At 65.5% G+C, this 54,540-nt stretch carries 58 protein-coding genes, 1 tRNA gene and 1 pseudogene (2 of these 60 only partly in view); 47 read left to right on the top strand and 13 right to left on the bottom strand.

Annotated features, from left to right (window positions below):
- From AC5P7A_RS10945 to AC5P7A_RS10830, 24 genes and pseudogenes are all read left to right on the top strand, one after another.
- On the top strand, nt 1-238 hold the 3' portion of the coding sequence (locus tag AC5P7A_RS10945; RefSeq protein ID WP_014645599.1) for a phage tail assembly chaperone. 71 nt of this gene lie to the left of the window's left edge; 238 of the gene's 309 nt are visible here — the last part of the coding sequence; its start codon lies off the left edge, out of view; its stop codon occupies nt 236-238.
- Between the two features lie 50 nt (nt 239-288).
- Nucleotides 289-546, top strand: coding sequence for a DUF1799 domain-containing protein (locus AC5P7A_RS10940; protein WP_014645600.1), 258 nt, complete (start codon nt 289-291; stop codon nt 544-546).
- A gap of 75 nt (nt 547-621) precedes the next feature.
- Entirely contained in the window at nt 622-1,986 is a 1,365-nt protein-coding gene (locus tag AC5P7A_RS10935) for a phage tail tape measure protein (protein WP_049441816.1), read from the top strand.
- Nucleotides 1,983-2,312: a phage tail protein gene (locus AC5P7A_RS10930; protein ID WP_049441818.1), complete on the top strand. Its 330-nt coding sequence runs from the start codon at nt 1,983-1,985 to the stop codon at nt 2,310-2,312. The genes AC5P7A_RS10935 and AC5P7A_RS10930 overlap by 4 nt, the downstream gene beginning before the upstream one ends.
- A 2-nt stretch (nt 2,313-2,314) precedes the next feature.
- Nucleotides 2,315-3,481, top strand: coding sequence for a hypothetical protein (locus AC5P7A_RS10925; RefSeq protein ID WP_495220136.1), 1,167 nt, complete (start codon nt 2,315-2,317; stop codon nt 3,479-3,481).
- Between the two features lie 61 nt (nt 3,482-3,542).
- Entirely contained in the window at nt 3,543-4,694 is a 1,152-nt protein-coding gene (locus tag AC5P7A_RS10920) for a hypothetical protein (RefSeq protein WP_495220135.1), read from the top strand.
- A gap of 31 nt (nt 4,695-4,725) precedes the next feature.
- Entirely contained in the window at nt 4,726-5,847 is a 1,122-nt protein-coding gene (locus tag AC5P7A_RS10915; protein WP_049441822.1) for a hypothetical protein, read from the top strand.
- A gap of 1 nt (nt 5,848) precedes the next feature.
- Entirely contained in the window at nt 5,849-6,301 is a 453-nt protein-coding gene (locus AC5P7A_RS10910; protein ID WP_049441823.1) for a hypothetical protein, read from the top strand.
- Nucleotides 6,302-6,313: 12 nt separating this feature from the next.
- Nucleotides 6,314-7,453, top strand: a complete 1,140-nt coding sequence (locus tag AC5P7A_RS10905) for a hypothetical protein (protein ID WP_495220134.1) — start codon at nt 6,314-6,316, stop codon at nt 7,451-7,453.
- A 42-nt stretch (nt 7,454-7,495) separates the two neighbouring features.
- Nucleotides 7,496-8,632 (top strand): hypothetical protein, encoded by a 1,137-nt coding sequence (locus AC5P7A_RS10900; protein WP_111206523.1) that lies wholly within the window; start codon nt 7,496-7,498, stop codon nt 8,630-8,632.
- Nucleotides 8,633-8,784: 152 nt separating this feature from the next.
- Entirely contained in the window at nt 8,785-9,480 is a 696-nt protein-coding gene (locus AC5P7A_RS10895) for a phage minor tail protein L (RefSeq protein ID WP_014645608.1), read from the top strand.
- 63 nt (nt 9,481-9,543) lie between these two features.
- Nucleotides 9,544-10,284 (top strand): C40 family peptidase, encoded by a 741-nt coding sequence (locus tag AC5P7A_RS10890; RefSeq protein WP_014645609.1) that lies wholly within the window; start codon nt 9,544-9,546, stop codon nt 10,282-10,284.
- Nucleotides 10,277-10,879: a tail assembly protein gene (locus tag AC5P7A_RS10885; RefSeq protein ID WP_049441827.1), complete on the top strand. Its 603-nt coding sequence runs from the start codon at nt 10,277-10,279 to the stop codon at nt 10,877-10,879. Before AC5P7A_RS10890 ends, AC5P7A_RS10885 begins: the two co-directional genes overlap by 8 nt.
- Nucleotides 10,876-14,364, top strand: coding sequence for a TipJ family phage tail tip protein (locus AC5P7A_RS10880; RefSeq protein ID WP_126411616.1), 3,489 nt, complete (start codon nt 10,876-10,878; stop codon nt 14,362-14,364). The genes AC5P7A_RS10885 and AC5P7A_RS10880 overlap by 4 nt, the downstream gene beginning before the upstream one ends.
- A 38-nt stretch (nt 14,365-14,402) precedes the next feature.
- Entirely contained in the window at nt 14,403-14,681 is a 279-nt protein-coding gene (locus tag AC5P7A_RS10875) for a hypothetical protein (protein ID WP_227863853.1), read from the top strand.
- Nucleotides 14,681-15,391 (top strand): hypothetical protein, encoded by a 711-nt coding sequence (locus tag AC5P7A_RS10870; RefSeq protein ID WP_041862971.1) that lies wholly within the window; start codon nt 14,681-14,683, stop codon nt 15,389-15,391. The genes AC5P7A_RS10875 and AC5P7A_RS10870 overlap by 1 nt, the downstream gene beginning before the upstream one ends.
- 129 nt (nt 15,392-15,520) lie before the next feature.
- Nucleotides 15,521-16,300: pseudogene (locus AC5P7A_RS10865) on the top strand (SulP family inorganic anion transporter); the annotation flags it as partial.
- A gap of 155 nt (nt 16,301-16,455) precedes the next feature.
- Nucleotides 16,456-17,331 (top strand): lysozyme inhibitor LprI family protein, encoded by an 876-nt coding sequence (locus tag AC5P7A_RS10860; protein ID WP_445978562.1) that lies wholly within the window; start codon nt 16,456-16,458, stop codon nt 17,329-17,331.
- Between the two features lie 586 nt (nt 17,332-17,917).
- Nucleotides 17,918-18,274, top strand: a complete 357-nt coding sequence (locus AC5P7A_RS10855) for a lysozyme inhibitor LprI family protein (RefSeq protein WP_065428057.1) — start codon at nt 17,918-17,920, stop codon at nt 18,272-18,274.
- Nucleotides 18,275-18,299: 25 nt separating this feature from the next.
- Nucleotides 18,300-20,714 carry a VgrG-related protein gene (locus AC5P7A_RS10850; protein WP_180835345.1) on the top strand — a complete coding sequence of 805 codons (2,415 nt, stop codon included), beginning with the start codon at nt 18,300-18,302 and terminating at the stop codon, nt 20,712-20,714.
- A gap of 94 nt (nt 20,715-20,808) precedes the next feature.
- Complete coding sequence (gene dusA, locus AC5P7A_RS10845) at nt 20,809-21,840, top strand: tRNA dihydrouridine(20/20a) synthase DusA (RefSeq protein WP_495220133.1); 1,032 nt, start codon at nt 20,809-20,811, stop codon at nt 21,838-21,840.
- Between the two features lie 212 nt (nt 21,841-22,052).
- Entirely contained in the window at nt 22,053-22,427 is a 375-nt protein-coding gene (locus AC5P7A_RS10840; RefSeq protein ID WP_014645619.1) for a hypothetical protein, read from the top strand.
- 73 nt (nt 22,428-22,500) lie between these two features.
- Nucleotides 22,501-23,184: a response regulator transcription factor gene (locus AC5P7A_RS10835; RefSeq protein ID WP_004136763.1), complete on the top strand. Its 684-nt coding sequence runs from the start codon at nt 22,501-22,503 to the stop codon at nt 23,182-23,184.
- A gap of 25 nt (nt 23,185-23,209) precedes the next feature.
- Nucleotides 23,210-24,634, top strand: coding sequence for an ATP-binding protein (locus AC5P7A_RS10830; RefSeq protein WP_014645620.1), 1,425 nt, complete (start codon nt 23,210-23,212; stop codon nt 24,632-24,634).
- An 85-nt stretch (nt 24,635-24,719) separates the two neighbouring features.
- On the opposite strand, the gene AC5P7A_RS10825 is transcribed toward AC5P7A_RS10830, so the two are convergent.
- Complete coding sequence (locus tag AC5P7A_RS10825; RefSeq protein ID WP_495220132.1) at nt 24,720-25,511, bottom strand: M90 family metallopeptidase; 792 nt, start codon at nt 25,509-25,511, stop codon at nt 24,720-24,722.
- The gene (locus AC5P7A_RS10820; RefSeq protein WP_046428091.1) at nt 25,478-25,762 is read right to left on the bottom strand and encodes a hypothetical protein; all 285 of its coding nucleotides are present in this window, start codon (nt 25,760-25,762) and stop codon (nt 25,478-25,480) included. The genes AC5P7A_RS10825 and AC5P7A_RS10820 overlap by 34 nt, the downstream gene beginning before the upstream one ends.
- Before the next feature lie 144 nt (nt 25,763-25,906).
- Between AC5P7A_RS10820 and birA the strand changes: the two genes are divergently transcribed.
- The 4 genes from birA (at nt 25,907) to AC5P7A_RS10800 (ending at nt 28,740) form a co-directional block, all read left to right on the top strand.
- Complete coding sequence (gene birA, locus AC5P7A_RS10815) at nt 25,907-26,875, top strand: bifunctional biotin--[acetyl-CoA-carboxylase] ligase/biotin operon repressor BirA (RefSeq protein WP_046428093.1); 969 nt, start codon at nt 25,907-25,909, stop codon at nt 26,873-26,875.
- Entirely contained in the window at nt 26,872-27,603 is a 732-nt protein-coding gene (locus AC5P7A_RS10810) for a type III pantothenate kinase (RefSeq protein ID WP_495220131.1), read from the top strand. The genes birA and AC5P7A_RS10810 overlap by 4 nt, the downstream gene beginning before the upstream one ends.
- Before the next feature lie 9 nt (nt 27,604-27,612).
- Nucleotides 27,613-28,467 carry an SPOR domain-containing protein gene (locus AC5P7A_RS10805; RefSeq protein WP_126411618.1) on the top strand — a complete coding sequence of 285 codons (855 nt, stop codon included), beginning with the start codon at nt 27,613-27,615 and terminating at the stop codon, nt 28,465-28,467.
- A gap of 197 nt (nt 28,468-28,664) precedes the next feature.
- Nucleotides 28,665-28,740: transfer RNA gene (locus AC5P7A_RS10800), tRNA-Thr, on the top strand.
- Between the two features lie 79 nt (nt 28,741-28,819).
- Here the strand turns inward: AC5P7A_RS10800 and AC5P7A_RS10795 are convergent.
- Nucleotides 28,820-29,557 (bottom strand): hypothetical protein, encoded by a 738-nt coding sequence (locus tag AC5P7A_RS10795; RefSeq protein WP_227863858.1) that lies wholly within the window; start codon nt 29,555-29,557, stop codon nt 28,820-28,822.
- Nucleotides 29,554-29,820, bottom strand: coding sequence for a helix-turn-helix domain-containing protein (locus AC5P7A_RS10790; protein WP_227863859.1), 267 nt, complete (start codon nt 29,818-29,820; stop codon nt 29,554-29,556). Before AC5P7A_RS10790 ends, AC5P7A_RS10795 begins: the two co-directional genes overlap by 4 nt.
- An 88-nt stretch (nt 29,821-29,908) precedes the next feature.
- On the opposite strand from AC5P7A_RS10790, the gene AC5P7A_RS10785 reads away from it, so the two are divergent.
- The 5 genes from AC5P7A_RS10785 to AC5P7A_RS10765 all read left to right on the top strand — a co-directional run bounded on the left by AC5P7A_RS10785 (nt 29,909) and on the right by AC5P7A_RS10765 (nt 35,544).
- Nucleotides 29,909-31,153 (top strand): DNA cytosine methyltransferase, encoded by a 1,245-nt coding sequence (locus AC5P7A_RS10785; protein WP_227863860.1) that lies wholly within the window; start codon nt 29,909-29,911, stop codon nt 31,151-31,153.
- Nucleotides 31,154-31,519: 366 nt separating this feature from the next.
- Complete coding sequence (locus AC5P7A_RS10780; RefSeq protein ID WP_495220130.1) at nt 31,520-31,813, top strand: helix-turn-helix transcriptional regulator; 294 nt, start codon at nt 31,520-31,522, stop codon at nt 31,811-31,813.
- 3 nt (nt 31,814-31,816) lie between these two features.
- Entirely contained in the window at nt 31,817-34,189 is a 2,373-nt protein-coding gene (locus AC5P7A_RS10775) for a bifunctional DNA primase/polymerase (RefSeq protein WP_495220129.1), read from the top strand.
- Nucleotides 34,190-34,784: 595 nt separating this feature from the next.
- Nucleotides 34,785-35,306, top strand: a complete 522-nt coding sequence (locus tag AC5P7A_RS10770; RefSeq protein WP_495220128.1) for a hypothetical protein — start codon at nt 34,785-34,787, stop codon at nt 35,304-35,306.
- Nucleotides 35,299-35,544: a hypothetical protein gene (locus AC5P7A_RS10765; protein ID WP_227863864.1), complete on the top strand. Its 246-nt coding sequence runs from the start codon at nt 35,299-35,301 to the stop codon at nt 35,542-35,544. The genes AC5P7A_RS10770 and AC5P7A_RS10765 overlap by 8 nt, the downstream gene beginning before the upstream one ends.
- A gap of 25 nt (nt 35,545-35,569) precedes the next feature.
- Here the strand turns inward: AC5P7A_RS10765 and AC5P7A_RS10760 are convergent, their stop codons facing one another.
- Nucleotides 35,570-35,851, bottom strand: a complete 282-nt coding sequence (locus tag AC5P7A_RS10760; RefSeq protein ID WP_227863865.1) for a CRISPR-associated protein Cas2 — start codon at nt 35,849-35,851, stop codon at nt 35,570-35,572.
- Nucleotides 35,852-36,165: 314 nt separating this feature from the next.
- Here AC5P7A_RS10760 and AC5P7A_RS10755 point away from each other — a divergent pair, with 314 nt between their 5' ends.
- Nucleotides 36,166-36,891, top strand: a complete 726-nt coding sequence (locus AC5P7A_RS10755; RefSeq protein WP_495220127.1) for a hypothetical protein — start codon at nt 36,166-36,168, stop codon at nt 36,889-36,891.
- Nucleotides 36,884-37,165, top strand: a complete 282-nt coding sequence (locus AC5P7A_RS10750; protein WP_227863867.1) for a hypothetical protein — start codon at nt 36,884-36,886, stop codon at nt 37,163-37,165. The genes AC5P7A_RS10755 and AC5P7A_RS10750 overlap by 8 nt, the downstream gene beginning before the upstream one ends.
- Before the next feature lie 97 nt (nt 37,166-37,262).
- Here AC5P7A_RS10750 and AC5P7A_RS10745 read toward each other — a convergent pair whose 3' ends face one another.
- Together AC5P7A_RS10745 and AC5P7A_RS10740 are read right to left on the bottom strand one after the other, a co-directional pair.
- The gene (locus AC5P7A_RS10745) at nt 37,263-37,763 is read right to left on the bottom strand and encodes a hypothetical protein (protein ID WP_227863868.1); all 501 of its coding nucleotides are present in this window, start codon (nt 37,761-37,763) and stop codon (nt 37,263-37,265) included.
- The gene (locus tag AC5P7A_RS10740) at nt 37,760-38,827 is read right to left on the bottom strand and encodes an AAA family ATPase (RefSeq protein WP_227863869.1); all 1,068 of its coding nucleotides are present in this window, start codon (nt 38,825-38,827) and stop codon (nt 37,760-37,762) included. Before AC5P7A_RS10740 ends, AC5P7A_RS10745 begins: the two co-directional genes overlap by 4 nt.
- A 122-nt stretch (nt 38,828-38,949) precedes the next feature.
- Here AC5P7A_RS10740 and AC5P7A_RS10735 point away from each other — a divergent pair, with 122 nt between their 5' ends.
- Nucleotides 38,950-39,465: a hypothetical protein gene (locus AC5P7A_RS10735; RefSeq protein ID WP_227863870.1), complete on the top strand. Its 516-nt coding sequence runs from the start codon at nt 38,950-38,952 to the stop codon at nt 39,463-39,465.
- A gap of 91 nt (nt 39,466-39,556) precedes the next feature.
- Here the strand turns inward: AC5P7A_RS10735 and AC5P7A_RS10730 are convergent, their stop codons facing one another.
- Nucleotides 39,557-40,744: a site-specific integrase gene (locus AC5P7A_RS10730; protein ID WP_227863871.1), complete on the bottom strand. Its 1,188-nt coding sequence runs from the start codon at nt 40,742-40,744 to the stop codon at nt 39,557-39,559.
- Nucleotides 40,745-41,167: 423 nt separating this feature from the next.
- Between AC5P7A_RS10730 and AC5P7A_RS10725 the strand changes: the two genes are divergently transcribed.
- Both AC5P7A_RS10725 and AC5P7A_RS10720 read left to right on the top strand, forming a co-directional pair.
- Nucleotides 41,168-41,467 carry a type II toxin-antitoxin system RelE/ParE family toxin gene (locus AC5P7A_RS10725; protein ID WP_227863872.1) on the top strand — a complete coding sequence of 100 codons (300 nt, stop codon included), beginning with the start codon at nt 41,168-41,170 and terminating at the stop codon, nt 41,465-41,467.
- Between the two features lie 58 nt (nt 41,468-41,525).
- Nucleotides 41,526-41,828 carry an addiction module antidote protein gene (locus AC5P7A_RS10720; RefSeq protein ID WP_005420598.1) on the top strand — a complete coding sequence of 101 codons (303 nt, stop codon included), beginning with the start codon at nt 41,526-41,528 and terminating at the stop codon, nt 41,826-41,828.
- A 172-nt stretch (nt 41,829-42,000) separates the two neighbouring features.
- On the opposite strand, the gene AC5P7A_RS10715 is transcribed toward AC5P7A_RS10720, so the two are convergent.
- Nucleotides 42,001-42,402, bottom strand: a complete 402-nt coding sequence (locus tag AC5P7A_RS10715; protein WP_126411622.1) for a hypothetical protein — start codon at nt 42,400-42,402, stop codon at nt 42,001-42,003.
- A 607-nt stretch (nt 42,403-43,009) separates the two neighbouring features.
- On the opposite strand from AC5P7A_RS10715, the gene AC5P7A_RS10710 reads away from it, so the two are divergent.
- Nucleotides 43,010-43,780 (top strand): DUF3011 domain-containing protein, encoded by a 771-nt coding sequence (locus tag AC5P7A_RS10710; RefSeq protein WP_227863873.1) that lies wholly within the window; start codon nt 43,010-43,012, stop codon nt 43,778-43,780.
- Nucleotides 43,781-43,851: 71 nt separating this feature from the next.
- Here the strand turns inward: AC5P7A_RS10710 and AC5P7A_RS10705 are convergent, their stop codons facing one another.
- Nucleotides 43,852-44,301, bottom strand: coding sequence for a hypothetical protein (locus AC5P7A_RS10705; RefSeq protein WP_495220126.1), 450 nt, complete (start codon nt 44,299-44,301; stop codon nt 43,852-43,854).
- 275 nt (nt 44,302-44,576) lie between these two features.
- Between AC5P7A_RS10705 and rocF the strand changes: the two genes are divergently transcribed.
- The 3 genes from rocF (at nt 44,577) to AC5P7A_RS10690 (ending at nt 46,220) form a co-directional block, all read left to right on the top strand.
- Nucleotides 44,577-45,497 carry an arginase gene (gene rocF, locus AC5P7A_RS10700; RefSeq protein ID WP_032956249.1) on the top strand — a complete coding sequence of 307 codons (921 nt, stop codon included), beginning with the start codon at nt 44,577-44,579 and terminating at the stop codon, nt 45,495-45,497.
- A gap of 160 nt (nt 45,498-45,657) precedes the next feature.
- The gene (locus tag AC5P7A_RS10695; protein WP_014035659.1) at nt 45,658-45,795 is read left to right on the top strand and encodes an entericidin A/B family lipoprotein; all 138 of its coding nucleotides are present in this window, start codon (nt 45,658-45,660) and stop codon (nt 45,793-45,795) included.
- Nucleotides 45,796-45,998: 203 nt separating this feature from the next.
- Nucleotides 45,999-46,220, top strand: coding sequence for a CsbD family protein (locus AC5P7A_RS10690; RefSeq protein ID WP_004153772.1), 222 nt, complete (start codon nt 45,999-46,001; stop codon nt 46,218-46,220).
- A gap of 73 nt (nt 46,221-46,293) precedes the next feature.
- Here AC5P7A_RS10690 and AC5P7A_RS10685 read toward each other — a convergent pair whose 3' ends face one another.
- The gene (locus AC5P7A_RS10685) at nt 46,294-47,100 is read right to left on the bottom strand and encodes a hypothetical protein (RefSeq protein ID WP_495220125.1); all 807 of its coding nucleotides are present in this window, start codon (nt 47,098-47,100) and stop codon (nt 46,294-46,296) included.
- Between the two features lie 108 nt (nt 47,101-47,208).
- On the opposite strand from AC5P7A_RS10685, the gene AC5P7A_RS10680 reads away from it, so the two are divergent.
- The 4 genes from AC5P7A_RS10680 to AC5P7A_RS10665 all read left to right on the top strand — a co-directional run bounded on the left by AC5P7A_RS10680 (nt 47,209) and on the right by AC5P7A_RS10665 (nt 51,868).
- Nucleotides 47,209-48,504 (top strand): tryptophan--tRNA ligase, encoded by a 1,296-nt coding sequence (locus tag AC5P7A_RS10680; RefSeq protein WP_032956245.1) that lies wholly within the window; start codon nt 47,209-47,211, stop codon nt 48,502-48,504.
- Nucleotides 48,505-48,676: 172 nt separating this feature from the next.
- On the top strand, nt 48,677-48,973 hold the full coding sequence (locus tag AC5P7A_RS10675) for a hypothetical protein (RefSeq protein WP_032956243.1): 297 nt from the start codon (nt 48,677-48,679) through the stop codon (nt 48,971-48,973).
- 204 nt (nt 48,974-49,177) lie between these two features.
- A complete protein-coding gene (locus AC5P7A_RS10670; protein ID WP_032956241.1) occupies nt 49,178-50,110 on the top strand; it encodes an MBL fold metallo-hydrolase in 933 nt (310 codons plus the stop codon).
- A gap of 105 nt (nt 50,111-50,215) precedes the next feature.
- Nucleotides 50,216-51,868 (top strand): M28 family metallopeptidase, encoded by a 1,653-nt coding sequence (locus tag AC5P7A_RS10665; protein ID WP_014645634.1) that lies wholly within the window; start codon nt 50,216-50,218, stop codon nt 51,866-51,868.
- 205 nt (nt 51,869-52,073) lie between these two features.
- Here the strand turns inward: AC5P7A_RS10665 and AC5P7A_RS10660 are convergent, their stop codons facing one another.
- Both AC5P7A_RS10660 and AC5P7A_RS10655 read right to left on the bottom strand, forming a co-directional pair.
- Complete coding sequence (locus tag AC5P7A_RS10660; RefSeq protein WP_014645635.1) at nt 52,074-52,370, bottom strand: hypothetical protein; 297 nt, start codon at nt 52,368-52,370, stop codon at nt 52,074-52,076.
- 67 nt (nt 52,371-52,437) lie between these two features.
- Nucleotides 52,438-53,772 carry an MFS transporter gene (locus AC5P7A_RS10655; protein WP_014645636.1) on the bottom strand — a complete coding sequence of 445 codons (1,335 nt, stop codon included), beginning with the start codon at nt 53,770-53,772 and terminating at the stop codon, nt 52,438-52,440.
- A 223-nt stretch (nt 53,773-53,995) separates the two neighbouring features.
- Between AC5P7A_RS10655 and yedA the strand changes: the two genes are divergently transcribed.
- Nucleotides 53,996-54,540, top strand: the 5' portion of a protein-coding gene (gene yedA / locus AC5P7A_RS10650) for a drug/metabolite exporter YedA (RefSeq protein ID WP_049441840.1). Its footprint extends 361 nt past the window's final position; only the first 545 of its 906 coding nucleotides appear in the window; its start codon is at nt 53,996-53,998; its stop codon lies beyond the right edge, outside the window.

Genomic DNA, 54,540 nt, shown 5'->3' with positions numbered 1-54,540 from the left:
GCTCAACCTGACCTACCGGCACCTGTCGGTAGCCGACTACGCCAGCCTGCTGGAGCGTCTGGGCGATGACACGTTGAGCGTGGCCCAGGCCATCCTGGACATCGTGGTGGACTGGGATGCCGATGTGGCGCTGGACACCGCCGGCGTCGAGCTGGCGCTGCAGCAGCAGGCCGGCCTGGATGGCGCCATCATCGGTGGCTACACCCAGGCCCTGCAGGTCGCACGCAAGGGAAACTGATCGAGGCGGTGGGGGCCCTGTACTGGCGGGCCCCCACCGAGTCCGAGCTGATGAAGCTTGGATTGAAGGCAAAGCACTTTCCACCGCCGCAGGTCGAGCTGTGGCCGGAGTGCGTGCTTCCCATCGAACTTTTCTCGCGGGTTGCCACCCAGTGGCGCGTCGGCGCAGGTGGCCCGATCGGGCTGGATTACAACGTGGTCTACCGGGAGCTGGAGCGCGAAGCGCTCGACGGCGACCAGCATGACGAGGTGATGGCGGCCATCCGCATCATCGAACGCGCTGCCTTGGAGCAGATGCAACAGGAATGAGCCGGCCATCGCGGCAATGCCGATGGCCGATCCCGGCTCCGCCGAAGCGGAGCCGACTCTCCCGAGGAACACTCAATGAGCACTACATCGCCTGGCAGCACACGGACCACCGTGGAGGCCAGCAACGCATTGGAAACGGCCATGCAGGCAGCAAGGCGCGGCATGACCGAGATGACCGGCACCACACAGGAGTTCCAGCGGCAGCTGGAGAAGATCAACACGGTGCAGCAGGCCTTCAATGCCGTGCTGACCACCAGCGCATCATTGGTCACCGCACTGTCCACGCAGCTGACCGCCCTGAACACGCAGCTGCAGGCGGCGGCGAAGGCAGGAACAACCGCAGCGGGCGCGGACGCCGGCAAGGCTGCAAAGAAGGAAGAGAAGGCCCAACAGGACGACAAGGGCCTGGCAGGCATCCGCAAGGGCCTGGGCGGCGCGCTCGGCGACTATATCGGCAAGACCGAAAACACCGCCACGGCTGCCAAGAAAGCCTTCGACAAAGCATTCACCGGCGCCGACGAAGCGTTGAGGAGCTTCGTGACCACCGGCAAGTCCAAGTACAAGGAACTGGCCCAGTCCATCCTGTCCGACCTCAAGATGATCGCCGCACAGCAGGCACTGGTCTGGGGGGCGAGGAAGATCGCCGGCTTGATGGGGGTCGACCTGACGCCCAAGGATGCAGCGACGGACGCGGCGGCGGTGGCTGCAGGCGTGGCGACTGCCAAGGACGCCAAGGCCGGTGATGCCAAGGCGGGCGAAACCAAGGACGCCAAGGACACCAAGGGCACCACAGGACTTTCGGGGTTCCGCAAGGGCTTCGGCAGCGCGCTCGGCGAGTACATGGAAAAGACCGAGAACTCCGCCAAGTCCACCCAGGATGCCTTTTCCAAGGCGTTCACCGGCGCAGAGGCGGCACTGCAGAGCTTCGTGAAGACGGGCAAGTCCAACTACAAGGATCTGGCCAAGTCGATCATCGCCGATCTAAAGATGATCGCCATCCAACAGGCAATCGTCTGGGGCGTCAAAAAGATCGCGGGCCTGTTCGGATATGGCACGGGGGTGGAGGCCAACGCCAACGGTGGCGTCTACCAGTCGCCGAGCCTGTCGGCCTATTCCGGCGGTGTCTACAACACTCCGCAGCTGTTCGCCTTCGCCAAGGGCGCCGGCGTGTTCGGCGAAGCGGGACCGGAAGCGATCATGCCGCTGCGGCGCGGGCCGGACGGCCGCCTGGGTGTGGCCGCGCACGGTGGCGGGGGTGGTGGCGGAGTGGGAGTCAGCATCCGCATCGACAACAACGGTGGCAAGGAAGTCACCACCAACGAAAGCATGCTGCAGCAGTTCGGCAACGAAATCGGCCAGTTCGTGGAACGCAAGTACCGCGAGCTGCAGAGTCGTGACCTGAAGGCAGGTGGTGTGCTCAGCAGGAGTGCCATGCAATGACCGACACCTTCACCTGGCCGGCAACCAGCCAGAGTACTGGAACCACCACCGCCGCAGTGAAGCGCGCGAAGTTCGGAGATGGCTATGCGCAGGCCGCTGCCGATGGCCTGAACGCCACTTCACGCAGTTACCAGCTGCAGTTCGTCGGCAACCGCAAAACGATCAACGAGATCGTGACCTTCCTGGATGGTCATGCCGGCCGCAGCTTCCTGTGGAAAGGGCCACTGGGGCAGGGGCTGTACATGTGTGATTCCTACACCGACAGCCATCTCGGCGGCCAGGTATCGACCATCACCGCCACCTTCGAGCAGACCTTCCACGCGTAGGCATGAGCATGGATCTTCAACGGATCGACCTGGATACCATCCAGCCCAACGGAAAGCGTGGGGAGACCCAGCGGCCGGCCTTCACCAAGATCAACCAGAACTTTCAGCAGGTTGGTCAGGCAGTCGACGGCCTGCCCGGGCAGCTCGCCGATACCATGATGCGCGCGCCGGCACGGCGCAATCGCCTGATCAATGGCAATTTCGACATCTGGCAGCGCGGCAGCAGCTTCGGCATCTCCGGGAACTACACAGCCGACCGATGGTTCCTGCAGATGGGCAACGTCGAAGACGCCGTGTTCAAGCGCAATACTGCAGCGGCAGGCGACAACAACTTCCCGTTCAGCACCTTCACGTTGTCGGTCAGTTCGAGTGGCAATACGGATGGCACAAACCACTTCTTTGTCTTCGAGCAGCGCGTGGAAGACGTCCGCAACTTCGCGGGCGTGGAGAGCACCGTTTCGTTCCTGGTGTTCAACGCCGGCGCCGCCGGGCGGAAGATCGCCCTTGAATTCGCCCAGACCTTTGGCGCGGGGGGAAGCACGCCTGTGCTGGGAATCGCGCCGGAGGTGGTCGAGCTGGCCTCCGGCCTGAACCGGATCCGCAGGACGGTGACCCTGCCTTCCATCTCAGGGAAGGCACTGTCCGGTGACGGTGCGGCCGTGGTCTGCATATGGGTAACGGCGGGCACGCAGTTCGCCAGCCGCACCGCAGGACTGGGCGCGCAACAGGGCCAGCTGTACTTCGGAGAGTTCCAGTGGGAGGCGGGCCCGCTCGCGACGCCGTTCGAGTGGAGGCCGAAGGGGGAAGAGCTGCGGCTGTGCCAACGCTACTACCAGGTGGATGCCACTGGCGTGCCGTTCGACGGTGGATCGCGCTTCAACGCTGGCGTGGGCCTGATTCGGGGCGACAACGCGGTGTACCTCACCTACCGATTCAATCAGCGAATGCGGTCGGTACCCGCGGTCGCCTTCTCGAACCCATCGCAATGGCGGCTGCTCACGGGAGACGGTGCAACCAGCCTGACAGCGCTCAGTGCGGCGGAAGTTACGTCGACCCGCATGACCATCATCGGTGCGCTGAACACTGCCGCAGCGGGTCAGGCCGGCATCCTGCAGAGCGGAGATTCGGCAGCGGAGGGCACTGGATTGACCATGGATGCCGAAATCTGAGGTCCGCGGGAGGGCTGGAGAGCGTTCCTTCGCAACCGAAACCATCAAGGAAACAGCACAAATGCCACGAAAGATCATCGACCTCGATTCCGTTCAACCGAACGGAAAGCGGGGTGAAACACAGCGCCCGGCGTTTACCAAGATCAACGAGAATTTCGCCGAGGTCTACGACGCGTTGACCGAGGTCGCGAAGATCCCGGAAACCGTGGCGAATGCCATCACCGACCGCGTTCCAGGCAGGAATCTGCTCATCAATGGTGCCCTGCAGTTCTGGCAGCGCCGTACATCTGGTCGTGTCGGCACTGGGTCGGGGACGCTGGGCGCGGAAGTGTTCTTCGCCGACCGTTTCACGAACTCGGCGCTGGTCTGCAACCACGACGTACAGCGGGTGGCGTACGACGGGCAGGCCGGATTTCCGGAAGACACACGGTCGATTCTGGTCTGCACCGTATCCGAGGCCATCACCAGAAGTGGCGCCTGGATGGGGCAGAAGATCGAGGGTGTCGGCAGTGCAAGTGGAGACATCACGATCTCGGTATGGGCGAACTCTGATGCGCCCGGTCGCAGTGTGGGCGTGCGTGTCATCCAGGATTTCGGAACCGGCGGCTCACCCTCGCCGCAGGTGGTGCTGGAAGCCGGTGTGCTCACACTGGGCACCACCGCCAAACGTCACAGCATCACGGTGACGTTGCCGAGTACCCGGGGAAAGGTGCTCGGCAGCAACGGCAACGACCACCTCTACGTAGTGTTCGACCTGTGCGGTGCTGGTCAGAAGGGCGAGCTGGTGGCACAGAACGGCTCGTTCGGCTTTACCCAGTTCCAGGTCGAATCGGGCCGCGCAGCGACACGCTTCGACTGGCGGCCGCCAGGTGTGGAACTGGCGTTGTGCCAGCGCTACTACGAGAAGAGCTACAACCTCGACATCGTACCCAACACGGCGCACAACGAAGGGCGCGAGGCATTCTCGATCAACTCACCGGGAATGGCGCATTACCAGAGCGTGCGATTCCAGACGGCAAAGCGCGCCCATCCCTACGTGATGATCATCTCGGCCGACAACATCCAGCAGGATGGGCACATCGCGGAAGACAACATCTCCCGCGTGCCCTGCCTGGTCAACTACGCCTCGCCTTCCGGGTACGAAGTCAGCTGGAACAACAATCCAGGCCGCTGGGGCGGCTGGTGGCATTGGTGGGCCGACGCCGAGCTTTGACGGGGCGCCCGCAGGGAACAGGACGACAGCAATGACGAGAAAAATCATCGACCTCGATACCGTTCAGGCGAACGGTAAGCGGGGTGAAACACAGCGCCCGGCGTTTACCAAGATCAACGACAACTTCGCCGAAGTGTATGGCGCGCTGGATTCGCTGGAAAGCGCATTGCAGAGCGCGGCTCCAGGCAGGAACCGCCTGATCAACGGCAACTTCGATTTCTGGCAGCGGGCCAGCACTGGCACCACCCAAGGCGGCGAGATCTATGTGGCCGATCGTTGGACCGTGGCAGCGCTGAGCTGCACGCATACCGCAAATCGCGGGGCCAATCTTCCTGCCGGCGGTGCCGCGCCGGAATCGCGCCGTTTCCTCAACAGCGTTGTCTCCAAGGTCAGTGCAGGCAGCAGCGCCTATGTCGCACAGAAGGTCGAAGGGGTCGCCACGCTGTCCGACGGCGAAGTGGTGGTTTCCGGCTTCGCCTATGGCCCGCCAGGAAAACGCATCGGTGTTCGTCTCATCCAGCACTTTGGCACCGGTGGTTCGCCGTCCGCCGCGGTCAGCGTAGAGCTGGGAACCGTAGCGGTCACCGCCGCGTCCTGGACCTATTTCCAGCTCAGTGCGCGATTGCCATCGGTGAAGGGGAAGACGCTGGGCAGCAATGCCGACAGCGATTTCCTGTGGCTGGTGGTGGATCTGTGCGCCGATGCCTATGGCGGTGTCATCTCCGGTCAGAGCGGAGAGTTCGGCCTTGCGATGATGCAGCTGGAGCGCGGCGACAGGGCAACGGCATTCGACCTGCGCCCGCTGGCCCACGAGCTGCAGCTGTGCCAGCGCTACTACGAGAAGAGCTACAACCTGGATGTGCCGCCTGGCACGGCCGATGGCATCGGACGCGACAACCAGTTCTACGACCGCAGCGTCGGCGTTGGCAGCACCTCGCATATCCGGTGTCGCGTCCCCAAGCGGGCCATCCCAGCCTACACGGTCTACAGCGATGTGAACGGGCAGGCAGGGCGCATATCCGGCGCAAGCGGCGGCATCGGCACGGTGACGTCCATCGTATATGCCGGCCAGTCCGGCGCACAGGTCAATTACCAATCCGCCGCAGGCAACTGGGGCTCCTCCTTCCATTGGACCGCCGACGCGGAGCTATGACATGTATCAACTGACCGAAGAGATCGACACCATCAAGTGCCTGCAGACCGGTGCCTTCATTCCACGTGGCCACCGTCTGTGGAATGACTATGAAGCCTGGTGTACGGCAGGCAATGAGCCGGAGCCGGTACCGCCGCTGTTCGCACCCGGCTCGGCGCAGTTCCATCGCTTCATCCGCGGAAAGGCGTGGGAGTGGATGGCCCAGTGTGCCCGCGATCGCGGCTATGACAGCATCGAGAGTTGCTGCAGCTACGCGGGCAGTGCGGTGCCGCGCTATGCGCAGGACGCCATCGCCATGATTGCCTGGCGCGACGGGGTCAACCTCGCATTGGAGACTATTGAGTCCACCGCCGAGGAGACCGCGCCGGACTGGCGGCAGGTCCAGGCGCAACTGCCGCAGCCGGATGCATTCGGCTGGCCTGCCGAGCAGGCGCCGGAAATCATCGGCGGCTGAGGAGGACGACGCATGGCACGACGCACAATCGACCTTGATACCGTGCAGCCGAACGGAAAGCGGGGTGAGACGCAACGGCCGGCCTTCACCAAGGTCAATGAGAACTTCGCCGATCTCTACACGGATCTGGATGAACTCGAAACCACGGTGCAGGATCTCCGGCGCAGGCAGAACGGCCGGAACCGGCTGATCAACGGTGACTTCAGGTTCTGGCAACGGGGCAGCAGCCGCACTGTGGTGTCGCCTCTGGCGGTGTATGTTCCCGATCGCTTCCAGGTGGTATGCACTGGGGCGGGGCAGGTCGCGGTGTCACGCCGCAGCTTCGATGCCCCGGCATTCGGGGTCACGGGATTCATGAACTGCGATCTCACCGGATCGACGGCCGCGACCGAGGCGTTCGTCACCCAGCCGGTGGAAGGCGTGCAGACGCTGGCGGGAAGTACCGTGACGCTGAGCATGCAGGCATGGGCCGCGACGCCGGGCTGCCGCATCGGCGTTCGCTTCATCCAGACGTTTGGTACCAATGGGTCTCCGGATGTGACGGTCCGGGCAGGCGTCCAGGAGATCGGCACCGCGGCCGCGCTCAGGTACTTCACCGTCGAGTTGCCATCCATTGCTGGCAAGACCGTGGGAGCCAACAGCAAGCTGCACGCCATCGTCGACTTTGCGACACCCGGTGGTTATGGCGGACAGCTTGTCGGCCAGTCTGGGTCCTTCTCGCTGACCTGCATGCAGTTGGAGAAGGGGGCGACACCTACCGACTACGACATGCGTGATGACGCAACCGAGTTGATGTTGTGCCAGCGGTACTACGAGAAGAGCTTCCCGCTGGAACAGGCACCGCAGCTTGGCATGCCGTCACCGCAGGGCGTCGCCGCCGCGTTCCAGGCAGGCCTGGCGCGCAGTGAGCAGATCTCCTTCAAGGTCGCCAAACGCACTGTGCCCGCACTCACGCTCTACTCCAATAGTGAAGTGGCGCCGGCCCTCGGTTACTGGTCGTTGTTCAACGGCAACGGGTGGTCACGCGGAATGGCTGTCCCGCTGTTCCTTCGTCCCGATGGATTCACGCTTCAGCTTGATTTCGGTTCTGGCCTGACGCCGTTCTATGCCTATCTGGTGGGCGGCAACTGGGCGGCTGACGCCGAGATCTGACCCCCTGGCCGTCAACACCGGCGCACGCAGCGAGGACTGCACATGACACGAAGAATCATCGACCTGGACACCGTCCAGCCCAACGGCAAGCGGGGTGAGACCCAGCGGCCGGCATTCACCAAGATCAACGACAACTTCGCCGAGATCTACGCTGGTCTGGACGACGCGCAATCGGCGCTCATGCATCTGGAAGGCCGCATGGCCGGAAGGAACCCGCTCATCAACGGCGACTTCCGGTTCTGGCAGCGCGGTGCAGCGTTCCCTGCATCCACGGGCTCTCGCCACATCGCTGACCGCTGGGCGGTCAATGCCATCGGCACCAGGGTGGCTGCCTCACGCGAGGATGTGCCTCCAGGCGGCGGCCAGGGAGGGCGCCTGCTGGCTGGGTCGCGCCACCTGCTTCGGCTGGAGGTGCAGAGCGTTGCCGGTGCCGGCAACATGGCGCTGGTCCAACAGCGCATCGAGGATGTCCGGACACTGGCCGGGCGCACCGTCACGATCAGTTTCAAGGCTCGCGCCTCGGTGGACGACTTCCGCATCGGCGTGGAGTTGCAGCAGTCCTACGGAACGGGTGGGTCTACCGCGCGCGACAGCATCGGCGCCTCGGTCGTGCTCGATACGCTGTGGCGATGGCACCAGGTCACCGTGGAAGTTCCCGGTCTTGCCGGCAAGACGCTGGGCCCGGACAGCTACCTGCAACTGAGCTTCTGGCTGGACGCAGGTGCCGATTTCGGCGGCCGCGCGTTCGCCGCCGGGCAGAAGAGCGGCAGCGTGCAAGTGGCCGAAGTGCAGATCGAAGAAGGCGATACCGCCACCGACTTCGACCGCCGGTCCGAAGCACTGGAGCTGCTGTTGTGCCAGCGCTACTACGAGACGGTGGATGTAAACCGGATCATCGGCATCACCTACACCGCCAACGGCGACACGCGAGCGTGCATCCCGTTCAAGGTGCGCAAACGCTCAGCACCCAGAATCTCCTCGCCGTCCACCGCGCTGAACCTGGTGGGCTTCGGCAATGCCGGCAACCTGGTCAACTTCGACGGCGGAGCGCCCAGCTGGCAGTCCACGGTTGACGCGGCAGTCATCGCCTCGATGCCGAACAACATGCAGCTCTGGGGCGCGGTGGTGGTGTGGTCGACCACCTCGCAGGTGCTGGTCCAGGCCGATGCGGAGCTCTGAGCCATGACAACCCCCGCTCCGCAGGCGCCAAAGCACGCCTGCTTCACCACCACTGCCTCGCTGCGCCCAGGCCACCACGTCATCGTACCGTGCGGCCAGGAACGGTACCCCGTGCCACCCCCTCTTCCCAATGCCGCACAGGAGAACACCCCATGATCACCGCCGATGCCCAGCAGCTTGAGCCGGGTGGCCGCATCACCGTCTATGAACTCGACGCCAGCAGTTTCGGCGCCGACAAGCTCTTCTTCCACGCGCACCTGCAGAGTGGCCTCATCTGGTGGCAGGGCCAGGAATATGGCCCCTGGCCGATCGAGGCCAGCGGCTTCGAGCGCACCAGCGACCAGCCGCCGAACCCGCGCCTGCGCGTGAGCAACATCGATGGCCGCATCACCGCCATGTGCCTGTTGTTCGATGACCTGGTCGGTGCCCGCATCATCCGCCGGCAGACACTGGCCAAGTACCTGGATGCCGCCAACTTCGAGGAAGGCAATCCCAGCGCGGATCCTGGCGAGCACTTCCCTGATGAAGTCTGGTTCATCGAGCGCAAGATCGGTGAGGACAAGCAGATGGTCGAATTCGAGCTGACCACCGCGATCGATCTCAATGGGCAGCAGCTGCCGGGCAGGCAGATCATCGCCGGCATGTGTGGCTGGCTGGTGCGTGGCGGTTATCGCGGCGCGTACTGCGGCTACAACGGTCCAGCGGTGGCCGACAGCGACGACGTCGCCACCGATGATCCGGCGCGTGACCAGTGCGGCGGTCGGGTACGCAGCTGCAAGCTGCGCTTCGGCCAGGACAAGCCGCTGCCCTATGGCGGCTTCCCCGCCGCGGGCCTGTTGCGCTCCTGATCGATCCCCTCCCGAATTCCACTTTCCAGGCCCGCCCGCGCGGGCCTTTTTCATGGGTGAAACATGCAACCGACAACCCTGCAGGCCATCCAGGCGCACGCCGTGGCCGAGTACCCGCGCGAATGCTGCGGGCTGATCGTGGCCATTGAAGGCCACGAACGCTATCTTCCCTGCCGCAACGTGGCCGCCACGCCCAGCGAGCATTTCCGCCTGCCCGCTGAGGACTATGCCGTGGCCGAGGACAAGGGCGAGGTGCTGGCCCTGGTGCACAGCCATCCCGATGCCGCCGCAACGCCGTCCGACGCCGATCGGGTCATGTGCGAGCGCAGCGGGCTGACCTGGCACATCGTCAGCGTCGGCCAGGTAACAGGCGAGGCACCGCTGTGCGGTGATCTGCAGACCCTGCATCCCACTGGCTACATGGCACCGTTGGTCGGTCGCCAGTTCGCCCACGGTGTGCTGGACTGCTACAGCCTGGTCCGCGATTTCCACGCACGCGAACTGGGCATCCCGCTGTCCGAGTACGAACGCCAGGACGACTGGTGGAGCCACGGCCAGGACCTGTACAGCCTTGAACGGCTGCACGCCGAGGGCTTCGACCTGATCGAGGGCGAGCCGCAGCGGGGCGACATGATCCTGATGCAGATCCGCTCGCCGGTCACCAACCACGCGGGCATCTACCTCGGCGACGGGCAGATGCTGCACCACCTGCATGGCCGCCTGTCCGAGACCGTGCCCTACGGCGGCATGTGGGCCGAGCGCACCCGCTGCATCGTCCGCCATCGCGAGGTGCGCCATGACTGACCGTCTTCGTACGATCCGCCTGTACGGCAAGCTGGGTGCCCGCTTTGGGCGCAGGTTCCGGCTGGCGGTGAACAGCCCGGCCGAGGCGGTGCATGCACTGTGCACCATGCTGCCAGGATTCCAGCAGTACCTGATGGGCGCAAAGGCCAAGGGCATGGAGTTTGCCGTGTTCAACGGGCGGCAGAACCTGTCGCGGGATCAGCTGCACGACCCGCCCGGACAGGATGACATCCGCATCGCGCCGGTTCTGGTGGGCAGCAAGCGGGGAGGCATTCTGCAGACGATCATGGGCGTTGTTTTGATTGTTGTTGGCGTCTACATGAACATTGCGGCCGGTGGATCCGGTACCGGATTCATCCAGATGGGTGTGGGCATGGTGGTCGGTGGCGTCGCCCAGATGCTCTCCCCCCAGCCAAAAGGCCTGGGTGCCAAAGACACACCCGAAAACGCGCCCAGCTACAGCATGAACGGCACCGTCAACACGCAGGCGCAAGGCAACCCCGTGCCGGTCGCCTATGGCGGCCATGACACCAAGGGCATGTTCATCGGCTCGGCCGTGATCAGCGGCGGCATCCTGGCGGAGGACCAGTTTTGAATCAGACCACTCATCCCACGCCGCGCACGCGTGGCGCAGCCACGCCAGTGCTGGCGGGCGCCAAGAAGGGCGCGAGCAACGCCCGAACCCCGGTCGAAACCGCCGACAGCCTGCACTCGATGGCGGTGGCCCGCATCATCGACCTCGCCAGCGAGGGCGAGATCCGTGGCCTGGTTGCCGGCAAGCAGTCGATCTACCTGGACCAGGTGCCGATCGAGAATCCGGACGGCACGCTGAACTTCTCCGGCGTGGACGTGCAGACGCGTTCCGGCACCCAGGACCAGGAGCACATCAGCGGCTTCCCCTCCATCGAGAACGAAGTCGGGGTCAACGTCGAGCTGCGCAGTGATGCGCCGGTGGTGCGCACCGTATCGGGTGCCGATCTGTCAGCCGTCCGTATCCGCTTTGCGGTGCCGGCGTTGCAGAAGACCAACACCGAGAACGGCGACACTGAAGGCTACCGGATCATGTACGCGGTGGATCTGTCCACCGACGGCGGCCCGTTCAGCACGGTGCTGACCGATGCCTTCAGCGGCAAGACCACCAGCCAGTACGAGCGCAGCCGCCGCATCGATCTGCCTGCCGGCAGCCAGTGGCAGGTGCGCATCCGCCGGCTGACCGCCAACGCCAACAGCAGCACTATCGCCGATACCATCAACGTGCTGTCGATGACCGAGATCATCGATGCCAAGCTGCGCTATCCGAACTGTGCGTTGGCGGCGGTGCAGGTTGATGCCAGCCAGTTCCAGAACATTCCCACCCGGTCCTACCAGCTATGGGGCCGCATCGTACGCATCCCCTCCAACTACGATCCGCTCAGCCGTCTCTACAGCGGTGTGTGGGACGGTACCTTCAAGAGTGGCTGGACCAACAATCCGGCCTGGGTGTTCTTCGACATCGTCACCAACGATCGCTTCGGCCTGGGCCATCGTGTTCCGCTGGACTGGGTGGACAAGTGGCGGCTGTACCAGATCGCGCGCTACTGCGATGAACTGGTCAGCGATGGCCAGGGCGGCAAGGAGCCGCGCTTCACCTGCAGCCTGTATCTGCAGACCCGCGCCGAGGCCTATCGCGTGTTGCAGGACATCGCCACCATGTTCCGCGGCATCAGCTTCTATGCGGCGGGGCAGGTGATGGCCTCGGCCGACATGCCCAAGGACCCGGTGCTGACCTACAGCCAGGCCAACGTCATCGAAGGGCGTTTCCACTATGCTGGCAGCAGCCGCACGGCGCGGCACACGGTGGCCCTGGTGTCGTGGATCGATCCGGACGACTTCGGTCGGCAGAAGGTCGAAGTGGTCCAGCACCTGCCCGGCGTGGCCCGCTACGGCATCAACCAAACTGAAGTGACGGCGGTGGGTTGCCACTCACGTTCGCAGGCGCAGCGCGTGGGCAACCACATCCTGCATACCGAGATGCTGGAAACCGAGACGATCAGCTTCTCGGTGGGCCTGGATGCGCTGGGCTGCATGCCCGGTGATGTGATCCAGGTGGCCGACCCGAACCGCGCCGGCCGCCGCAATGCGGGCCGCATCCGTAGTGCGGGCACGCGCAGCCTGGTGCTGGACCGGATGCCGGAACAGATCGCGGCCGGTGACACCCTGCGTGCCACCCTGCCCAGCGGGCAGACCGAAGCACGCACGGTGCAGTCGGTGGACGGCGAGACGGTGACCGTCAGCGCGCCCTGGTCGGCGGTGCCGGTGGCGCAGTCGGTCTGGGCATTGGAATCGCCGGAGCTGGCCCTGCAGCACTATCGCGTGCTGTCGATCAGCGAAGGCGAGGACCTGACCTATCAGATCACCGCGCTCAAGCACGTGCCGGGCAAGTACGCCGCCATCGACGACGGCACGCGCCTGGAGCAGCCGCCGATCAGCATCATCCCGCCCAGCGTGCAGCCGGCACCGGCCAACGTGCGGATGGCCTCGCATGTGGTGGTCGACCAGGGCATCGCTACCTCCGTGCTCACGATCGAGTGGGATGCTGCGGACAAGGCGATCGGCTATGACGTGGAATGGCGCCGTGGTGATCTCAACTGGGTCCGCGTCGGCCGCGTCGGGACGCAGAGCCTGGAAGTGCGGGGCGTCTACGCCGGCCAGTATCTGGCGCGCGTACGCGCGGTCAATGCGCTGGGCGCGGTGTCGCAGCCGACGCTCAGCGCGCTCACCGCCATTGAAGGCAAGACGACGCCGCCACCGGCATTGACCTCGCTGACCGCGCGCAGCAGGGTGTTCGGCATCGAGCTGGGCTGGCAATTCCCGGCAGGCGCCACGGATACCGAACGCACGGAGCTCTGGTACAGCACCAGCCCGGATCGCGCAGCGGCCATCAAGCTTGGCGACTTCGCCTATCCACAGTCGCGGCACCAGATGAACGGTCTCGCGGCGGGCGCACGCTTCTGGTTCTGGGGGCGCCTGGTCGATCGCAGCGGCAACGTGGGTCCGTGGCATCCGGTGGAGATGGGTGTTCTGGGCGAGTCCAGCAGCAACCCATCGGACTACGACGCCTATTTCGCCGGCCGCATCAACGAAAGCGCGCTGGGCCAACAGTTGAAGGGCAAGATCGAGCGCGTCACCGAAGTGCTGCCGCTGGTCTGGGATGCCGAGGCAACCTACAGCCCAGGGCAGACCGTCATCCACGACGGCAGGATCTGGAGCTGGCAGGGCGCCGCTGCAGGCAACGAGACGCCGCCGGGCAGCCACTGGAAGAACATCGGCGACGCGATCGCCGAGGCGGGTGCCATCGTCGGCCGTGTCGACCAGCTGGAAATGGACGTGACCGACGTCGATGGCAAGGTGGCTGCGCAGGGGCAGAAGGTCGACGGCCTGTTCGCCCAGGTCAGCGACCACACTGCCGGCGAGGAGGACTACAACGTCGGCGAGAACGATGTCAGCGCCGGTGCCATCACCGTCTACAGCGTGATGGCCGAGAAGGACGCGGCACTGGCTAAGCGCGTGGACACGGTCGAAGCGTCCATCGAAGGTGTTCCAGGCAAGATCGAGGGCGTCAGCGCCGCGGTCCAGCAGGTCTCGCAGGCCGTGGTCAACCTGGATGGCAAGGTCAGCGCGACCTATACGGTCAAGGCGCAGATCACCAGCGCCGGGCAGATCTACATGGCCGGCATGGGTCTGGGCGTGGAGCAGCAGCCAGATGGCAGCTATCAGAGCCAGATCCTGATGCAGGCTGATCGCTTCGCGCTGATCAACACCAACAGCGGGCAGGTCAGTGCGCCCTTCGTGGTGCAGGGCGGGCAGACCTTCATCAGCCAGGCACTGATCGGCAACGGCTGGATCCAGAACGCCATGATCGGCGATGTGATCCAGTCCAATGCGGTCGGTGCCGGCGGGCAACCGCGATGGAGGCTCGACAAGAACGGCACGCTGACGATGAACGGCCCCGAGAACGGCGGCCGCCTGACCATCAATGACAGTGTCATCCACGTTTACGACAGCAACGGCCGCGTCCGCGTCCGCATGGGGATCTGGTAATGGCAACAGGTATGCAGATATTCGGCCCGGATGGGCAGATGTGGTTCGACACCAATGATCGTGCCGGCAAGATCATGGGCACTCTCTCGGTCGTTGGAAGCTCGTCCAGCAGCGTGGGCCTGGCCGGCCTGGGTGAGCCATTTGCCATCCTGCCCAGCCCTGGCTCCGACAGTTGGCAGGACCAGAATGGCAATCAGTTTTCCGCGCCTGCGCTGGGGTACATGTCGTTTGTCGACGGCGGCAATACATTGCGGATGCAGTTCACGTTCTCGCCGATTGCCAACCCGACTGCTTCCATCTACTACGGAGTCTTCTGATGTCTGTTGGTCTTGAAGTCACCAATGACAGCGGCGTTCCGGTTCTTGTGAACGCACATTCCTTCGTCTTCTTTTCGATAGCCAAGGGCACGCAGTCCATTGCAAGCAATACGTCCGCCTATGGCGCGAGCGGGTTTGTAAGCCTTCCCGCACAGAGCGTGCCGTACCTGGTGTTCATCCGCTGCAATGGCGGATCCGCACAGGTGATGTCAGCGCTGAATGGCTTTTACTGGAGCATGGGGCAAGGGACCACCAGCTTCGAGTGGTGGGCATGGGGGCGGGCGGTCAACAGTGGAAGTACAGGCATGCAGGTCTACAACGCCGACGGATCCATCCAGTGGGATATGTCAAACCGTCCACTGCGCATCGCTGGTTTGGTCGATAAATCGGGTGGAAGTGTTCCAGGCTTTACCGAGATGTCCACCGACAATGTGAGGCAAGGGCCACTGTTCAACGGTCCTGGTGAGAATCTCGCCTATCTGATGTCCGACATTGGACTGTGCCATGACATCTACGCCTACTACGGAAGTGGCCCGACCATTCGCGGCAACATGCGCTATCAGCCGTACATCAATACTCCAAATGCTTCGCAGGTGCGATTGAACTACTGCAGGCGTAGAGAGAACCGTCAACGTTCGTTGAGCGGCGCGTCCTACCAGAGTTTCACGGGGCAGTTGCCGAACTTCCTGATTGCCGCACACACCTACTAGCCTGAATCAGGCCCGTGCAGGCGGCCATTTGAGCCGCCTGGGCCTAGACTGCGCCCCTCCTACGCTCCTCGACGACGCACTGCAGTGATCACGCCACCCTGACCCTTGCCGCACATCGGCAGCCGGCCCGCCCGGCTCAGGATGGTCGGCCTGCTCGAATCGATGATGACCCTGCAGATCGTCGAGGACATCACCGAGACGCCCAGCGAGCGCAACCGCGAATGCGTCGGCCAGGGCGTGGCGAATACGGTCACCGGTTTCCTCGGCGGCATGGCCGGCTGCGCGATGATCGGCCAGTCGGTCATCAACGTGACGTCCGGTGGCCGTGGCCGCCTGTCCTGCCTGGTGGCCGGCGTGCTGCTGCTGGTGCTGGTGGTGTACGGCAGCGACCTGGTGCGGCAGATCCCGATGGCCGCTCTGGTGGCGGTGATGATCATGGTCAGCATCGGCACCTTCAGCTGGCGATCGCTGCGCGACCTGCGCACGCATCCGCGCAGTTCCTCGGCCGTGATGCTGCTGACCGTGGTGGTCACCGTGGCCACCCACGACCTGGCCAAGGGCGTGCTCAGTGGCGTGCTGTTGTCGGCGCTGTTCTTCGCGCGCAAGGTTGGCCGCATGCTGGATGTGCAGCGCGAGGATGTCGCAGACACGCAGGTCTACCGCGTACGCGGGCAGGTGTTCTTCGCGTCCGCCGGCCAGCTGGGCGCCGCGTTCGACTACCAGCATGTGGCACCGAAGGTGCAGATCGACCTGCGTGATGCCCATCTGTGGGATCTGACGGCGGTGGCCGCGCTGGAACGCGCGCAGGAAAAGCTGGCCGCGCATGGGGCGGGGGTGACGGTGGTGGGCCTGAATGCGGCCAGCCAGACGTTGATCGAACAGGTAGGCGGGCGCGGAGGCGGGCATTGAGGTTCCAGCGTCCGCGTCTGAGACGACGTGCACGCATTCTGAATCCAGTCAGGCACCTGAAACCGGCGCCGTCGTAGCATTGCCCGCGTGATGGGGCCGATGGACGGCCCCTCCTTGCCGGCACCCGCTGGCGACACGCAAGGGAGAAACTGGCAATGCAGGCATTGGGCGCGCTTGGGCGCAGCGAACGGGTCGGCGTCGGCCATGGGTATTGGAAGGTGCTGGCCCTGTGCCTGGCGCTCACCGCATGCCAGGCGCCTTCTTCCCAGGCATCGACCGAAACGGCGGCCCCCGCGTCGATTGCTGCGGCATCGCCGACAGCCCCTTCCGGCCCGGCATCGGCAGATTCCCTCCACTACCCGGATGCGTCCTATACCGACGGTCGCCTGCGCCCAGCCTATGGCTGGTGTGTGGATGGGGTGGAAGATGCAGGCAAGCTCCAGGCCTGCGGCAAGGACGAACTCGCCTACCAGGAAGGGCGTCTCGAAGCGGCGGCCAGCAAGGCGCTGGCCGGACTCGACGGCGCTGCCCGGACGGCATTCCAGGCCACCCAGGCGAGCTGGCGCAGCGATACAGACCGTTATTGCCGCGATGTCCCCAACAGCAGCGTGCAGCAGCTGCAGGGCGCGCAGGAATGCCGCCTGTACCGTGTTGCCAACCGTGCCGACCAGCTGCTGGCGCAGAGCGCGCCGCCGGATACCTCGTATACCCAGGCAGCGCTGCGTCCGGAATACACCCGTTGCGTGCAGGACGCCCGCGGCATGGACGACCAGTTGGAAGCCTGCGATACGGCCGAGCTCGCCCATCACAAGGCGCTGCTGGAAGCACAGGTCGCGCGACTGATGGACGGCCCCAACGGCCCGGGCAAGGACCGCTGGATGGACGAGCAGGCCAACTGGGCTGCAGACACGGACAAACACTGCAGCCAGGCCACTGACAGCGTGGGCCCGGCGTTGGATGCACAGTCGTGCCTCATCAATCGTTACGCCAACCGTGCGGTGGAACTGCAGAAGGGCGTGTTGGCGCGATGATGAGCCTCGATGGCGGCATTGCAGGGGGCCTCGACGCCGATCCGAAAGCCCGTCTGCTGGCAGGGCAGCGGAATTGACTGCGGTCAAGCCTTCAAGATGTCCTTGAAACGGCAGTTTCGTTGAGATTCGTGAGCATTGGGCATCATGTGAGCGACCTCAACATACGAATTCGCGAACGCGATCGCGAGGACGTTGCGCCGTGCAGATTGCAGTTGGGACAAGGTGCACACATTCTGAATCCAGTCAGGCATCTGAAATCCACGCTGGCGTAGCATGCAATTCCCGATGGGGCCGATGGACGGCCCCGCGTTGACGGGCCACGTGCCTGGATGCCAAGGAGATGCAAGCAATGCAGGGAACAAACCACCTTCCAGCGGCCCCCCGCGAAACGTTCGGCAGGGCCGGGGCCATCGCGCTTGCGCTGGCCCTGGGCCTCAGCCTGGCAGCATGCCAGGCCAAGAGCCCGGAGGCGGATACGGCGGTTGCCCCCGCGGCCGCCGCGCCCGCCACCGCATCGCCGCCCGCCACTGCAGAGCCTGCACGCGCCGCACCTGCCACGACAGCGGCCGATGCCGATGATCAGGACATGCCGCCGCAGCGCCCGGATGATTCCTACAACAAAGCCACGCTGCGGCCGCAGTACGCCACGTGCGTGAACTCCAGCGGCGGCGAGACCCCCGCACTGCAGGCGTGTGGCGATGAGGAGCTTGCCTGGCAGGAGCAGCGACTCGAGCAGGCCTTCATGAAGATCGTCGACGGTCCCGATGGCAAGGACAAGGATAGGCTGATGGACGAGCAGGCCGCCTACATGTCCGATACCAATCGCTACTGCAGCTGGAACCCTGCCGAAGACGGGCAGGGGCAGATGCTGGACGCGCAGTCCTGCCGGATCAATCGCACCGCCAACCGTGCCGACGTGCTGCAGGCACTGACCTCGAAGTAATTCCCCCGCAAAGGAGTGCAGGAAAATGGATGTTGTGACCCAGGCAAAGCAGGCAATGGACAACTGGCATCGCGGCCAGACGTCGGCGCATTTCGAAACCGGAGGTCGCGGCCCCGGCCACGTTTCCACCGGCAGGGGCGACCATGGCGGCGTGTCGTATGGCAGTTACCAGTACGCCACCAACGTTGGCGGCGTGGATGAGTACGTCGCCGCCTCGCGCTATGGCAACCGCTTCAACGGCCTGCAGGCAGGAACCCCGGCCTTCACCGAACGCTGGAAGGAAGTGGCGGCCGCCGATCCGGCAGGGTTTGCCAGGGACCAGCACGACTTCATCCAGCACAAGTACTACGACGTGCAGATGGGCCGCCTGAAGGATGTGGGCATCGATCTCTCCGGCCGTGGTGCGGCCGTGCAGGATGCGCTGTGGAGCACCTCGGTGCAGTACCGCGGCATGACCCGGTCGGTGTTCCAGAAGGGCCTGCAGCAGGCCTATGGCGAAGACTTCAAGCTGACTGAGCTGAGTGACGAGCAGATCGTCCGCGCGGTGCAGGACTACAAGCACGCCAATGTGCAGGTGCACTTCCAGAGCTCGCCCACCCTGTGGGATTCGCTGCGTGATCGTGCGCTCACCGAGAAGACCGCACTGGTCGGGCTGGCGCGCTACGACCAGGTCAACCACAACCCCGAGGCTTACCGGGGCAAGGATTACCAGCAGGTGTTCGGTGAACCTGAGCCCGGCCAGCGCGGCCAGCGCGGCCAGCGTGCGGCGGCATCGGCGATGGCCGACGGCGTGCTGGCACCCGGCGAGCGTGGTACCGAGGTCCAGGCCCTGCAGGCCAAGCTGATCCAGGCCGGCCATAGCGGTCGCAACGGGCAACCGCTGACAGCCGATAGCCACTACGGTGCCAATACCGAGCATGCAGTGCGCGAGTTCCAGCAGGCGCATGGGCTGACCGTCGATGGCAAGGCCGGCCGGCAGACCCTGCAGGCCCTGGATACGGCGGTACGCGAGCACACGCCGGCGCAGCCTGTGGCACCGGCCACGCCTGCACCGGTCACTCCTGCTGCGGCACCCGCACCCGCGACTGCGCGGGAAGCCGATGCCGCCGCCGCGCCCGGTGGCCAGCGCATCGTCGTGGTCGAACCCTTTGGCAACGGCAGCAGCAACCGCACACTGCGCCATGGCACCAGTGGCGAGGATGCCTATCGCGAACTGAAGATCCATCACCCCAACACCAATGCCGAGGCCGTGCGCACCGGCAATGCCGCCAAGGCTGACCGCCCGTCGGCCATGGTCGAGGGCGAACTGGAAACGGTACGGACCCGCGGTGATCGCAACGGCATCCCGCTGGTGCACAAGGATCTGATCCTGAGCAATGCGCGCGGCGATCGGGAGGTGATGATTCCCAATCCGGTCGCCGGGTATGTCCAGGTCAACAATGACAAGTGGAATTCGATCAGCATCTGGAGCCATCCGGCCGGGCATCCGCAGCGCGAACTGGTCGGGCAGGTGCTGCACGGTGCGCGTGGAACCACCCCTTACAAGACCGGTGATTTCGTCGAGTACGGTGCGCCGTTGATCCGCCAGTCCGATGCCGGTACCCCGGGTGCCGTGCACGCTCATATCGAGCTCGAGCCCGATCAGTACCGCAGGTTCCTGGGTGACATGCTCAACGACCGCATCACCCTGGGCGGCAAGGTCCACGCGCAGGGCCCCGAGGCCGCGCAGGCCGCACGCAGTGCACAGCAGGCGCCGATGGCCGATGGCGTGCTGAAGCAGGGCGAGCGCGGCGATGAGGTCAAGGCCCTGCAGGGCAAGCTGGCGGCGCTGGGCTACGCCGGGGCCGACGGCAAGCCGCTGCACGCCGATGGTGTGTATGGCAAGGACACCTTTGCAGCGGTCAAGCAGTTCCAGGCCAACAATGGCCTGGACGACGATGGCAAGGCCGGCCGCAGGACCCTGGCGCAGGTGGATGCGCCCAACGCGGTGAAGGCCGGTATCGCGCCGGCGGCACCGGCCCAGGCCGAACCTGCAGCGCCGGCCAGCATGCGCGACGCCGGGCATGCCGACAACGCGCGCTTCGGCCAGGCTTTGGAGAAGCTGCAGGCGCTCGAACAGCAGCGCGCCCAGGCCGGCCTGAAGCCGCTGTTCGCCAACCCGCAGGAAGCCGAACGAGCGGCTGGCCAGCTGGCCTACGAAAGCAAGGTGTCCGGCATGCGCCAGATCGACCATGTCGTGGCCCGCCCGGACGGCACCGGCCTGTTCGCGGTGCAGGGCGAGCTGGGTGACCCGGCAGCGCAGCGGACCTTCGTCGACCGCCAGCAGGCGGTGTCGCACTCGGTCGAGGCCAGCAGCCGGCAGAGCGAAGCGCTGGACAGTCAGTTCAACCAGCGTGCGCAGGAACAGCAGCAGGAACAGGTTCGCAACCGCGGGTTGTAAGCCACGCGGTGTCCCCGGGGCCGGTCGAGCGGCCAGCCCCGGAGCCACCCGCCGCCATTCAGCCGTCCGGTGTAAACTATTGATCTCACTGGCAATGCCAGTCTCCACGATCAACACCCCGATGACGTCCGCCACCGCCCGTTACGCCGATTCCCTGCGCCTGTCCGTGGCCCCCATGATGGACTGGACCGATCGCCATTGCCGCGTGTTCCATCGCGTGCTGGCACCGGGTGTGCGCCTGTACACGGAAATGGTGCACGCCAACGCGGTCATCCACGGCGATCGCGCGCGCCTGCTCGGCTTCGACCGCAGCGAACAGCCGCTGGCGCTGCAGCTGGGGGGCAGCGATCCCGCGCTGCTGGCGCAGGCTGCGCGCATCGCTGCCGACTGGGGCTACGACGAGGTCAACCTCAACTGCGGCTGCCCGTCCGACCGCGTGCAGGCCGGACGCTTCGGCGCCTGCCTGATGCGCGAGCCGATGCTCGTGGCCGAGTGCGTGGCGGCGATGGTCGATGCCGTCGAGATCCCGGTGACGGTGAAGTGCCGCCTGGGCGTGGACGAGGACAACGACTACGACGTGTTCGCCGCCTTCGTCGACCGCCAGGTCGCCGCAGGTGCCGCGATGGTGGTGGTGCACGCGCGCAACGCGTGGCTGAAGGGCCTGTCGCCGAAGGAGAACCGCGAGGTTCCGCCGCTGAAGTACGACTGGGCCTACCGCCTGAAGCAGGAGCGCCCGGCGCTGCCGGTGGTACTCAACGGCGGCCTGGCCAGCGTCGAGGCGGTGCAGGCGCAGGCCGCGCACGTCGATGGCGTGATGCTGGGCCGCGCGGCCTACCACGATCCCTACCTGCTGCATCAGCTGGAGGCGCTGCAGACCGGCGCCCCGCTGCAGGCCCGCGGCGACCTGCTGCGCGCGCTGCGCCCCTACGTGGAAGCGCGCCTGGGCGAAGGCCTGGCGCTGAAGCACATCACCCGTCACCTGCTCGGCCTGTTCCATGGCCAGCCCGGTGGCCGCGCATTCCGCCAGGTGCTGAGCGAGGGCGCACACCGCCCGGGCGCCGATTGGAGCCTGGTCGAGCAGGCGCTTACCGTGACCGAACGCGACGCTGATCGCGCCGCAGCGTGACCGCTGTCACATTCCTGACTTGACAAGGCGCGGTGATTCGTTCCGAATGTTCACCTAGCTGAACATCGCGGGTCGCGGCCGGAAAAGTTCAGACCGGATTCACTGCCCCAAACCAAGAATTTGCAAAGGATTTGTAAAGCGCCGGGCCCCGAACCCGGCATCCGGATTTACGACTTTTGAACGAATCGCCGTGCTCGGCTAGGATCGCATCGATGTCTTCCGCTCCCTTCCATCGCCGCATTGCCCTGGCCACCTGCGTGGTCCTGTCGGCCGTGCCGCTGTCGTCGGCGCTGGCACAGCAGCCGCCGCGGGGTGAGCAGGGGCGTGCGGAGATGATGGAGCGGGGCGAGCGCGGCAACCGTGGCGACGAGCGTTCGCTGTCCGATGCCGTGCGCCGCGTGCAGCGCACCACGGGTGGTCACATCCTCGGTGCCGAGCGCGTGCCGTTCGATGGTCGTGATATCAACCGGGTGAAGTACATGGACGACCGGGGCCGGGTCCGCTACATGGACGACCCCGCCCCGTCGCGTTCACAGCCGCGCACGCCGCGGTCGGATATGTCATCACTACGCGGCGATAACCCCTGAACAGGGATAGTTGTCGCTATCAACCCGTACCCCACAGGCCTCCGGGCCACACCCAGGACACTAGGGAGAGTTCATGCGTATCCTTCTGGTCGAAGACGAAGCCCCGCTGCGTGAGACCCTGGCAGCCCGGCTCAAGCGCGAAGGCTTTGCCGTCGATGCTGCGCAGGACGGCGAGGAAGGCCTCTACATGGGGCGCGAAGTTCCGTTCGATGTCGGCATCATCGACCTCGGCCTGCCCAAGATGTCGGGCATGGAGCTGATCAAGGCCCTGCGTGATGAAGGCAAGAAGTTCCCGGTGCTGATCCTGACCGCGCGTTCGAGCTGGCAGGACAAGGTCGAGGGCCTGAAGCAGGGTGCCGACGATTACCTGGTCAAGCCGTTCCACGTCGAAGAGCTGCTGGCCCGCGTCAACGCGTTGCTGCGCCGCGCCGCCGGCTGGAGCAAGCCGACCCTGGAATGCGGCCCGGTCGCATTGGACCTCGCCGCCCAGACCGTCAGCGTGGCCGGCAGCAATGTCGACCTGACCAGCTACGAGTACAAGGTGCTGGAGTACCTGATGATGCATGCCGGTGAACTGGTCTCCAAGGCCGACCTCACCGAGCACATCTACCAGCAGGACTTCGACCGCGACTCGAACGTGCTGGAAGTGTTCATCGGCCGCCTGCGCAAGAAGCTGGACCCGGATGGCGAACTGAAGCCGATCGAGACCGTGCGCGGTCGCGGCTACCGTTTCGCGATCCCGCGCAACGAGGGCTGAGCCGGCTCACCCTGGCGATAACACGATGTCCGGCCGTCTGTGGTTCTTCCGACGCTGGCGGCCGCGCTCACTGCAGGCGCGCCAGATGCTCGCCGCGTCCGTGGGCCTGGTGGCGTTCCTGGCCCTGGCCGGTTACGCGCTCGACGCTGCCTTCGCCGACACGGCGAAGGCGAACCTGCGTGAGCGCCTGAAGAACTACGCCACCTCCTACGCGGCCGGCATCGACTTCACCCGCGACCGCTCGCTGTACATCCGCGAGCAGCCGCCGGATTCCCGCTTCGACGTGCCCGGCAGTGGCCTGTACCTGCAGGTGGTGATGCCGCACGGCAAGGGCAATTCGATGTCCGCTGAAGGCCCGATGCTGCCCACCGTCGGCGGCGGCCTGCTGGCACCGCGCCAGGAGGTGTTCGAAGGCCCGCTGCCGATGATCCAGATCGATGGCAGCCAAGGCTCGGTGTACCGCTACGGCCTCGGCCTGGTCTGGGGCGCCGACGCCGATCCTGCCACCGAATTCCCGTACACCATCTATGTGATGGAAGACTCGCGCGCGCTGGGTGCCCAGCTGCGCGTGTTCCGTGGCCGCGTCTGGTTCTACCTGGGCGGCATCGGCCTGATCCTGCTGCTGCTGCAGACCGTCATCCTGCAGTGGAGCCTGCGCCCGTTGCGCCGGGTGATCACCGAGCTGACCAAGGTGCAGCGCGGCGAGACCGAGCGCATGAGCGAGCGCCACCCGCGCGAGCTGGAACCGCTGACCGACAGCATCAACGCCTTCATCGAAAGCGAGCGCGAGAACCTCGAGCGCCAGCGCAACACCCTGGCCGACCTGGCGCACAGCCTGAAAACGCCGATTGCCGTGTTGCGCACGCAGATGGACAGTGGTGCCGGCGACGGCGCGCTGCGTGAGGAACTGGACGTGCAGCTGCAGCGCATGAACAACCTGGTTTCGTACCAGCTGGCACGCGCGGCCTCGTCGGGCCACAAGCTGTTCTCCGCGCCGCTGCCGATCGAGTCCAACGCCGAGGAAATCGTGCGTGGCCTGGAGAAGGTCTACGCCTCCAAGGGCGTGCTGTGCGAGTTCGACATCGACCCGGCGGCACGCTTCCACGGCGAACCGGGCGACCTGCAGGAACTGCTCGGCAACCTGCTGGAGAACGCCTTCAAGTGGGCCAACCGCCGCGTGCTGTTGACCGCGCAGCCGCTGCCGGCCCCGAACGCGCGCCGCGCCGGCCTGCTGCTGGCGGTGGATGACGACGGCCCGGGCATTGCCCCGGACGACATCGGCAAGGTGCTGCAGCGTGGCGTGCGTGGCGACGAGCGCGTGCAGGGCCACGGCATCGGCCTGTCGATCGTGCAGGACCTGATCAAGGATTACCGCGGCGAACTGACCGTGGGCCGTTCGGCCGAACTGGGCGGCGCCCGCTTCGAAGTGCGCCTGCCGCCAGGGCCGTAAGCCTCGTTGATCGGTAGTGCTGGCCGCTGGCCGGCAACCAAGCAATGCCATCGAAGATCATGGGGTTGCCGGCCAGCGGCCGGCACTACCGCATTGCGATCCTGGGCGGCTCGCCGTAGAACCGTCGCAGCTGCGCCGCCACCTCCGGCAACGCCTGCTGCAGCAGATCCGGTGCCGAGAAGTGGTACTCGCTGGCCACCGCGAAGAACTCTTCCGGCGCCTCGGCCGCATACGGATCGATCAGCGTCTCTTCGCCTGCGTCCACCTGCGCACAGAACGCGTCGTAGGCGCGCTGGAACGTGCCCGCCCACTCGCGCTGCCATTCGCGCGGCAGCGGCGGCGTACCGTCCATCGCACCATCGAGCGCATCCAGCTTGTGCACCATCTCGTGCACCGCCACGCAGTAGCCCTCGTGCGGCGCCGCCAGGTCGGCCTGCACATCGGCCCAGGACAGGATCAACGGACCGCTGTCCCACGACTCGCCGATCAGCTCGTCATCCCACTCGTGCAGCACGCCAGCCGCATCCATGTGGCTGCGGTGCACGCGGAAGGCATCGGGGTAGACGATCAGCTGCGACCAGCCCTCCAGCCCCACCTCACCGAACGCCAGCAGCGGCAGGCAGCACAGCGCGGCCAGCAGCACGCCGTCACCGGCCTGCTGCTGCAGCTCACCGATCGGGGTGATGGTCTTCTCGTGCAGGAAGCGCGTGGCCAGTACGCGCAGGCGCGCGCGGCGTTCGTCGTCCAGTCCGTCCAGCCAGGCCGCGCGGCGGCAGGCGTGTTCCCACAGTGCATCGTCGATCGGCCGCGGCGTAGGCCGCAGCCACTGCAGCAACGACTTGATCAGCGGAACATTCCCGGCAGGTAGCTGTGCCACTTCGGCGCACGGATGCGCTGCAGCACGTCATCGTCGCTGCCGCCGCCCCCGGTGCTGGTGGCACTGCTGGCCGCAGGGCGTACCGGTGTCGGCTTGGTGGTCGCAGCCGAGGCAGTCGCGGTCGGCGCGCGCTGCGAGGCGGCATCACCGTTGGAGGACACGCAGGCGCCGCGGCTGTCGTCCAGCGCTGCCGTCGCAGACGCCGCGAAGGGCATCATCAGCAGGATCAGGCAATGGGCATAACGGCGCATTGACGACATCCACGTTAAGGGAGGGTGAGTTCCCGATTCTAGCCCGAACCCGGCGCCCCGTTGGAAGCCCCCGCGGAACCCAGCGTGGCGGGCGTCGCTGGCGGCTTTCCCGCATAATTCCTGCCTGACTTTGTGGAAGCTGCCGTGGACGATCGCCAATTGCTGGCCAAACTCGCTGCCGGTCGCCTGTCCGGCGACGCCCTGGCCCGTGAGCTGGGCCAGACCCGTGCGGCTATTTGGAAGCGTATTCAAGGGCTTAGGGCCGCCGGTGTGGATGTCGAGGGCCGTGCCGGCGAGGGCTATGGCCTGACCCGCCCGGTTGACCTGCTGGACCCGGCGGCGATCCGTGGTGGCCTGCCGGCCGGGGTCCTGCCGCTGCTGCACGACCTGCAGGTGGCCTGGACGGTGGACTCCACCAACGCTGAATTGCTGCGGTGCAGCGCGCCCCAGCGCGGGGTCAGCGTGCTGCTGGCCGAACGCCAGACCGGTGGCCGTGGCCGTCGTGGCCGCACCTGGGCCTCGCCGCTGGCCGCGCATATCTACCTGTCGGTGCTGCGCCTGTACTCCGGTGGCCTCGGCCGCCTGGCCGGGCTGAGCCTGGTGGCCGGCATCGCCGTGGCTGAAGCGCTGCACGACCTGGGCTATGCCCAGGCACAGCTGAAGTGGCCGAACGACCTGATCGTCGATGGCAAGCGCAAGCTGGTCGGCCTGCTCGCAGAGGGCGGTGGCGAATACGCCGGCCCGGCGCGCGCGGTGATCGGCATCGGCATCAACACGCACATGCCGCCGTCGTTCGCCGAGCAGATCAGCCAGCCGTGGGTGGACCTGGACACCCTGGCCGGGAAGCCGGTGGACCGCAACGTGGTCGTTGCCGCCGTGCTGGCCCGTCTGCTGCCGGCGCTGGAGGAATTCGATCGCGAAGGCCTCGCTCCGTTCCTGCCGCGCTACGCCGCCTTCGACATGCTGGCCGGCCGCGAAGTACGCGTGGAACTGGACGGGCAGTGGCAGCACGGTACCGCGCTTGGCCTGGCCGATGACGGCGCATTGCGCGTGCGCATCGATGGCCAGGAGCGCCTGCTGCACGCCGGCGAAGTCAGCGTGAGGGCAGCATGAGCGATTGGTTGTTCGACCTCGGCAACTCGCGCTTCAAGTTCGCGCCGTTGCAGGGTGACCGTGCCGGTGACGTGCAGGCCTGGGCGCATGGCGCCGAAGGCATGGCCGGGCAGCCGCCGCACAGCCTGCCCAGCGGTACCACCGCGTTCGTGGCCAGCGTGGCCGCACCCTCGCTGACCAGCGCCATGCTTGACCAGCTGCAACGCCGCTTTGAAAACGTGCACGTGGTGCGCACCAGCGCCGAATGCGCCGGTGTGCGCATTGCCTACGCCAAGCCGGAAAAGTTCGGCGTCGACCGCTTCCTGGCCCTGCTGGCTGCCGCAAAGGTACAGCGCCCGGTGCTGGTGGTCGGCGTGGGCACCGCGCTGACGCTTGACCTGCTCGACGCCGACGGCCAGCACCATGGTGGCCGCATTTCCGCGTCGCCCACGACCATGCGCGAAGCGCTGCACGCCCGTGCCGTGCAGCTGCCGGCTACCGGCGGCGACTACAGCGAGTTCGCCAACGACACCGCCGATGCGCTGGCCTCCGGTTGTGATGGCGCTGCGGTGGCGCTGATTGAACGCAGTGCGCAGCAGGCGCACGCGCTGCTGGGCGTAGCGCCCTCGCTGCTGGTGCACGGTGGCGGCGCACCGGCACTGATGCCGTTGCTGCCGGGTGCCGACTACCACCCCTCGCTGGTGCTGGATGGCCTCGCCCGCTGGGCGGTGCACCAGCCCGCAGGCTAGTATCCGCGCATGCTGACCCGTGCCCTGATCGTCGTACTGGCCGTTCTCAATCTTGGCGTCGCCTGCTGGTGGCTGCTGCGCGATGCACCGCAGCCGCCTGCGCCTGCACCGCAACCGGCTGGTGTCGCCGAGCTGCGCTGGGTGCCCGGTGGCGCGGATGCCAATGCCGCAGCCGAGGCCACCGCCGCCGCCCCGACCGCACCGCTGATGGAGCGCGAACCGGCCGCGAAGACCGCAGTGGCTGCGACGCCCGCACCCGCGCCGGCCGTGCCGGCCAAGCCGGAAATTCCCAAGCCGCAGACGGCTGACGCTGCGCCGGTTGCTGCCGCCGCCAAGCCGGCAACACCGCCTGCACCCGTTCCGGCACCGGAAAAGCCCGTAACCCCGCCCGCGGCCGCCGAGCCGCCGCGCTGCGTCGCGCTGGGCCCGTTCGCCGACCGCGCTGCCGCGACCGGTGCGCAAGGCAAGGCCGGCACGCTGCTCAGCCAGGTGCGCCTGCGCGAACAGCCCGCTGCCAGCGGCAGCGCCCGTTACCGCGTGATGCTGCCGGCCGCCGCCAACCGTGATGAAGCGCAGGCCACCGTGAAACGTATCGTCGCCGCCGGCCTGAGCGACTACTACATTATCAGCCAGGGGGAGGAGGCCAACGCCGTGGCGCTGGGCCAGTACCGCAATCGCGAAGGCGCCGAGCGCCGCATGGCAGCGGTGCAGGCCGCCGGCTTCCAGCCGCGCCTGGTGGCCAGCGGCGACGCCGGCCAATGGTGGCTGGAAGGACAACTGGCGGCGGGCACGCAGCCGGCCCAGGCCCAGCAGCGCAGCGGGGCGGCACAGAGCCGGTCGCTGGAATGCACGCGGTTGCGCTAGAATCCCCGGACCGCGGCGATGCCGCCGGTGCACCACCCATGCCGCTTTAGCTCAGTTGGTAGAGCAACTGTCTTGTAACTCGGACGCGGTTGTTGTAGTGACCGGCCGGAAGGCTAAGCGCGGCAAGGCTTTAGGCTCGCCAGCGCGTAGACTGCGGGGAAAGCCGGACACGGTTTGAGCAAGAGAAGTACGACATCGCCGCTTTAGCTCAGTCGGTAGAGCAACTGATTTGTAATCAGTAGGTCGTCCGTTCGAATCGGACAAGCGGCACCATACGTTGGAACAAGAAGGCCGCGACTTTGCGCGGCCTTCTTGTTCCTCACCATTACTGCAGGTGTGGCCATGGCATGCCTTACGTTTTTTCTTTTGCCAAAGCGATGAGCTTGGAGAGTTCGCTCCATGACATTCCACTGACGGAAAATTCGATCTTGTCCGCGTCCTTCGGGATGTCATGGTCAGTAAAAATCTGATTGTGCTTGTAGTGCATCCTCAGTAGGCGGACATTTTCATCAGTCTCGCTTTTCCTTCGTGAGGCCTGCCGGAGGCGATCCCTAGCGTGAAGACCGGCTCCTTGAACAATCCATTCGATCTCGCCCTTCTCGTTCCGATCAGCCAGGTCCTGAACGTAGCCAATGAAGTCTTCTTCCCAATAACGAAATGAGAACTTCGTTCGAGACTTGTCCCAATGCTTCAACAAAATCAAGGATCGAGCATGCTTGAGATCGCGAGCGGCCATCTGGTCTTTGATTCGGCTCAGCATGTAGTTGAGAAGAAGGGCACCTTGATCTGCCGCCGTATTGCTATCGGAACGCATCCTTCTTACGTCTTCGACGTCACAGAATCTTTGCTCTTGAAGATCAACACGAACTGCCGAGGTGGCTTTAAAGAGAGTTTTTACCGAGTAACCAGTGTCCCCATCGACGATGTCAAAAAGCTCCTTTCGTTTTGACTTCGTGCCGACGGCCTCTTTCACAATTCGAATGAGGGTCTCAGCATCCTTACCATCTAGGTCAGTTGAGTAAGGCAACGCAAAGAATGTGCGCAGTAGCTCGCCCAAGTGAGTGACCTGCTCCTTGCTCAGGTAACTCATGCCGAGCCTCCGCCGCAGAAAGCCGGTGAGCCCAGGGGGAGCAGCAGTTCATGTGGCCGCACTTCGAGGCCGAGGGCTAGGCGGTGGATGTTCTCAAGAGTGATGTTCCGCTCGCCGCGCTCGACCTGCCCGAGGTAGCTGCGATCCAAGCCGCAGAGTAGAGCTAGACCCTCTTGGGTGACGTCTTTTGAAAGGCGGATCTCACGAACTCTCGCCCCGAATGCTTGGCGTACCTCAAGCTTCCAACCTTCTGACTGCTCCACCGATTGCGCTCCACGAAGGGAGCACCTATAGTTTACGCGAGAGGATCATGCGTCCACGGACTTTGCGTACCATTTCGAGGATTTTGAGTTGAAGCGTTTTCGCGTGGTTGACCTGTTCTGCGGTTGCGGTGGGATGAGTCGTGGATTTCAACGGACTGGACGATACGACGTCGAGTACGGAGTGGAGTTGGAAAAGCATCCTGCTGCGACTTTCGAAATGAACATCACGAACTCGCTCGGCAATCCCGCACGGGTCTATCAAGGCGACATTCTTGACCTGCTCAAGTCTAAGGATTCGCTATGGGAGGAGCTCAACGCTGCAGGCATCACGGGTCCCGGTCAGATCGACGTACTAATGGGCGGACCTCCATGCCAGGGATTCAGTCGAAATGGGGTGCGTAAGTACGGCGATGAGGGGCTTCGCTTCTATGACGACCCTAGAAATCATCTGTACAAAGCGTTCCTGGACATGTTGGATGCTTTGCGGCCGAAGATCGTTCTGATCGAGAACGTCAGAGAGTTTCTTAACTATGGGGGCGGGAAGTTTTCTCGAGATCTTCTTCAAAGACTGGACGAGTTGGGATACACCGCAGATTACAGAAAGGTTTGTGCGGCCGACTATGGAGTGCCGCAGATTCGTCACAGGGTGTTCTTTGTTGCTGTTAACAGAGAGTTCGCGAACTTGGAAGTGGATCAGTTGCCATTTCCTGCGCCAAAGTTTCAGAAGATTGGTGGTCAGGCGTCACTTTTTGACGGGATGTCCTACCGTACAGTTCGAGACGCCCTTTGGGATCTTCCAAGTCCAACTTACGAGCACGGCGTTGCAATTCCCTACGACAATCGGAAGCGAGTGGGAGATTTCGCGGAAGAAATGAGATCTGCGGCAGGCAAGGTTACGAGCCATGTCGCGCGTGAGCTGAGCACGAAGACACGTGAACGTGTCAAGGCGGTTGGAACGGGTCGGATGAAGCACATTGACGACTCGCTCAAAACCAAGAAGTTCTATGGGAGCGCCTATCGTAGGTTGAGCTGGGATGAGCCCTCTCTCACGATAACAACATGGGTCTACCACGTAGGGTCGGGGAGATTCGCTCATCCTGTTGAAGATAGAGGAATCACGATGCGGGAGGCTGCGCGGCTTCAGAGTTTCGACGATGACTTCCGATTTCCGGACCTTATAAATCCAGTCTCCCAGATGATTGGCAATGCAGTTCCGCCTACCGTGGCGCAGTGCTTTGCTGAGGCGTTCCTGCAACTGCTGGATGGTAAGGTCAAGGCTGGCAAGGTGCGTTCGAGCCGCTCCTCCGCGACAAGGTCCAAAGCATTTGTGTAGTCGTTGCGATTTTGCATTTCGTGAAAATGCTGCGGTCTAGCAGATTGCGCGGCCGCACGGTCTCCCGGACTGGCCCGTATCGCGTCCGGGCGCATCGGCCTTGTCGCTGAGCCGCCCGGACCGTCCCGAGCCTCCTGGACTCACCGGGGTGACCGCACAAACGTTGGCATATTCGCGCGCCGGCTTGTTGCATCATGTGTCGTGTCGGCGCCACCAGCCGCCGACGCCGCCAGGCTTTCGGTGGCCCAAACAGCCGAGGCCCGCCCCGCCGACTGAGGGGAATCACGGATCCTTCTCTGCGACGCACAGCAGGCAGTCCCGACGCGGCACGTCGCCGCGCCGGGAGCCTGCCCGGAGTCACAAGAGATGGAAACGAACCTGCTCGCGGAGCTGCACTCGCTGCCCGACGCCGCCCTGCTCACTGCCGACGAGGCCGCGCAGTTCCTGCGCCTCAAGTACAAGACGCTAGCCTGGTACAGATGCCAGGGCGTCGGCCCGAAGTTCTCCCGCGTCGGCCCGGAGCTGATCCGCTACCGCGTGGGCGACCTGCGCGACTACGCGAGCGGGCACGCGATGGGGGACGGAGTGCATCGCGCCGCCCAGGCCGCGCTCGCCGGCCGCCGCCGTGCCGCCAGCCTTCGCAAGAAGTCGGAGGGCTGACCGATGGTCGCACAAGAAAACACCCACGGCGTGCTAGACCGTGGGCGCAAGGTTACAACCGACCGGGAGACGGAGCCTGCCAGAGCTCACGGGATCAATGATGCCGAGCGGCGCCCCGCCGACACGCCATCATTCGACGACGCCGAGTTTTTGGTCCGCGCCGGCTACGAGCTGGTCCCCCTGAGGGGTGGCAGCAAGGCGCCGAGGGATCGTGACTGGCCGAACCGCCGCTACGACCCCGCCGCCGTGCTGGCCGAGGCGCGAGCCCGCGGCGGCAACCTGGGCGTGCGGCTTCGCGCGACCGACCTGGTCGTGGACGTGGATCCGCGCAACGGGGGCGACGACTCGCTCCGCGCGCTGGTCGCCGACACTGGCCTCGACCCGGGCGGATGCCCGCACGTCGCGACTGGCGGAGGCGGGCACCACTACTACCTGCGGAAGCCGGAGGGGCTCGCAACTGTCGGCATGCTGTCGAAGTACCCCGGAATCGACTTCAAGAAGCAGGGCGGGCAGGTGGTCGCCCCCGGCTCGCTTCACCCCGAGACCGGGCGCCGCTACGAGTCCGAGTTCTGGATGCTCGGCCCGGACGAGACGCCCAACGCGCCGGACGCGCTGCTCGAACTGCTGCGCGTCCGCCAGGTCGAGATGCCCGAGGGAACCTGCGACGCCGACAGGTGGGGCGAGGTCACGCCGGAGCAGCTCGCCGCCGCGCTGGCCGACCTGCCGCCCGACAACTACGGCGAGGGCACGCACGACGACTGGTTCCAGCTCATGTGCGCATGCCACCACGCGACCGCGGGCGCGGGCCGTGAGGAGTTCATCGCCTGGAGCACGCAGGCCGCAGGCTACGGCGATCATGCCGAAAGCATCGGCTATCGCTGGGACTCGCTCGCGTCCCGCACGGGCCAGGGCGGCAGGCCGACCACGGTACGCCACCTGCACCAGGTGCTCGCGAGGCACGGCATCGGCATCCCTCACGGGGCGCCAGAGGATGACTTCGACGCATACGAAGATCCGGCCGAACTCGGCCGAGGCGTGGACGACGCGGCGCTGCGCGAGCCGCCGAGGCCCGAAGGCAAGGCCGCCGTCCTGGATGAGATGAACGCCCAGCACTGCGTCGTCATGGAAAACGGCAAGTTCCGCGTCTTCACCGAGGAGTTCGACCCGGTGCTCGGCAGGCACTTCTACCAGCGATCCACCAAGGAGGACTTCCAGAACCTGTACTGCAACAGCTTCGTGGAGCAGGTCAACGACAGGCCGACGACGCGAGCGCAGTTCTGGCTCAAGCACCCGCAGCGGCGCCAGTACAAGGGCGTCATCTTCGACCCGTCGGGCGACCACGGCGGCTGGCTGAACCTGTGGCGCGGCTGGGCTGTCGAGCCGGCGCCGGGCGACTGGGCGCTGCTGGACCAGCTCATCCGCGAGGTGCTGACCGACGGCGACCCGCAGGGCCACCGCTACGTGCTGAACTGGATCGCCGCCATGTTCCAGCGCCCGTCCGAGGCCGCCGAGGTTGCGATCGCGTTCAAGGGCGCGAAGGGCACGGGCAAGGGAACGCTCGGCCGCGTACTCCAGCACATCGCGGGGGCGCACGGCCTGCACATCAGCTCGCCGGAGCACATCACTGGTCGCTTCAACTCGCACCTGCAGAACTGCATCTGCCTGTTCGCCGACGAGGCGTTCTGGGCGGGCGACAAGTCGGGCGAGGCGAAGCTCAAGGCACTGGTGACGGAGCCGACGGTCGCCTACGAGGGCAAGGGCCGCGACGCCGTGATGGGCAAGAACCTGATCCACATCGTCATGGCGTCCAACTCCGACTGGGTGGTCCCCGCTGGCCTGGACGGCGAGCGGCGCTTCGCGGTGTTCGAGGTGAACGACTCCCGCAAGGACGACCATGGGTTCTTCGACGCGCTGAACCGCCAGCTCGACGAGGGCGGCCGCGCGGCCTTCCTGCACGACATGCTCGCGCGCGACATCCGGGGCTGGCACCCGCGCAAGGACATCCCGCAGAACGGCGCGCTCGCCGAGCAGAAGCTGCGCGGCATGGACGTCGAGTTTTCCTGGTGGTACTCGCTGCTGTATTCGGCCGAGCTGCCCGGCTACGACGAGGGGCGGGACTGGGAGGCAGGCGAGGTCGAGCTCGACAAGGTCGACCTGTACGACAGCTACCTGGCGTTCGCACGCAGCCGCACCAGACACCCGAGGCCGCTGCCCGGCTTGGCGAAGGTGCTGCTCGCAAAGGTTGGCGTTGAATCGCGGCAGATCAGGAGCGGCACCCGAAAGGACAAGCGCGTGTACGCCGTCCCCGCACTCGACCAGGCGCGCGCCACGTTCGCCGAAATCGTCAAGGCAAGCCCCTCGCAGCTCTGGGGCTGAAGGAGCACGGCATCAATACCGTGCGACGCGCGGCGCGTCGCACGGCTTCTCTTTGCTCGTTTTGCTTTTCGGATCATGCGCTTAGGTTTCGGCGAACGATCTGAACGATTTTTTCGGCTCCGAAATCGTTTTAGGATTTTCGGAGCCACGCAGACCCCGCCGACGCCCCAGACAGTCGCGGGGAGATGACCGATTCGTTGTCGGTGAGAAATATGCTGTGCATGTTGTTCAAGTTGTTCATAGATCAATAAAGCTAAGTAAAACAAAGAAAAACAACGAACAGCTTTGCGCACGGATTCCGAGTTGCCCTTGAGAAAGTCGTGCTGCGCGTCGAGTGCGGGAGTCGGCGTGGACTGAGCCTGGCCGAGCGCGGCGAGCGTGGCGACCGATGCGGGGAGCGCGGCTGATCGTCCTTCCGACCGTGTGCGTTCTGTCCCTCGCGCGCGAGGCGAACAGGCCGAGCGCTCCCCACCGACGCACGCCACCTAATCAGGCATCGGATGGCCGACGCCATCCAAGCCGTTGATCCGACTGCTTGAACGATGGCGTGCCTGCGCGCGTAAGCACGACACGATCACGCCGTAAGCCATTTTTCATGGAGGCGGCGACCGTGCCATCTGTCCCCAACTCGTTCTCGCCCGAGCGGCGCGAAGTGTTCTTCCAGGTGCTGGAGGACACGTGCTCGCCCAAGCAGGCCGCTGCGGCGGCCGGCATCAGCAGGCAGACGGCCTTCTACCACAAGGCCAACGACATCGAGTTCCGCACCCGGTGGGAGAAGGCCATCGAGGTCGCTCTGGACGCGCTGCTGGACGAGGCGTACAGGCGCGCCGCGATCGGCTACGACGAGCCCGTGATCCACGGGGGACGCCTCGCCACCACCGCGGACCCGCAGACCGGCGAGGAGAGGCCGCTCACCGTGCGCAAGCACAGCGATAGGCTGCTGGAGGTGCTGCTCAAGTTCCGATACGGCGAGCAGATGGCCGACCGGCTGAGCGTGAAGGTCGAGGACACGGGTCTGTCGGCCGACGCCCTGCTGGCGATGCCCGCCGACGAGCGCGCCCAGCTGGTGGCGCTGCTCTCCAAGTACAACGCGAATAGGGAGCAGGACGATGAGTGAGAACCTGACGGTCGCCGAGGTGGTGCAGCGCGCGGCCCAGATCGACGCCATGCTGGACGCGATCAAAGACACGGCACCCGACGCGGTCCAGGCGATGGGCGGGCGCGACGCCTTGGCCCGACGCAGCGAGATGACCTGCATCGGCCCGGTGCCGCGCCTGGACGCGGACGAGTGGGAGCGCATGTCGCAGGAGTACGAGGCGCGGCGCGAGCATGGCAGCATCAACCGCGGGAGCTAGTCACAGCCACCCAGTCAATACCCTCCTATTTGAACCACTGATCCTTGATGTGGTTCGAGACCTCGTCACTCAGGTTCTGCCAAGCTGCATTGTTGTTGGTGGCATCTGCCACGAACAGGGAATCGTTGCGGTCCATCGTTGCCCAGACTTTATCAACGGCCTGGGCTGCCGTGTAGTTGGAATTGACGTACCAGACGGACTTATGGACCTTTGCCCACGAGCCTAGGGCTTTGATCGCATCAATAACCTTCGAGTAATCCTGCCCTGGGCTGTACAGGTCGTAAGACACAATCAGATTGTTCGCCATTCGTTGTCTCCCCCTGTGCGCATCGGTTCGATGCAGCTAGATGAAACCATGGGCGCGTCGCAAATCCTGCGACGACTTCAGCCCTCTAACATTCCATCGGCGGGCGGCGCCACGCCAAGCCCATGATCCGCAAGCCGCAGTGACGACGGCAGCTTCGAGGGAAACACGTCCGGAGAACGATGGCGTTCGCGGCCAGCGCACCCCGACACATTGAACGCATCCGGTCAGCGCATTGGCGCGCAGACCACCCCGAGGCCGGGGATGCGCTCGTGACAGGCGACCGGAGGACCACAACCCACCGGAGCACACGAGCCATGAAGATCACCCTCAGCGACACGCCCCTCCTCAGCACCCAGCAGATCGGCGAGCTCGCCTCGACCCTGGACCTGCTGCACAAGCGCACCCTCGCCGCCATCGAGCGGCTGAACAAGGACATCGCGACCCGCAAGCAGCAGATCGCCGCGCGCTGGAAGAGCGCCCCCGGCATCGGCATGGGGGACGTCGCGCGCTTCGCCGAGACCGAGACGCTCGCCACCGTCCGCGAGATCAAGGACAACTCCAAGGCCGAGCTCGACAAGATCATCAAGGACGCGGGCGCCCCGCACGCCCAGCTGGTCGGCCAGCGCCAGTTCTACGACTCCCCGGCGAAGGTCCTGGCCCGTGCGGCCCTGGGCGACCCGAAGCGCACCGAGTACCTCCAGCAGCTCCAGCACGCCGGCCCCGCCGAGCTCGGCCACATGGCCCAGGTCGCCGTCGGCACGCGCAACGTCGCCCTGGCCTCGGCCGTGCTGTCCCTGATCGACCGCATGCCCAGCAAGGACCGCCCGGTCGGCCCGGTCGAGCTGGCGTCGGCGATGAGGCAGGACGACTTCCTGAAGGTCCAGGAGTACATCAAGCTGGGCGACGCGCGCCTCCAGGGCATCCTGGTCGCCATCCGCGCCTGGAACGCCGGCAGGTCCAACCCGCTGAGCTCGGTCCAGCTGGCCATGCGCGAGCGGGACATCGACCACGACCTGATCGCGGGCGACGGCGATGACTGACCGACGCGCCCACTACCCGCCGTGCCACCCGGCGATGTTGGCGCTCGCGGCCCTGGTCGCGGCGATCCAGCACCGTTGCGACCCGTTCCCCGAGCTGGAGGCCGCCGCCGCCCGCAACGGCGTGGCCGTCGGCTCCGAGCAGTTCGACGAGGCCGCGGCGCTGGCCGGTCAGCCCTACTGCCGCGCGCTGGACCTGTACGTGGACCGCGAGACCAAGCGCCGGGCGGACGCCCTGGGGTCGGGGATGGCGCACCTGGCCTTCCTCCCGGTCTGATCCGAGCAAACCCGGCCGGGTTGGTTAGGTGCGCAGAGGGCAACGGGTGGCCCGGCCGTGTTTCGGAGGGGATGTCTTCACGGCATCCCCTTCTTTTTCATGATCCTTTTGGAGGATCACTCACTACTTGGGCATCGAAGGGTGGCGTTTCATCTACATCAGTGGCCAGAGGTGCGGGGTCGTCAGGGGACTTACGAAAGGCGTTGCCCTTGTGCGCTCTCGCGACTGACATCTCGACGATCCTCTCGATTACGCGCTCTGGCGTGTTCCATTTCATCACAAGTCGACCAGGATCCATTCCATACTCGGCAACGATGTCTCGAAGTTGATCCAGTGATAGCTTTTCGAGTGCGCTACGTAGGCCCGATTCGCTGTCGCGTGCGACCTGAACAGGATCGAGCACGGCAGGAGCGCGCCGATTCTTCCCGCGCTTTGCCTCGTTCGCATCCACTTGTCTTGGGCTTTCCGCTCTTGCTGACTTGCGCCTACTTGATGCCGAGTCCAAGGCGTCGGTAAGTGCAGCCTCGAAGTCGGGGTTGCGCTCCGCCTCCTCGATCACCACACGGATCAAGCGATTGAGTGTGTTTCTAAGACTCACGACTCTCCCTCCAGATCGCTCCAAATCTCCTGAGCCAACTCGATGAAGGTCGAGGTCAGGCCATTTGGATCGGAGCCGTACTTCTGCCTAAGCGTTCTTTTATGCGCGGTGTACTCCGCTGCCGCCGACGCTGTGTTGGTTTGCTTGATCTTCGTCGCGTACACATCGGGGAAGTTTGCATCCGTCTGGAGTTGCCTCAGTACGGTGTTGTGCACCGTCGAGTTGGCTTGGTACTTGGTGATGACGATACCTAACGGGTCAATCTCCTCACCAATTGCCTGTGCGAATTCACCAACGCGGGTCACGATCTGAGGGATACCGTAGGTCGAGAGGTGGTCAGGAATAGTCGGAATGATGTAGGCGTCCGACAGGCGTAGACCATTCAGAGTGACGATGCCCAAGTTCGGCGGGCAATCGACAATGACGATGTCGTAGTCATCCAGTCTTGATTTGACTGCCCGCCAAAGAAGTTCGACAGGGTTCACGGCGTAGAACTTCCCCGATGGCGCGGACGCGAGTTGATCCTGCACATCAATCAAATCCAGGCTAGACGGCAGTAGGTCGATGGTCCTGGCCTCATGGACATCGCCTACCCGCTTCTGAAGCGTGGCGTCCAGGTCGAACTTCTTTACATCAGGATTCATTGCGTCCTTAAACAACTGAGCGAGCGTGTGCCCTCGGTCGTTCAGCTCAAGCCACTTGTCTTCCCCAAGCAACATGATGGTTGCATTGGTTTGCGGGTCGAGGTCGATGACCAAGACCTTCTTCCGCATCTCTGCTGAGAAGACTTCTGCCAAGGCTACGGACGTAGTCGTCTTCGCCACACCACCTTTCAAGTTGATCGTAGAAATCACATGCGCCATCGGAGTATTCCTTTTGTTTCGCCTTAGCCAAGTTCGAATTTGCGATCGCCGGAAGATCGGCCCAGAACCTAGCTCCGTAACCGGAGTAGGGAAGTCGGCTGCCCGCACCCGCCAATTGGCGACTGCTTGACGCGACACCCCGGCTATCTCGGCGATCTCCCCTATCCCCACCAATTCATCGGTTTGTTCAGTCACGCTCATGCCCTGTGAACATCATTCACAGAATCAGTGTACAGCGTACACAGGGCTGGTCAAGGGGGGCTCCCGGATCGAGGGAACCGCGACCTAATGCCTGCGTGCCCACCAACGCTTAGGAGAACGCCATGAAGCTGGAAGAAAGGCCCACCAAGGAACTGCTGGCCCTGCACAACCGGATCGCTGACAAGCCCGCAGGCCCCAAAACCTTCGCGACCCGGGGCAAGCTCGTAACCAGGATCGAGCAGATCGCGGCCGACAAAAACATCGACCTCGCCTCGCTCGGGCAGCCGAAGAAGCCCAAGGCGACCGCGAAGCGCGCAGAGCCGAAGGCCGGCTTCGTCGAGACGCCCGAAGCGAACGAGAAAAAGCCGCGCGGGCTCGGCGTCGGTGCGCTCGCACGCGCGATCCTGATGGACCCAGCGGGCTACCCGCACGCGCTGGTGGCGGACATGGTCAACGCGCAGATCGAGGGCGCGGCGGCGACTGCAAAGAGCGTTCGCTGGTACGCCAACGACATGCGCAAGAAGGGCGTCGAGGTGCCGCCGCGTCAGAAGCACCACCCGGCCGACATGGATGAGAAGCAGTCGGCCGAGGCGCTGTCCACGGTTCGGGTGGTTGCGCCCGTGCCATCCGACGGCTGACTGCCTTCTCCCGCCGTGTGCGAAAAAGGGCCACCGTCGAGGTGGCCCTTTCGTTTCATCGCCTTGTACGTATTGGCGCGCCGACCGCGGATCAGGTGGACAGCCTCGGCGGCCATGTGCCCGGCTCGTGCACGAGGCCGAGGGCATCGATGATGTACTTCGACGCGCGTTCCTGATGCTCGCGCAGGTGGTCGATCGACGGGTGCAGGTATCCCATCGTGACGCCTCCGCTGGACGCGCTGTGGTTCAGCAGAAACCGCAGCTCCAGCAGTGGGACACCCGCCTGCAACGCGAGGGATGCGTATGCGTGCCTCAGCGCGTGGCCGGTGAGGTCGCCCAGCTCGTGCTGCTGGACCTCCGCCACCCGGCCCGACGCCGAGTCGGCTGGGAACAGGTAGGACGTCTTGCGCCTCACGCCTTCGGCCTCCACCTCGCGGTGGGCGAGCAGGTCGGCGAGCGCAGACGACAGCGGCAGATCGAACTTCTTGGCCGCGCCGCCCTTGGGGTTCGGCACGTGCAGGTGGCCATCGCCGAGATCCGCGCGCCTCGCCTCGCAGGATGCCGTCCGGCGCATGCCCGAAAGCAGCATGAACAGTTGGAGGTCGCGGCGCACCGGGTTGCCCAGCGACAGGACCGCCTTGCCCCATGCCTTGAGCTTGTCGGGGCTGGCGTCCACCTCCCGTCGGCGCATGCCGTTCATGTCCACGTTGCCCACCGGGTTCGGTGGCAGGTCGGGGAACTGTCGCAGTGCGCGGTTGTAGACCGAGCGCAGCACCCGCATGGTGTTGTCGCCCGAGGTGGCGCCGCTCCTCTCGGTGATCCGGCGGTGGCGCTCGCGCACGCCCTGACGGTCCGCGCCGATCTCGGCCAGCGGCCTGTCCAGCCAGTCTTTGAGGTAGTAGGTGACATGGTACTCGTAGCCGCTGCGGGTCTTGTCCGCCAGCCGCCGGGAGTTCAGGTGCAGGTCCAGCCCCTCCCGCAAGGTGATGCCGCGCGCCTTGGCCTTTCGGCGCTCCTCGTTCGGGTTGGTGCCGCCGCGCATGCCTACCAGCGTTTGTCGGGCGGCGTCTCGGGCCTGCTTGGCATCCATCGCCGGGTGGTCGCCCAGCTTTGTCCTGACCTGACGCCCGTTGACGAGGGACTGGACGTAGAAGCTGCGCTTGGTGGGGGTGACGATGAGGTAGAACCCCCGCATCTCGGTGTCGGCGTATAGGACCGACTTGCCCTGGTCGGGCTTCGGGGTCCTTTCGACGAGGGACTGGGTGATCTTCGACTTCATGCTGGCTCCGTGGGTGGCGGGGCCACGGCACGGACACGGATTCGCACCACAAGGTGCCGTGTTCAGACGCGCCGTTTGTGCCCCTGAAGCCTCATTAAGTCGCGGTTTTTCCTCGGTGTAAGCGGCCCCGGGCCATCCGATTTCAAATCATGGCAAGCTATCCACCCGCCGACTTGTAAACAGTAGGTCATCCGTTCGATTCGGATAAGCGGCACCATCAAACTCCAGTTGTGCAGCTCGACACGGCGGCGCAGTAATCGGTCGAGCACTGCTCCCTGCTGCGTCTCTCCCCTTCTTTTCCTTCCTTGCTGTTATCTCATCTTGCACCTGACGAGGCGCGTCCCACCTGCCTGTGCGCGTGCTTCGTGGTTGATGCGCGTTTCTCGTAGTTGAAAATGTGTAGCCAGTAGGCTACATTTTTCCATGAAGATCCAGCGTACCCGTCAGTTCGCGACATGGATTGACGCTCTCAAGGACGTAACTGCACGCGCTCGCATCCTAGCTCGCATCCTGGCTCGCATCGGTCGGCTCGCCGAAGGCCATCCGGGTGATCACCGCTATCTGGGGGACGGTATTTCCGAACTGCGTATCGATGCAGGGCCGGGCTACCGCCTGTACTACACCCAGTGCGGCAGGCAGTTGCTGATTCTTTTGGTCGGGGGTGACAAAAGCTCACAGCAACGCGATATCGAAAAGGCCAGGGAGATTGCACGTGCCCTGTGAGCGTCGAACCGGCTGTAGGCGAAACGACTCAATACCGAAGTACCGGAGCTGTCCCATCATGGCCATCAAGAGAAAAGTCGAACTCAAATCATTTGATGTGGCCGAGCATCTTCGGACGCCGGAGGAGATGGCGGCTTATCTCGACGCCTGCATCGAAGAAAGCGAGGGCGATTCTGCCTTCATCGCCAAGGCGCTTGGCGATATCGCTCGCGCTCAGGGCATGAGCAAGGTTGCGCGTGCGGCAGGCCTGTCACGCGAGAGTCTGTATCGCGCACTGTCCGGCGAGCGCAGCCCTGATTTCGCGACCATCCTGAAGGTGACCCGGGCCCTGGGTGTGCGATTGCACGCCAGCGCTGCATAAGCGCATGCGCCGATCATGATGCGTCGGCACCGCGTCGGTCGAAGGCGATGGAACGAAAATGAAGGAACCGCCTTTCGCCAGTTTTCTCGCCCCAACCCGCTGAGCCAGCTCAATGCATGACGTGGGCAAATCCATCGATCAACGCCGCACAGACACTGCGACCGCCGCAGCCTCAGCTACGCACCTGCAACGACAGATACTCCGCCAGCCCCCGGCAGGCCAGCATCAGTCCTTCGCGCGTGCTGTCGCCGATATCGTCCTTCTCTTCCCCGTCCACGCGCACGCGTTCGGCGGCGTGATATAGCTCCAACAACGACACCAGACCCACCGCAGCGCGGTCCCGGCGAGCGGCGGCCACGGCTTGGCCGGGTGTGCTGGCCGGTCCTTGCCACGGCTGTCCATCGGCGGCATCACCGGCGCGGATGCGCTGCAGGCAGCTGGGAAGATTGATCGGCGCGGCTGCCTCGTTCGCAGCGGCAAAAGCGGCTTCCAACGGCTGCGCCAGTTCGGGCGGCAGGCGCAGGGCGGCCTCGCCCAGGGTGGCGGTCAGGTAGGGGTGGTGGGTTCTGGACATGCGGGCATCCTCGTCAGGAACAGAGGTGCCGCCACGATAGGGTGGCGGGCGATACGTGGTTTCCAATCCCGGGACTGAATGAGCCGGTGGGCACGAGGCCCCCACGCACCGCCCGCCGTCGATCGGCGAACGGATTGCCAGCCGGCGCCGCTTTTGAGAAGTCGACGCCGGCTGGCAAGCGTATACAGCTTTCAGTCTTCGGGTTGGAAATCCCGGCCACCCCGCTGAAGGTGGCAATTCATCATGCACATGCGAAATCACTGCCTGCCAGTCGTTTGTTTCGATGGCATCGAGTGATCTGAAAGGAAAAATGAATTATCGCGTTTGGCCTGTTTCGAGCAGTGCAATGCCAGAAGCGACAGTTCGCGCAGTGCCGCGAACCACGATACATCCGGCTGTGCCATTGCTGTCGCACGGCCCATCGCGGCCCATCGTGGCCCACGACGTAAAGCTGGCTTAACCGCCCCGGCAGGGCTCCAGGAACACCCTATCAGACCTGAATCCCCAAGCGCGCCGCCGGGTTCTTGATATTCCTCACGGACAGGCCGCGGCGCCCCACCGCATACTGCCGCTACACGCCCACCCTGGGCCCCTTCGGGATCCGCACATGCGTCGCCATGCCCTGTCGCTCACCGTCGCACTGGTGTCCACCGCTTTGGTGGCCCCGGCCATGGCCGCGGTGCCGTTCTTCAACGCCAGCTGCCCGGGCGGTATCGATGTGCACGCCGACGAAGGCGGCCCGGTCTACGTGCAGGGCCGCGAGGCGGCGCTGAAACGCTTCAACGACCGCTACGTCGAAGCACGCGATGCCAATAGCGGCATCACGTTGTCGATCAGCCGCAGCGAGGACGGCACGCCCCAGATCAGCTATACCGGCCGTGGCGGCGCCAATGGCATCTGCCAGGTCAGTACTCGCGGCACACCCGCGCCAGCCGCAAGTGGCGCGCAATCTCACGACGCCGCCGGTGGCGATGCCGCGCTACCGCGCGAAGTCACCTGCGAATCCACTGACGAGCAGCAGGTGTCGTGCGATCTGAATACTCGCGGCAATGTGGAAATCGTGCGCCAGCTCAGCCGCACCCGCTGCGAGGAAGGCAAGAACTGGGGCCTGTCGCGGCACTCGGTGTGGGTCAATGGAGGATGCCGCGCGGTGTTCCGCAACGTGTCTTCGGTGACCACCCCGGCGCCGGCGCGCGATGCCGCGTTGGGCGCCTGCAACATGCGCAAGGGCGCTCAGGGCGCACTGGTCACCCAGATGCCGGTGGGCAGCGATTACCAGGAACTGATCATCGATTATCCCGACGGCCGTTTCCTGTGCATGATGCGCAACAGCGGCCAGGTGCAAAGCCTGACGCCGGTTCGCCACCGCGGCGGTTGAAGCGCAGCGGCACATTCGGCGTTGGCGTATGCCCGGAACGGGGCAACGCAGCACGCATTGCCCCTGTCCCGCTATTGCTGATTCACCGGGTCATTGCCCTTCTTGTAGGAGTACCCGGTGACATCCCAGCCGCCGCCATGGCCGGATGAGGGTTCCACCCAGGTGAATTCCCACGTCTGGATGGAGCCATCGGGAAGCAGGTTCTCCACCCGGTAGATCTCACCGGGAATGCCCTGCTCCGGCAGCTTTCCGGGAATCGATCCGTCCGCGCGTGCAGACGCGCGCCCTACGGAGAACGCCCGCCGTTCCACCTGTACGTTGCCGTAGCCCTGCGGGGCGAACGTCGGCTTTACCCGCTGCGCCACCCAGTCGAGCACTTCGCGTGCGCCCGCCGTCTGCATGGGATACGCGTCGGTGGTCACCGTATGCGTGATACGTTGCGAGGAGGCACTGGCCGCTGACGGAATCAGTCCGCCCAGGGCAATTGCCAGTACCGCAAGTCCATTGAGTGCATGCTTCATGCGTGTGGTGCTCCATGATCGAGGAAGTGAGGCGGCACCTTTAGGGTGCCTGCGCAGGGTGGAGACAACGGCAGCCTAGCGTAAGAGGCGAATCCGACCGGGATGTGAGGTGGATCGCGGAAGGTCCAATTCCTGACGACTCAGCGCTGGAATGCCTGACCGGATACGGCTGCCAGGCTGCGGCGATCTGGCCCATGCCCTGCTGCACCGCCGCGAGTGGTGTCACACAGCTCTGGCTAGACTGTGCTTCTTTTTTCCCACCGCAGGAGGCACCCATGGCCCATCCCATCTCCGTATCCCTGATTGGCGTTCCCACCGATGTCGGTGCGGGCCATCGCGGTGCACGGCTGGGGCCGGAGGCGCTGCGCGTGGCGGGCCTGCCGGAGGCGCTGGAAGCACGTGGTGTGGACGTCCGTGACGTGGGCAATCTGGATGGCCCGCGCAACCCGTGGACCGCGCCGGTGGAAGGCTACCGCCATCTGGATGAAGTGGTGGCGTGGAACCATGCACTGATGGAAGCCAGCTACGCCGAGCTGCAGGCCGGCCGCATGCCCATCATGCTCGGCGGCGACCACTGCCTGGGGATCGGTTCGATCACCGCCGTCGCGCGCTGGTGCCGCGAGCAGGGCAAGACCCTGCGCGTGCTGTGGCTGGATGCGCACTCGGATTTCAACACCAGCGATGTCACCCCGTCGGGCAACATCCACGGCATGCCGGTGGCCTGCCTGTGCGGCCTCGGCCCGGAGGCGCTGACCCACCTGGGCGGCAGCGCACCGGCGATCACCCCGGCGCAGATGCACCAGATCGGCATCCGCTCGGTGGACCCTGAGGAGAAGCGCCTGATCAAGACCCACAAGGTCGATGTGTACGACATGCGCTACATCGATGAGAACGGCATGAAGCGCGCGGTGGAAGCGGCGCTGGCCGGCATCGATGAGAACACCCATCTGCATGTCAGCTTCGACGTCGACTTCCTCGACCCCAGCATCGCACCGGGCGTGGGCACCACGGTGCCGGGTGGGGTGAACTACCGCGAGGCGCAGCTGGTGATGGAGATGATCGCCGACACCGGGCGCATGGGATCGCTGGACATCGTCGAGCTCAACCCCTTGCTGGACAAGCAGAATGCCACCGCCGAACTGGCCGTGGACCTGGTCGAAAGCCTGTTCGGCAAGTCCACCCTGATGCGCGACTGAGGGCCTGGCCTGAACGGATCGCCGATCCGTTCACACCCGCTCCACGCCGCTGCCGCCAGATTGCACTTCACGCGGCGGCGGTGGCAGTGTGCCCTCCCGCCGAGCGACAGAACCCCATCCGCGAATGAAGCGGTGTAGCGGCGAACCCAAGGAGAAGCCCATGAAGCGCGTAGTTGCCCTGATGCTGTTGTCGATGTTCTCGGTGGCCCTGCTGGCCGGTTGCAATACCGTTGCCGGTGCCGGCAAGGACGTGCAGAAGGCCGGTGAAAAAGTTGAGGACGCCGCCAAGGGCAAGTGAGCCCGGCGCGGATTGGAAAGCGAAAAGGCCGGGAATCTTCCCGGCCTTTTTTGTGCGCGCTGTTTGCCGCATGGCCGTCGAAGCGGAGTGAACCATTCAAGCAGGTGAGCATGTATTTCATTGCCGGTTGACCGGTACTCAACAGCCGCTGCGCGAAGCTGGAGCCACGGTAAGAACGCCGTTGCAACCAAGGACTCCCAGCAATGAACAAAGACATCATTTCCGGCAAGTGGTCGCAGCTGAAGGGCAAGGCGCAGGCCAAGTGGGGCGATCTGACCAACGACGACTTCGATGTGGCCGAAGGCAATGCCGAGTATCTGGCCGGCCGCCTGCAGGAACGTTATGGCTGGGCCAAGGACCGCGCGGAGAAGGAAGTGCGCGAGTTCCAGGACGCGGTGAGCAAGGACTACCCGGACTACAAGTAAGCGCTTCGGTTTCCCCCACAACACGACGCCCGCACCGTGAGGTTGCGGGCGTCGTGTTGTCTGCGCCGGACGATCAGCGCGCCGGCGGGTCCGGCACGTAGCGGTTGGGGAACGCCTGCGGTTCGCGCGGCAGGCGCGAGGGCGAATCCACCAGAATGCCGCGCGCACGCAGGTTGCGGGCGCTGTCGTAGCGCAGCTGCAATACCTGTGCGGGGCTGCGGCTGGCGCGCTCGAAGTCGGTATCGCGCACCGAGGACTGCTCGCGCGCACCGTGGCCGGTACCCAGCGCTGGGGCCTGCGACTTGCTGGCGTAGCCTTCGATGCGGCTGGCATTGGCACTGGCACTGGCATCGGCCGCCGCTTCGGCCGCCGGGGCCGGCAGCGGCAGGCCACGGCGCAGGATCGGCTCGGGGCGCCAGCGACGTGCCTCTTCGAACACCGCCACGCCCACAACGCCGATGTTGTCCGGGCGGCCGGTGCGGCTGGCATAGCTGCCGCTGGGGCTGCTGAACACGAACTGCGCCACTTCGTCCTGGCTCTTGCGCCAGCCGGTGATGTCGGCGCGCTGGCCGGGGCTGAGCACGTAGCCGGTCTGCGAGGGATCGGCATCCTCGCCGGAGACGGCGTTGACGCCGTCCACCGACAGCACCACCAGCACCCGGCGCGGGCTGTCGTTGTACAGGCGCACGGCGTAGCGGTGGCCGCGCTCGCCGGCCACCCAGCGCTGGCCCTCGGCGGGGTAGCTGCGCAGTTCGGTGCCACGGTCGCGGTCGACCAGGGTCATGCGCACCGGGCCGCCTTCGTAGGCCGGTGGCGGAGGTGGCGCCGGGCGGAAGCCGGCCAGGGGCAGGATCAGCAGCAGGGGCAGCAGGCGTTTCATCGGGCGTCTCCAGCGGGGTTGGGTGAATGAACGCGCCGCAGGCCCTGACGGGGTTGGTGGCGTGCAAGGTAAACTGGCCCCGTTCATCGAAGGTTACCCCACGCAGTCATGACGACCCGAGTCCTTACCGGCATCACCCCCTCCGGCACGCCCCACCTGGGCAACTACGTTGGCGCCATCCGTCCGGCCATCGCGGCCAGCCGCGCGCCGGGGATCGAGAGCTTCTTCTTCCTGGCCGACCTGCACAGCCTGATCAAGTCGCAGGACCCGCAGCGCACCCAGCGCGCGACCCTGGAGATCGCGGCCAGCTGGCTGGCCTGCGGCCTGGACCCGGAGCATGTGTGGTTCTACCGCCAGAGCGACATCCGCGAGACCACCGAGCTGATGTGGTTCCTGACCGCCATCGCCAGCAAGGGCATCCTCAACCGGGCGCACGCCTACAAGGCGGCAGTGGACAAGAACCGCGAGGAAGGCGTGGACGAGGACGCAGGCGTCAGCGCCGGCCTGTTCATGTACCCGGTGCTGATGGCCGCCGACATCCTGATCTTCAAGGCCAACCAGGTGCCGGTGGGCCGTGACCAGATCCAGCACATCGAGATGGCGCGCGATTTCGCCCAGCGCTTCAACCACGTGTACGGCAAGGAGTACTTCCCGCTGCCGGACGTGGTGATCGATGAGCAGGTGGCGACGCTGGCCGGCCTGGATGGCCGCAAGATGAGCAAGAGCTACCACAACACCATTCCGCTGTTCGTGCCGCGCGAGGAGCTGAAGAAGCTGGTGTTCTCGATCCTGACCGACTCGCGCGCACCGGGTGAGCCGAAGGACACCGAAGGCTCGGCGCTGTTCCAGATGTACCAGGCGTTCGCCACGCCGGAACAGACCGCAGAGTTCGCCAAGGCGTTCGCTGCCGGCATCAGCTGGGGCGACGCCAAGCAGCAGTTGTTCGAGCGCATCGACAGCGAACTGTCGCCGCTGCGCGAGCGCTACAACGCGCTGATGGCCGAGCCGGAGAAGATCGAAGCGCTGCTCAAGCGCCGTGGGCAGCAGCTGCGCGAGCAGTTGGCGGCACCGCTGCTGGAAGAACTGCGCCACGCCGTGGGTCTGCGCGACCTGTCCACGGCGGGCGACATCGCCAGCGAAGATGCCGGCGTGGCCCGCGTGGCGCCGCCGCAATTCAAGCAGTACCGCGAGAAGGACGGCCGGTTCTACTTCAAGCTGACCGCCGGCGACGGCACGCTGCTGATCCAGAGCGAAGGCTTCGATTCGCCGCGTGATGCCGGCCAGCTGATCGCGGTGATCAAGCAGGCCGAGCAGGGCGACCAGCTGCAGAGCGAGCTGTTCAAGCTGGACGCCGAGGTGGACGCCGTGCTGGCCGCACTGGCCGTGCTGCGCGAAGCGGCCTGATCGCCGGGCCTGCCTGCCCTTTGTAGAGTCGAGCCATGCTCGACTTTGCTCCGCCCCTGTAGAGCCGAGCATGGGCTCGGCTCTACAGGGAAGCCCCCCGCCGGCACGACCGTGGCACAGCACCCATGGCATGATGTCCGCGCGCCGCCGGCGCGATGACATGGAGTCTGCGATGGCCTGGTTGTCGCTGCTGCTGTTCCTGCCCTGGTTCCTGCTGCTGGGCAGCCTGTACTGGCTGTTCCCGCGCCAGCCGCGTACCGCGCGGCGGCGCCTGTTCGATGGCACCACCCTGGTACTGGCGTTCGCGCTGAGCATTGTGTCGATGCTGTGGGGCTACCGCATCGGCGTGGTGCAACCCGGCGCCGGCCCGATCTGGCCGCAGGTGCTGGCGGTGCTGTACGCCTACGGCGCGTTCCTGGCGGTGCTGGTGCTGGCGTTGCTGCTGCGACCGCGCTGGCTGGACCGGTAACCCCGCCTTTGTAGAGTCGAGCCATGCTCGACTGCACGCGCCCTCTGTAGAGCCGAGCCCATGCTCGGCTGATGTCTGGCAGAAAGGCAGCCGAGCATGGGCTCGGCTCTACGGAATCTGGACTCCGACCAAAGCCGCATCGAACCCGGGCCGCCTGCGCGCCTACCATGGGCGTCTGTTCCCGATCCTGCCAGGTGCGTGCCGATGACCGCCGACCCCAGCATCCACACCATCGATACCGGCTTCCAGCGCCCGGACTTCGACGCGGCTTACCTGATCGTTGAAAACGGCCGCGCCGCGTTTGTCGACTGCGGCACCGGCCTGTCGGTGCCGGCGATGCTGCAGGCGCTGGCGGATGCCGGCCTGGGCGTGGAAGCGGTGGACTGGTTGCTGCTCACGCACGTGCACCTGGACCACGCCGGCGGCGCCGGCCTGCTGATGCAGCAGCTGCCCAACGCAAAGGCGGTGCTGCACCCGCGCGGTGCGCCGCACATGATCGACCCGACCCGGCTGATCGCCGGTGCCACGGCGGTGTATGGCGCCGAAGAGATCGCGCGCAGCTATGGCCGCATCGAGGCGATTCCGGAGTCGCGCGTGGTGGTGGCCGAAGACGGCCACCGCATCGATCTGGCCGGCCGCGAGCTGGTGCTGCTGCACACGCCGGGTCACGCGCTGCACCACTATTGCGTATGGGATGCGCGCAGCCGCAGCTGGTTCACCGGCGATACCTTCGGTATCTCCTACCGCGAGCTGGACAGCGCGCAGGGCGCTTTCATCTTCCCGACCTCCTCGCCGGTGCAGTTCGACCCGGAGGCGATGAAGGCCTCGATCCAGCGCATGCTGGGCTACGGCCCGCAGGCGATGTACCTGACCCACTACGGTCGTGTGGAACAGGTGGAGAAACTGGCCGGCGACCTGTTCGAGCAGATCGATGCGATGGCCGCCATTGGCCGCCAGTGCGACGGTCGACCGGACCGCCATCGTTGCCTGTTGGCCGCGTTGCAGGCGCTGTATCTGGAACGTGCACAGCTGCATGGCTGTGCGCTGGACGATGCGGCAGTGACCACCGTGCTGGCGATGGATATCGAGCTCAATGCACAGGGCCTGGCCTGCTGGCTGGATCGCATCAGCAGGTAGATCCACGCCCTGCGTGGATGACGCGGGCCCAAGCCGCGCCGTGATGTCACGACCACGTTACACTCTGGTGACTTCCAAGCTAGCCGTGGTACTGCCGTGAATCCGATGCGCGTGTTGCTGCTGTCGTCCTGCCTGTTCGTCGGTGGCCTTGCCCATGCGGCCAACGACCTGCCGGGTGGCGGCATCGATCCGCAGGCGCTGTCGCGCCATGTGCGCGTTCTGGCGTCGGATGAATTCGAGGGCCGCGCGCCGGCCACCGAGGGTGAAGAGCGCACGGTGCAGTACCTGATCGAGCAGTTCCGCAGCTACGGCCTGCAGCCCGGCGGCGTGGATGGCAGCTGGGTGCAGCCGGTCCCGTTGGTGCGCGCGCAGCTGGACGGCCCGGCCAAGGCCAGCCTGTCGCTGAAGCAGGGCAAGCGTGCGCTGGCCAATGGCGTGGACGTGACCCTGCAGAGCCTGCAGCCGCGCAAGCGCGTGCAGATCAGGAATGCGCCGCTGGTGTTCGTCGGCTATGGCATCGATGCGCCGGAACGCCAGTGGAACGACTACAAGGACGTGGACCTGCACGGCAAGATCGCCGTGGTGCTGATCAACGATGCCGATTTCGAAGCCGATGCACCGGGCGCATTCGACGGCAAGGCGGTGACCTACTACGGCCGCTGGACCTACAAGTTCGAGGAAGCCGCACGCCGTGGTGCCGAAGGCGTGCTGATCGTGCACGAGACCGCGCCGGCCGCCTACGGCTGGGCCACGGTGAAGAGCTCGGGCACATCGCCGCTGTTCGACATCGAGCGCGGCCAGGACGAGGCGATGGCGCAGCACACGCCGCTGCGTGGCTGGATGCAGCGCGAGCTGGCCGAGGCGATCTTCGCCGACGCCGGCCTGGACTTTGATGCGGAGAAGCGCAAGGCGATGCGCGCCGACTTCCGCCCGGTGGCACTGGACAACGCCAAGCTGAGCGTGGACTTCGCGCTGAAGCGCGAGCAGGTGGTGACCCGCAACGTGGTGGCCAAGCTGCCCGGTGGCGAGCATGGCGACGAGGCGGTGATCTTCTCTGCGCACTGGGATGCGTTCGGCATCGGCCAGCCCGACGCCAAGGGCGACCGCATCCGCCGCGGTGCGATCGACAACGCCACCGGCGTGGCCACGGTGCTGGAACTGGGCCGGGTGTTCGCCGCCGGCCCGCAGCCGCAGCGCACGCTGTACTTCGTGGCGCTGACCGCCGAAGAGAAGGGCCTGCTGGGCGCCAGCTACTACGCCGCGCACCCGCTGGCGCCGCTGGACAAGACCGCCGCGGTGCTGAACATCGAGATGTTCAGCCCGGATGGCCCGACCCGCGACATCGCGTCGTGGGGCAAGGGCCGGGTCTCGCTGGAAGGCGACCTGGAACGCGTGGCCAAGGCCCGCGGCCGCAGCTACAGCCCGGACCCGAACCTGGAAGCGGGCTTCTTCTACCGCGCTGACCACTTCGCCTTCGCCCGCCTGGGCGTGCCGGCAATCACCATCGGCCCGGGCCTGGACAAGCTGGACGGTGGGGTTGAAGCCGGCCGCGCGCTGCGCGAGAAGTACTTCGCCGATTGCTACCACCAGGCCTGCGATGCCTGGACGCCGCGCTGGGACCCGAGCGGCCACGCTGCCGATACCCTGCTGGTCTACGACCTGGGCGCGGAGCTGGCCAACAGCCGCCGCTGGCCGACGTGGGAAAAGGAATCGGAGTTCCGCGGCGCGCGCGACAAGAGCGAAGCGGCCCGCCGCTGAGGTAGTGCCGGCCGCTGGCCGGCAACTGCCTGCTCTTTCCGGAGGTTCATGAGGTTGCCGGCCAGCGGCCGGCACTACCGAAAGAAGGTGGCGTTGTCGGCCAGCGGCCGGCACTACCAAAGGAATGTTGAGTTGCCGGCCAGCGGCCGGCACGACCGAAAGAATGTGGAGGTGTCGGCCAGCGGGCGGCACGACCGGGTGTTCGTCAGCGCCGGCGCAGCAGCTTCCAGGCGCCCCAGCCGCTGGCGGCGAGCGCTGCCAGATAGCACGCCACCATCGTGCGCAGGCCGACCAGCGATCCGCCGTTGACGCCGCGATGCAGGCGCAGTTGCAGCGAGCTGTGGCCGCTGCCCAGGTCCACTGCCAGCTGCAGCGCCAGTGCGGCGCAGAACAGCAGCAGGGCGATCCCGAAGCCGATGCGTGGCCATGCGGCCTGTGCGCTGGGGCGGCGCAGCAGCCAGGCCAGTGCCGTGGCTGCGGCCAGCGTCACCGCGATCCACATCAGTGGAGGAGCGGGAGACGCAGCGGCCACCGGCATTGCACCGGTGGCCGCGATCAGGGCAACGCGCTTACTTGCGGGTGCCGTCGAGCCAGTTCGGGCCCTTGTTGGTGAGGAAGAACACATAGACCACCAACGATACCGCGATCGTGGCAGTCACGTAGAGGGCGAACCAATCGACGTGGCCGGTCTTCAGCGCGCCCTGGTACAGCAGCGGGGCGGTGCCACCGAACAGCGAGTTGGCCAGCGCATAGCCCAGGCCCACGCCCAGTGCACGCACGTGGGTGGGGAACAGCTCGGCCTTCACCACCGCGTTGATGGAGGTGTAGCCGGTGAGGATGACGAAGGCCAGCGCCAGGGTCAGGAAGGCCAGGGTGGCGTCATGCTGGTGCGGCAGCTGGGTGATCAGGTACCAGCTGTACAGCACGCCGCCGACGCCGAAGAACACCAGCAGGGTCTTGCGGCCGATGATGTCCGACAGCCAGCCACCGACCGGCTGCAGCACCATCAGGAAGGCCAGCACGCCCAGGTTGATCAGGGTGCCGGTCATCGGATCGTTGCCGGCGAAGGCGCTCTGGATCATCTTCGGGCCGTTCACCGAGTAGGTGTAGAAGGCCACGGTGCCGCCGGCGGTGATCAGGAAGCACAGCAGCAGCGGTCGCCACTGGTGCACGAACAGCTCGTACATCGAGCCGGACTTCTGCGCCTTGCCCTCGCGCGCGGCCTCGATGGACGACTCCGACAGCGACTCGTCCATGCCACGGCGCAGCCAGAACACCACCACCGCGGCGATGCCGCCGATGCCGAAGGCGATGCGCCAGCCCCACTCGGAGATTTCCGGCTTGCCCCAGAAGGTCAGCATCAGCAGCAGGGTCAGCTGGGCCAGCACGTGGCCGCCAACCAGGGTGACGTAGTGGAAGGACGACAGGAAGCCGCGGCGGCCGGGAATGGCGGCTTCGGACATGTAGGTGGCGCTGGCGCCGTACTCGCCACCGGTGGCGAAGCCCTGCAGCAGCCGTGCGAACAGCAGGATGACCGCGGCCCAGATGCCGATGCTGGCGGCGGTGGGGGTGATGGCGATCAGGAACGAGCACAGCGCCATCAACGTGACCGAGACGGTCAGCGCCAGGCGGCGGCCATGGCGGTCGGCGAAGCGGCCGAAGAACCAGGCGCCGATCGGGCGCATCAGGAAGGTCGCGGCGAAGATCGCCCACACGTACATCGTGGAGTTCTTGTCGTCGGGCGAGAAGAACTGCGATTCGAAGTACACGGCGAACACCGAGTACACGTAGACGTCGTACCACTCCACCAGGTTGCCGGCGGAGCCTTTGAGGGTGTTGGAGATCGACCGCCGCAGGGCGGCGCGGTCGTTCGCGGGGACAGCAGGTTGGGGCGTGGTGCTCATCTGGGTGGGAATCCTCGATGCGGCGCGTCCGTGCGCAGGGAAAACGGCGCCCGGCCTTGGGGCGGCGCGGCCGGGCAGCCCTCTTGGTACTGCATCGACCGTCAACACGGGGTAGCAGACCAGAGCAGGGTGCATGGATGGATGACAGCGTGCCACCGCATGGGGTCCCGGACCATACTCAAAACGTCCTAGAATCCGCCTTCCCCCGGCTCCCTGGTGTGTCATGTCGGTTCCCCCCTCTTCGTCTGCGGCTGCCCCCCGGGGTGGCCTTGTCGCGCTGGCACTGCTGCTGGTCTACGTGGTCTGGGGCTCGACCTACCTGGGCATCGCCAAGGCCCTGCACGGCGGCGCACTGCCGCTGACGATGGTCTCCGGCAGCCGCTTCATCATTGCCGGCGGCCTGATGTTCCTGGCGCTGCGCCTGTTCTGGAAGCTGCCGAACCCGACCCTGCGGCAATGGCGCAACCTGGTCATCATGGGCGTGACCATGCTGGTGCTGGGCAACGGCATGGTGGTGCTGGCCGAGCGTGAGGTGTCCTCGGGCCTGGCCGCCACCGCGGTGGCCTCGGTGCCGCTGTGGATGGCGCTGTTCTCGGCGCTGCGCGGGCAGCATGCCAGCCGCGGTGAGTGGCTGGGCATCGCCATCGGCTTCCTCGGTGTGGTCTGGCTCAATGCCGGCAGCAGCCTGACCGCCTCGCCGACCGGGCTGGTGCTGCTGCTGATCGCGCCGATCGGCTGGGCCTTCGGTTCGGTGTGGGCACGCGGGCT

Source organism: Stenotrophomonas sp. YJH_SMC_65 (genome assembly GCF_059369475.1).
Note: the sequence above shows the minus strand (reverse complement) of the source record. Positions and strands in the feature narration are given on the sequence as shown.

Bases quoted from the DNA above. Each gene is read 5' to 3' on its own strand.
- AC5P7A_RS10940 (WP_014645600.1), top strand. From the start codon at position 289: ATGAAGCTTGGATTGAAGGCAAAGCACTTTCCACCGCCGCAGGTCGAG.
- AC5P7A_RS10935 (WP_049441816.1), top strand. From the start codon at position 622: ATGAGCACTACATCGCCTGGCAGCACACGGACCACCGTGGAGGCCAGC.
- AC5P7A_RS10930 (WP_049441818.1), top strand. From the start codon at position 1,983: ATGACCGACACCTTCACCTGGCCGGCAACCAGCCAGAGTACTGGAACC.
- AC5P7A_RS10925 (WP_495220136.1), top strand. From the start codon at position 2,315: ATGAGCATGGATCTTCAACGGATCGACCTGGATACCATCCAGCCCAAC.
- AC5P7A_RS10920 (WP_495220135.1), top strand. From the start codon at position 3,543: ATGCCACGAAAGATCATCGACCTCGATTCCGTTCAACCGAACGGAAAG.
- AC5P7A_RS10915 (WP_049441822.1), top strand. From the start codon at position 4,726: ATGACGAGAAAAATCATCGACCTCGATACCGTTCAGGCGAACGGTAAG.
- AC5P7A_RS10910 (WP_049441823.1), top strand. From the start codon at position 5,849: ATGTATCAACTGACCGAAGAGATCGACACCATCAAGTGCCTGCAGACC.
- AC5P7A_RS10905 (WP_495220134.1), top strand. From the start codon at position 6,314: ATGGCACGACGCACAATCGACCTTGATACCGTGCAGCCGAACGGAAAG.
- AC5P7A_RS10900 (WP_111206523.1), top strand. From the start codon at position 7,496: ATGACACGAAGAATCATCGACCTGGACACCGTCCAGCCCAACGGCAAG.
- AC5P7A_RS10895 (WP_014645608.1), top strand. From the start codon at position 8,785: ATGATCACCGCCGATGCCCAGCAGCTTGAGCCGGGTGGCCGCATCACC.
- AC5P7A_RS10890 (WP_014645609.1), top strand. From the start codon at position 9,544: ATGCAACCGACAACCCTGCAGGCCATCCAGGCGCACGCCGTGGCCGAG.
- AC5P7A_RS10885 (WP_049441827.1), top strand. From the start codon at position 10,277: ATGACTGACCGTCTTCGTACGATCCGCCTGTACGGCAAGCTGGGTGCC.
- AC5P7A_RS10875 (WP_227863853.1), top strand. From the start codon at position 14,403: ATGTGGTTCGACACCAATGATCGTGCCGGCAAGATCATGGGCACTCTC.
- AC5P7A_RS10870 (WP_041862971.1), top strand. From the start codon at position 14,681: ATGTCTGTTGGTCTTGAAGTCACCAATGACAGCGGCGTTCCGGTTCTT.
- AC5P7A_RS10860 (WP_445978562.1), top strand. From the start codon at position 16,456: ATGCAGGCATTGGGCGCGCTTGGGCGCAGCGAACGGGTCGGCGTCGGC.
- AC5P7A_RS10855 (WP_065428057.1), top strand. From the start codon at position 17,918: ATGCCGCCGCAGCGCCCGGATGATTCCTACAACAAAGCCACGCTGCGG.
- AC5P7A_RS10850 (WP_180835345.1), top strand. From the start codon at position 18,300: ATGGATGTTGTGACCCAGGCAAAGCAGGCAATGGACAACTGGCATCGC.
- dusA (WP_495220133.1), top strand. From the start codon at position 20,809: ATGCCAGTCTCCACGATCAACACCCCGATGACGTCCGCCACCGCCCGT.
- AC5P7A_RS10840 (WP_014645619.1), top strand. From the start codon at position 22,053: ATGTCTTCCGCTCCCTTCCATCGCCGCATTGCCCTGGCCACCTGCGTG.
- AC5P7A_RS10835 (WP_004136763.1), top strand. From the start codon at position 22,501: ATGCGTATCCTTCTGGTCGAAGACGAAGCCCCGCTGCGTGAGACCCTG.
- AC5P7A_RS10830 (WP_014645620.1), top strand. From the start codon at position 23,210: ATGTCCGGCCGTCTGTGGTTCTTCCGACGCTGGCGGCCGCGCTCACTG.
- AC5P7A_RS10820 (WP_046428091.1), bottom strand. From the start codon at position 25,762: ATGCGCCGTTATGCCCATTGCCTGATCCTGCTGATGATGCCCTTCGCG.
- AC5P7A_RS10810 (WP_495220131.1), top strand. From the start codon at position 26,872: ATGAGCGATTGGTTGTTCGACCTCGGCAACTCGCGCTTCAAGTTCGCG.
- AC5P7A_RS10805 (WP_126411618.1), top strand. From the start codon at position 27,613: ATGCTGACCCGTGCCCTGATCGTCGTACTGGCCGTTCTCAATCTTGGC.
- AC5P7A_RS10795 (WP_227863858.1), bottom strand. From the start codon at position 29,557: ATGAGTTACCTGAGCAAGGAGCAGGTCACTCACTTGGGCGAGCTACTG.
- AC5P7A_RS10780 (WP_495220130.1), top strand. From the start codon at position 31,520: ATGGAAACGAACCTGCTCGCGGAGCTGCACTCGCTGCCCGACGCCGCC.
- AC5P7A_RS10775 (WP_495220129.1), top strand. From the start codon at position 31,817: ATGGTCGCACAAGAAAACACCCACGGCGTGCTAGACCGTGGGCGCAAG.
- AC5P7A_RS10770 (WP_495220128.1), top strand. From the start codon at position 34,785: ATGGAGGCGGCGACCGTGCCATCTGTCCCCAACTCGTTCTCGCCCGAG.
- AC5P7A_RS10765 (WP_227863864.1), top strand. From the start codon at position 35,299: ATGAGTGAGAACCTGACGGTCGCCGAGGTGGTGCAGCGCGCGGCCCAG.
- AC5P7A_RS10760 (WP_227863865.1), bottom strand. From the start codon at position 35,851: ATGGCGAACAATCTGATTGTGTCTTACGACCTGTACAGCCCAGGGCAG.
- AC5P7A_RS10755 (WP_495220127.1), top strand. From the start codon at position 36,166: ATGAAGATCACCCTCAGCGACACGCCCCTCCTCAGCACCCAGCAGATC.
- AC5P7A_RS10750 (WP_227863867.1), top strand. From the start codon at position 36,884: ATGACTGACCGACGCGCCCACTACCCGCCGTGCCACCCGGCGATGTTG.
- AC5P7A_RS10740 (WP_227863869.1), bottom strand. From the start codon at position 38,827: ATGAGCGTGACTGAACAAACCGATGAATTGGTGGGGATAGGGGAGATC.
- AC5P7A_RS10735 (WP_227863870.1), top strand. From the start codon at position 38,950: ATGAAGCTGGAAGAAAGGCCCACCAAGGAACTGCTGGCCCTGCACAAC.
- AC5P7A_RS10730 (WP_227863871.1), bottom strand. From the start codon at position 40,744: ATGAAGTCGAAGATCACCCAGTCCCTCGTCGAAAGGACCCCGAAGCCC.
- AC5P7A_RS10725 (WP_227863872.1), top strand. From the start codon at position 41,168: ATGAAGATCCAGCGTACCCGTCAGTTCGCGACATGGATTGACGCTCTC.
- AC5P7A_RS10720 (WP_005420598.1), top strand. From the start codon at position 41,526: ATGGCCATCAAGAGAAAAGTCGAACTCAAATCATTTGATGTGGCCGAG.
- AC5P7A_RS10715 (WP_126411622.1), bottom strand. From the start codon at position 42,402: ATGTCCAGAACCCACCACCCCTACCTGACCGCCACCCTGGGCGAGGCC.
- AC5P7A_RS10710 (WP_227863873.1), top strand. From the start codon at position 43,010: ATGCGTCGCCATGCCCTGTCGCTCACCGTCGCACTGGTGTCCACCGCT.
- AC5P7A_RS10705 (WP_495220126.1), bottom strand. From the start codon at position 44,301: ATGAAGCATGCACTCAATGGACTTGCGGTACTGGCAATTGCCCTGGGC.
- rocF (WP_032956249.1), top strand. From the start codon at position 44,577: ATGGCCCATCCCATCTCCGTATCCCTGATTGGCGTTCCCACCGATGTC.
- AC5P7A_RS10695 (WP_014035659.1), top strand. From the start codon at position 45,658: ATGAAGCGCGTAGTTGCCCTGATGCTGTTGTCGATGTTCTCGGTGGCC.
- AC5P7A_RS10690 (WP_004153772.1), top strand. From the start codon at position 45,999: ATGAACAAAGACATCATTTCCGGCAAGTGGTCGCAGCTGAAGGGCAAG.
- AC5P7A_RS10685 (WP_495220125.1), bottom strand. From the start codon at position 47,100: ATGAAACGCCTGCTGCCCCTGCTGCTGATCCTGCCCCTGGCCGGCTTC.
- AC5P7A_RS10680 (WP_032956245.1), top strand. From the start codon at position 47,209: ATGACGACCCGAGTCCTTACCGGCATCACCCCCTCCGGCACGCCCCAC.
- AC5P7A_RS10675 (WP_032956243.1), top strand. From the start codon at position 48,677: ATGGCCTGGTTGTCGCTGCTGCTGTTCCTGCCCTGGTTCCTGCTGCTG.
- AC5P7A_RS10670 (WP_032956241.1), top strand. From the start codon at position 49,178: ATGACCGCCGACCCCAGCATCCACACCATCGATACCGGCTTCCAGCGC.
- AC5P7A_RS10665 (WP_014645634.1), top strand. From the start codon at position 50,216: ATGCGCGTGTTGCTGCTGTCGTCCTGCCTGTTCGTCGGTGGCCTTGCC.
- AC5P7A_RS10660 (WP_014645635.1), bottom strand. From the start codon at position 52,370: ATGTGGATCGCGGTGACGCTGGCCGCAGCCACGGCACTGGCCTGGCTG.
- AC5P7A_RS10655 (WP_014645636.1), bottom strand. From the start codon at position 53,772: ATGAGCACCACGCCCCAACCTGCTGTCCCCGCGAACGACCGCGCCGCC.